Origin of the sequence: Nocardioides panacihumi (genome assembly GCF_039530925.1) — a bacterium.
GTDB lineage: Bacteria > Actinomycetota > Actinomycetes > Propionibacteriales > Nocardioidaceae > Nocardioides > Nocardioides panacihumi.
This window is the reverse complement of sequence record NZ_BAAAPB010000003.1, coordinates 50,960-106,918: the sequence shown is the minus strand read 5'-3', so window position 1 is coordinate 106,918 and position 55,959 is coordinate 50,960. Positions and strand designations below refer to the sequence as shown.

58 protein-coding genes and 1 tRNA gene (1 of these 59 running past the window's edge) are annotated in these 55,959 nt (G+C 71.1%); 20 read left to right on the top strand and 39 right to left on the bottom strand.

The features are described 5' to 3' along the window. The 17 genes from ABD205_RS15115 to ABD205_RS15035 all read right to left on the bottom strand — a co-directional run. Window positions 1–371 carry the 5' portion of a DUF2550 domain-containing protein gene (locus ABD205_RS15115; protein WP_344046112.1) on the bottom strand. The gene continues 70 nt to the left of window position 1, outside the view, so only the first 371 of its 441 coding nucleotides appear in the window; it begins with the start codon at window positions 369–371; its stop codon lies beyond the left edge, outside the window. 37 nt (window positions 372–408) lie between these two features. Continuing rightward, window positions 409–822 carry a F0F1 ATP synthase subunit epsilon gene (locus ABD205_RS15110; RefSeq protein WP_344046110.1) on the bottom strand — a complete coding sequence of 138 codons (414 nt, stop codon included), beginning with the start codon at window positions 820–822 and terminating at the stop codon, window positions 409–411. Beyond that, window positions 822–2,279, bottom strand: a complete 1,458-nt coding sequence (atpD, locus tag ABD205_RS15105; RefSeq protein ID WP_344046108.1) for a F0F1 ATP synthase subunit beta — start codon at window positions 2,277–2,279, stop codon at window positions 822–824. Before atpD ends, ABD205_RS15110 begins: the two co-directional genes overlap by 1 nt. Window positions 2,280–2,307: 28 nt before the next feature. After that, on the bottom strand, window positions 2,308–3,252 hold the full coding sequence (locus ABD205_RS15100) for a F0F1 ATP synthase subunit gamma (protein ID WP_344046106.1): 945 nt from the start codon (window positions 3,250–3,252) through the stop codon (window positions 2,308–2,310). A 3-nt stretch (window positions 3,253–3,255) separates the two neighbouring features. Beyond that, window positions 3,256–4,896, bottom strand: coding sequence for a F0F1 ATP synthase subunit alpha (gene atpA / locus ABD205_RS15095; RefSeq protein WP_344046104.1), 1,641 nt, complete (start codon window positions 4,894–4,896; stop codon window positions 3,256–3,258). Between the two features lie 47 nt (window positions 4,897–4,943). After that, complete coding sequence (locus ABD205_RS15090; RefSeq protein ID WP_344046102.1) at window positions 4,944–5,753, bottom strand: F0F1 ATP synthase subunit delta; 810 nt, start codon at window positions 5,751–5,753, stop codon at window positions 4,944–4,946. Beyond that, window positions 5,753–6,301: a F0F1 ATP synthase subunit B gene (locus ABD205_RS15085; RefSeq protein ID WP_344046100.1), complete on the bottom strand. Its 549-nt coding sequence runs from the start codon at window positions 6,299–6,301 to the stop codon at window positions 5,753–5,755. The genes ABD205_RS15090 and ABD205_RS15085 overlap by 1 nt, the downstream gene beginning before the upstream one ends. A 23-nt stretch (window positions 6,302–6,324) precedes the next feature. Continuing rightward, on the bottom strand, window positions 6,325–6,534 hold the full coding sequence (locus tag ABD205_RS15080; RefSeq protein WP_344046098.1) for an ATP synthase F0 subunit C: 210 nt from the start codon (window positions 6,532–6,534) through the stop codon (window positions 6,325–6,327). A gap of 69 nt (window positions 6,535–6,603) precedes the next feature. Then, window positions 6,604–7,395: a F0F1 ATP synthase subunit A gene (atpB, locus tag ABD205_RS15075; RefSeq protein ID WP_344046096.1), complete on the bottom strand. Its 792-nt coding sequence runs from the start codon at window positions 7,393–7,395 to the stop codon at window positions 6,604–6,606. Window positions 7,396–7,497: 102 nt separating this feature from the next. Continuing rightward, window positions 7,498–8,001, bottom strand: a complete 504-nt coding sequence (locus ABD205_RS15070; protein WP_344046095.1) for a hypothetical protein — start codon at window positions 7,999–8,001, stop codon at window positions 7,498–7,500. Between the two features lie 161 nt (window positions 8,002–8,162). Further along, window positions 8,163–9,287, bottom strand: a complete 1,125-nt coding sequence (locus ABD205_RS15065) for an MraY family glycosyltransferase (protein ID WP_344046094.1) — start codon at window positions 9,285–9,287, stop codon at window positions 8,163–8,165. Further along, window positions 9,288–10,016, bottom strand: coding sequence for an L-threonylcarbamoyladenylate synthase (locus ABD205_RS15060; RefSeq protein WP_344046092.1), 729 nt, complete (start codon window positions 10,014–10,016; stop codon window positions 9,288–9,290). Beyond that, complete coding sequence (gene prmC, locus ABD205_RS15055; RefSeq protein ID WP_344046090.1) at window positions 10,013–10,891, bottom strand: peptide chain release factor N(5)-glutamine methyltransferase; 879 nt, start codon at window positions 10,889–10,891, stop codon at window positions 10,013–10,015. The genes ABD205_RS15060 and prmC overlap by 4 nt, the downstream gene beginning before the upstream one ends. Continuing rightward, entirely contained in the window at window positions 10,891–11,970 is a 1,080-nt protein-coding gene (gene prfA, locus ABD205_RS15050) for a peptide chain release factor 1 (RefSeq protein ID WP_344046088.1), read from the bottom strand. Before prfA ends, prmC begins: the two co-directional genes overlap by 1 nt. A 155-nt stretch (window positions 11,971–12,125) precedes the next feature. Beyond that, complete coding sequence (gene rpmE / locus ABD205_RS15045) at window positions 12,126–12,332, bottom strand: 50S ribosomal protein L31 (protein ID WP_344046085.1); 207 nt, start codon at window positions 12,330–12,332, stop codon at window positions 12,126–12,128. A 125-nt stretch (window positions 12,333–12,457) separates the two neighbouring features. Further along, window positions 12,458–13,855, bottom strand: a complete 1,398-nt coding sequence (locus ABD205_RS15040) for a GntP family permease (protein ID WP_344046081.1) — start codon at window positions 13,853–13,855, stop codon at window positions 12,458–12,460. After that, window positions 13,855–14,394: a gluconokinase gene (locus ABD205_RS15035; protein ID WP_344046079.1), complete on the bottom strand. Its 540-nt coding sequence runs from the start codon at window positions 14,392–14,394 to the stop codon at window positions 13,855–13,857. Before ABD205_RS15035 ends, ABD205_RS15040 begins: the two co-directional genes overlap by 1 nt. 129 nt (window positions 14,395–14,523) lie before the next feature. Here ABD205_RS15035 and ABD205_RS15030 point away from each other — a divergent pair, with 129 nt between their 5' ends. Continuing rightward, the gene (locus tag ABD205_RS15030; protein ID WP_344046077.1) at window positions 14,524–15,243 is read left to right on the top strand and encodes a FadR/GntR family transcriptional regulator; all 720 of its coding nucleotides are present in this window, start codon (window positions 14,524–14,526) and stop codon (window positions 15,241–15,243) included. A 36-nt stretch (window positions 15,244–15,279) separates the two neighbouring features. Here ABD205_RS15030 and rho read toward each other — a convergent pair whose 3' ends face one another. The 5 genes from rho to ABD205_RS15005 all read right to left on the bottom strand — a co-directional run bounded on the left by rho (window position 15,280) and on the right by ABD205_RS15005 (window position 22,198). After that, entirely contained in the window at window positions 15,280–17,229 is a 1,950-nt protein-coding gene (gene rho, locus ABD205_RS15025; protein WP_344046075.1) for a transcription termination factor Rho, read from the bottom strand. A gap of 243 nt (window positions 17,230–17,472) precedes the next feature. Next, complete coding sequence (thrB, locus tag ABD205_RS15020; RefSeq protein ID WP_344046073.1) at window positions 17,473–18,396, bottom strand: homoserine kinase; 924 nt, start codon at window positions 18,394–18,396, stop codon at window positions 17,473–17,475. A gap of 5 nt (window positions 18,397–18,401) precedes the next feature. Further along, window positions 18,402–19,490, bottom strand: a complete 1,089-nt coding sequence (gene thrC, locus ABD205_RS15015; RefSeq protein ID WP_344046071.1) for a threonine synthase — start codon at window positions 19,488–19,490, stop codon at window positions 18,402–18,404. After that, entirely contained in the window at window positions 19,487–20,788 is a 1,302-nt protein-coding gene (locus tag ABD205_RS15010; protein ID WP_344046069.1) for a homoserine dehydrogenase, read from the bottom strand. The genes thrC and ABD205_RS15010 overlap by 4 nt, the downstream gene beginning before the upstream one ends. Before the next feature lie 72 nt (window positions 20,789–20,860). Then, complete coding sequence (locus ABD205_RS15005) at window positions 20,861–22,198, bottom strand: MFS transporter (RefSeq protein ID WP_344046067.1); 1,338 nt, start codon at window positions 22,196–22,198, stop codon at window positions 20,861–20,863. Between the two features lie 99 nt (window positions 22,199–22,297). On the opposite strand from ABD205_RS15005, the gene ABD205_RS15000 reads away from it, so the two are divergent. Beyond that, window positions 22,298–22,876 (top strand): hypothetical protein, encoded by a 579-nt coding sequence (locus tag ABD205_RS15000; protein ID WP_344046065.1) that lies wholly within the window; start codon window positions 22,298–22,300, stop codon window positions 22,874–22,876. Between the two features lie 11 nt (window positions 22,877–22,887). Here the strand turns inward: ABD205_RS15000 and lysA are convergent, their stop codons facing one another. Together lysA and argS are read right to left on the bottom strand one after the other, a co-directional pair. Continuing rightward, complete coding sequence (lysA, locus tag ABD205_RS14995) at window positions 22,888–24,279, bottom strand: diaminopimelate decarboxylase (RefSeq protein WP_344046063.1); 1,392 nt, start codon at window positions 24,277–24,279, stop codon at window positions 22,888–22,890. A 7-nt stretch (window positions 24,280–24,286) separates the two neighbouring features. Further along, window positions 24,287–25,975: an arginine--tRNA ligase gene (gene argS / locus ABD205_RS14990; RefSeq protein ID WP_344046061.1), complete on the bottom strand. Its 1,689-nt coding sequence runs from the start codon at window positions 25,973–25,975 to the stop codon at window positions 24,287–24,289. Between the two features lie 124 nt (window positions 25,976–26,099). On the opposite strand from argS, the gene ABD205_RS14985 reads away from it, so the two are divergent. Next, window positions 26,100–26,172, top strand: a tRNA-Arg gene (locus ABD205_RS14985). A gap of 186 nt (window positions 26,173–26,358) precedes the next feature. Beyond that, entirely contained in the window at window positions 26,359–28,206 is a 1,848-nt protein-coding gene (locus tag ABD205_RS14980; protein WP_344046059.1) for a hypothetical protein, read from the top strand. Window positions 28,207–28,231: 25 nt separating this feature from the next. On the opposite strand, the gene ABD205_RS14975 is transcribed toward ABD205_RS14980, so the two are convergent. Genes ABD205_RS14975 through ABD205_RS14965 form a run of 3 tightly spaced genes read right to left on the bottom strand, consistent with a single transcriptional unit; the run spans window position 28,232 to window position 31,121 of the window. Next, window positions 28,232–29,590 carry a dihydrolipoyl dehydrogenase family protein gene (locus ABD205_RS14975; protein ID WP_344046057.1) on the bottom strand — a complete coding sequence of 453 codons (1,359 nt, stop codon included), beginning with the start codon at window positions 29,588–29,590 and terminating at the stop codon, window positions 28,232–28,234. Between the two features lie 26 nt (window positions 29,591–29,616). Beyond that, the gene (locus ABD205_RS14970) at window positions 29,617–30,555 is read right to left on the bottom strand and encodes an LCP family protein (RefSeq protein ID WP_344046055.1); all 939 of its coding nucleotides are present in this window, start codon (window positions 30,553–30,555) and stop codon (window positions 29,617–29,619) included. Further along, a complete protein-coding gene (locus ABD205_RS14965; protein WP_344046053.1) occupies window positions 30,552–31,121 on the bottom strand; it encodes a hypothetical protein in 570 nt (189 codons plus the stop codon). Before ABD205_RS14965 ends, ABD205_RS14970 begins: the two co-directional genes overlap by 4 nt. Before the next feature lie 171 nt (window positions 31,122–31,292). Here ABD205_RS14965 and ABD205_RS14960 point away from each other — a divergent pair, with 171 nt between their 5' ends. From ABD205_RS14960 to ABD205_RS14950, 3 genes are read left to right on the top strand one after another with little or no spacing between them, the layout of a single operon-like run. Next, window positions 31,293–35,045, top strand: coding sequence for a multifunctional oxoglutarate decarboxylase/oxoglutarate dehydrogenase thiamine pyrophosphate-binding subunit/dihydrolipoyllysine-residue succinyltransferase subunit (locus tag ABD205_RS14960; protein ID WP_344046051.1), 3,753 nt, complete (start codon window positions 31,293–31,295; stop codon window positions 35,043–35,045). A 2-nt stretch (window positions 35,046–35,047) separates the two neighbouring features. Next, window positions 35,048–35,224, top strand: a complete 177-nt coding sequence (locus ABD205_RS14955; RefSeq protein ID WP_344046049.1) for a DUF6104 family protein — start codon at window positions 35,048–35,050, stop codon at window positions 35,222–35,224. A 3-nt stretch (window positions 35,225–35,227) separates the two neighbouring features. Then, window positions 35,228–35,770 (top strand): nitroreductase family deazaflavin-dependent oxidoreductase, encoded by a 543-nt coding sequence (locus tag ABD205_RS14950; protein ID WP_344046047.1) that lies wholly within the window; start codon window positions 35,228–35,230, stop codon window positions 35,768–35,770. Here the strand turns inward: ABD205_RS14950 and ABD205_RS14945 are convergent. The 4 genes from ABD205_RS14945 to ABD205_RS14930 form a co-directional block, all read right to left on the bottom strand. Continuing rightward, window positions 35,757–36,419, bottom strand: coding sequence for an SDR family oxidoreductase (locus ABD205_RS14945; protein ID WP_344046045.1), 663 nt, complete (start codon window positions 36,417–36,419; stop codon window positions 35,757–35,759). The two genes, ABD205_RS14950 and ABD205_RS14945, sit on opposite strands and share 14 nt — an antisense overlap. Before the next feature lie 7 nt (window positions 36,420–36,426). Next, a complete protein-coding gene (locus ABD205_RS14940) occupies window positions 36,427–37,395 on the bottom strand; it encodes a zinc-binding dehydrogenase (RefSeq protein ID WP_344046043.1) in 969 nt (322 codons plus the stop codon). A gap of 31 nt (window positions 37,396–37,426) precedes the next feature. Further along, window positions 37,427–38,605, bottom strand: coding sequence for an NAD(P)-dependent malic enzyme (locus ABD205_RS14935; RefSeq protein ID WP_344046041.1), 1,179 nt, complete (start codon window positions 38,603–38,605; stop codon window positions 37,427–37,429). A gap of 172 nt (window positions 38,606–38,777) precedes the next feature. Continuing rightward, window positions 38,778–39,119, bottom strand: coding sequence for a S24 family peptidase (locus tag ABD205_RS14930; RefSeq protein WP_344046039.1), 342 nt, complete (start codon window positions 39,117–39,119; stop codon window positions 38,778–38,780). Between the two features lie 50 nt (window positions 39,120–39,169). Between ABD205_RS14930 and sodN the strand changes: the two genes are divergently transcribed. From sodN to ABD205_RS14915, 3 genes are all read left to right on the top strand, one after another. Then, window positions 39,170–39,571: a superoxide dismutase, Ni gene (gene sodN, locus ABD205_RS14925; protein WP_344046037.1), complete on the top strand. Its 402-nt coding sequence runs from the start codon at window positions 39,170–39,172 to the stop codon at window positions 39,569–39,571. A gap of 143 nt (window positions 39,572–39,714) precedes the next feature. Beyond that, window positions 39,715–40,071 carry an anti-sigma factor gene (locus ABD205_RS14920; protein WP_344046035.1) on the top strand — a complete coding sequence of 119 codons (357 nt, stop codon included), beginning with the start codon at window positions 39,715–39,717 and terminating at the stop codon, window positions 40,069–40,071. Further along, window positions 40,068–40,868 (top strand): RNA polymerase sigma factor SigF, encoded by an 801-nt coding sequence (locus ABD205_RS14915; protein ID WP_344046033.1) that lies wholly within the window; start codon window positions 40,068–40,070, stop codon window positions 40,866–40,868. Before ABD205_RS14920 ends, ABD205_RS14915 begins: the two co-directional genes overlap by 4 nt. 9 nt (window positions 40,869–40,877) lie before the next feature. Here ABD205_RS14915 and ABD205_RS14910 read toward each other — a convergent pair whose 3' ends face one another. Next, window positions 40,878–41,273, bottom strand: a complete 396-nt coding sequence (locus tag ABD205_RS14910; protein ID WP_344046031.1) for a hypothetical protein — start codon at window positions 41,271–41,273, stop codon at window positions 40,878–40,880. A 227-nt stretch (window positions 41,274–41,500) separates the two neighbouring features. Here ABD205_RS14910 and ABD205_RS14905 point away from each other — a divergent pair, with 227 nt between their 5' ends. Beyond that, window positions 41,501–41,755, top strand: coding sequence for a WhiB family transcriptional regulator (locus tag ABD205_RS14905; RefSeq protein ID WP_344046029.1), 255 nt, complete (start codon window positions 41,501–41,503; stop codon window positions 41,753–41,755). Window positions 41,756–41,827: 72 nt separating this feature from the next. Here ABD205_RS14905 and ABD205_RS14900 read toward each other — a convergent pair whose 3' ends face one another. After that, window positions 41,828–43,303 (bottom strand): histidine kinase N-terminal domain-containing protein, encoded by a 1,476-nt coding sequence (locus ABD205_RS14900; RefSeq protein ID WP_344046027.1) that lies wholly within the window; start codon window positions 43,301–43,303, stop codon window positions 41,828–41,830. A gap of 103 nt (window positions 43,304–43,406) precedes the next feature. Between ABD205_RS14900 and ABD205_RS14895 the strand changes: the two genes are divergently transcribed. Beyond that, window positions 43,407–44,246, top strand: a complete 840-nt coding sequence (locus ABD205_RS14895; protein ID WP_344046025.1) for a DUF2785 domain-containing protein — start codon at window positions 43,407–43,409, stop codon at window positions 44,244–44,246. An 80-nt stretch (window positions 44,247–44,326) separates the two neighbouring features. On the opposite strand, the gene ABD205_RS22635 is transcribed toward ABD205_RS14895, so the two are convergent. From ABD205_RS22635 to ABD205_RS14870, 6 genes are all read right to left on the bottom strand, one after another. Then, the gene (locus ABD205_RS22635) at window positions 44,327–44,401 is read right to left on the bottom strand and encodes a 50S ribosomal protein bL37 (RefSeq protein ID WP_370249596.1); all 75 of its coding nucleotides are present in this window, start codon (window positions 44,399–44,401) and stop codon (window positions 44,327–44,329) included. Window positions 44,402–44,501: 100 nt separating this feature from the next. Further along, window positions 44,502–44,789, bottom strand: a complete 288-nt coding sequence (gene rsrA, locus ABD205_RS14890; protein ID WP_344046023.1) for a mycothiol system anti-sigma-R factor — start codon at window positions 44,787–44,789, stop codon at window positions 44,502–44,504. Beyond that, a complete protein-coding gene (locus ABD205_RS14885) occupies window positions 44,786–45,430 on the bottom strand; it encodes a sigma-70 family RNA polymerase sigma factor (RefSeq protein WP_344046022.1) in 645 nt (214 codons plus the stop codon). The genes rsrA and ABD205_RS14885 overlap by 4 nt, the downstream gene beginning before the upstream one ends. Before the next feature lie 129 nt (window positions 45,431–45,559). Next, on the bottom strand, window positions 45,560–46,204 hold the full coding sequence (locus ABD205_RS14880) for an alpha/beta hydrolase family protein (RefSeq protein WP_344046020.1): 645 nt from the start codon (window positions 46,202–46,204) through the stop codon (window positions 45,560–45,562). Beyond that, on the bottom strand, window positions 46,197–46,967 hold the full coding sequence (locus ABD205_RS14875) for an SOS response-associated peptidase (RefSeq protein WP_344046018.1): 771 nt from the start codon (window positions 46,965–46,967) through the stop codon (window positions 46,197–46,199). The genes ABD205_RS14880 and ABD205_RS14875 overlap by 8 nt, the downstream gene beginning before the upstream one ends. Window positions 46,968–47,029: 62 nt before the next feature. Then, complete coding sequence (locus ABD205_RS14870) at window positions 47,030–47,749, bottom strand: hypothetical protein (protein WP_344046017.1); 720 nt, start codon at window positions 47,747–47,749, stop codon at window positions 47,030–47,032. Window positions 47,750–47,935: 186 nt separating this feature from the next. Between ABD205_RS14870 and ABD205_RS14865 the strand changes: the two genes are divergently transcribed. The 8 genes from ABD205_RS14865 to ABD205_RS14830 all read left to right on the top strand — a co-directional run. Then, complete coding sequence (locus tag ABD205_RS14865) at window positions 47,936–50,476, top strand: sigma-70 family RNA polymerase sigma factor (protein ID WP_344046016.1); 2,541 nt, start codon at window positions 47,936–47,938, stop codon at window positions 50,474–50,476. 56 nt (window positions 50,477–50,532) lie between these two features. Beyond that, window positions 50,533–51,054, top strand: a complete 522-nt coding sequence (locus ABD205_RS14860; protein ID WP_344046014.1) for a DoxX family protein — start codon at window positions 50,533–50,535, stop codon at window positions 51,052–51,054. A 40-nt stretch (window positions 51,055–51,094) separates the two neighbouring features. Next, window positions 51,095–52,360 carry a 3-phosphoshikimate 1-carboxyvinyltransferase gene (gene aroA, locus ABD205_RS14855; protein ID WP_344046012.1) on the top strand — a complete coding sequence of 422 codons (1,266 nt, stop codon included), beginning with the start codon at window positions 51,095–51,097 and terminating at the stop codon, window positions 52,358–52,360. A 14-nt stretch (window positions 52,361–52,374) separates the two neighbouring features. Continuing rightward, window positions 52,375–53,403: a ribosome small subunit-dependent GTPase A gene (gene rsgA / locus ABD205_RS14850; protein WP_344046010.1), complete on the top strand. Its 1,029-nt coding sequence runs from the start codon at window positions 52,375–52,377 to the stop codon at window positions 53,401–53,403. 22 nt (window positions 53,404–53,425) lie between these two features. Beyond that, window positions 53,426–54,283, top strand: a complete 858-nt coding sequence (locus ABD205_RS14845) for an inositol monophosphatase family protein (protein ID WP_344046008.1) — start codon at window positions 53,426–53,428, stop codon at window positions 54,281–54,283. A 51-nt stretch (window positions 54,284–54,334) separates the two neighbouring features. Then, window positions 54,335–54,769, top strand: coding sequence for a CBS domain-containing protein (locus ABD205_RS14840; protein WP_344046007.1), 435 nt, complete (start codon window positions 54,335–54,337; stop codon window positions 54,767–54,769). 95 nt (window positions 54,770–54,864) lie between these two features. Then, a complete protein-coding gene (locus ABD205_RS14835) occupies window positions 54,865–55,548 on the top strand; it encodes a response regulator transcription factor (RefSeq protein ID WP_344046005.1) in 684 nt (227 codons plus the stop codon). Next, window positions 55,545–55,959 (top strand): HAMP domain-containing protein (locus ABD205_RS14830; protein ID WP_344046003.1); only part of this gene is annotated, 415 nt, incomplete at its 3' end. The genes ABD205_RS14835 and ABD205_RS14830, both read left to right, overlap by 4 nt.

Genomic DNA, 55,959 nt, shown 5'->3' with positions numbered 1-55,959 from the left:
GCCATGGCGAGCTCGACCAGCCCGCCGTCGTACTGACAGGTCACGACCACGTGCCCCGGGTAGAGCGCCATCGCCTCCGCGCCCTCGGGCATACGGCTGGAGTCGTAAGCCATCGTCATCCGCTCCCAGCGCCGCTTGGGCCGCGGGGCCAGCGAGAAGACGCGGAACCACTCCAGCGTCTCGCCGGAGTAGCGACCGACGCCGAGAAGCCAACCGCGTCCGGGCCGACCGGCCCGGACGCGATGACTCAGCTCGAAGGTGCCGCCGTGGCGTCCGAGAACGCGACGGCGCGCCATGAGGGCGACGAAGTAGCAGATAACGAGGATGAGCAGCACGCCGACGGCGTCAAGCCCCCACTCCCACGTCGGCATACCTCCCCGTCCTCGGCCTGTTTCCTGAGCCGTTCCCTCAGGAGGCCTTCTCGACGGCGCGGATGCGCGCCTCGGCACGACGGATGCGAAGCTCGCCCTCCGCCTGCTCGTCGGTCTGCAGCAGCGCACGCGCCTTCTCCAGCTCGACGTGCGCCTCCTCGACGTTGATCTCCTCGGCGAGCAGCGCGTGCTCCGAGAGGATCGAGACCCGGTCGTTGGCGACCGAGAGGAACCCGCCGTCGACGGTCGCGACGACGACGGGGCCCTCCTCGGGGTTGATCTCGACGACCGCGTCCGTCAGCAGCGAGAGCATCGGCGCGTGACCGCGCAGGACCCCGACGTCGCCCTCGGTGGTGCGGGCGATGACCATCGTCGCCTCACCGGACCACACGGTCCGGTCGGCGGCGACGAGCTCGACCGTCAGGCAGGTGCTGTCTTCGGGGCCAGCCATCAGAGGCTCTTCTGGATCTCGGCCCACTTCTGCTCGACGTCGTCCAGACCGCCGCACATGAAGAACGCCTGCTCGGCCACGTGGTCGTACTCGCCGTCGCAGATCTTGTTGAACGCCTCGATCGTGTCGGCGACGGGGACCGTGGAGCCCTCGATGCCGGTGAACTGCTTCGCGACGTAGGTGTTCTGCGACAGGAACCGCTGGATCCGGCGGGCCCGCGAGACGATGACCTTGTCCTCCTCGGACAGCTCGTCGACGCCGAGGATCGCGATGATGTCCTGCAGCTCCTTGTTGCGCTGGAGGATCTGCTTGACGCGGATCGCGGCGTCGTAGTGAGCCTGGCCGATGTACTGCGGGTCGAGGATCCGCGAGGTCGACGTCAGCGGGTCGACGGCCGGATAGATGCCGAGCGAGGCGATCTCACGCGAGAGCTCGGTGGTGGCGTCGAGGTGCGCGAACGTCGTGGCCGGGGCCGGGTCGGTGTAGTCGTCGGCGGGCACGTAGATCGCCTGCATCGAGGTGATCGAGTGACCGCGCGTCGAGGTGATCCGCTCCTGGAGCGTGCCCATCTCGTCGGCGAGGTTCGGCTGGTAGCCGACCGCCGACGGCATCCGGCCGAGCAGCGTGGAGACCTCGGAGCCGGCCTGGGTGAACCGGAAGATGTTGTCGATGAACAGCAGCACGTCCTGGCCCTGGACGTCGCGGAAGTACTCCGCCATCGTCAGCGCCGAGAGCGCGACGCGCAGACGCGTGCCCGGCGGCTCGTCCATCTGACCGAACACGAGCGCGGTCTGGCCGAAGACGCCGGCCTCCTGCATCTCGACGATCAGGTCGTTGCCCTCACGGGTGCGCTCACCGACACCGGCGAACACCGACACACCACCGTGGTTGCGGGCCACACGGGCGATCATCTCCTGGATGAGGACGGTCTTGCCGACGCCCGCACCACCGAAGAGACCGATCTTGCCGCCCTGGACGTACGGCGTGAGCAGGTCGATGACCTTGATGCCGGTCTCGAACATCTGCGTCTTCGACTCGAGCTGGTCGAAGGCGGGCGCCTTGCGGTGGATGCCCCAGCGCTCGTTGATCTCGAGCTTCTCGCCCTCCTCGAGGTTGAGGATGTCGCCGGTGGCGTTGAACACGTGGCCGAGGGTCACGTCGCCGACCGGCACCGTGATCGGGCCGCCGGTGTCGGTCACGGTTGCACCGCGCACCAGTCCGTCGGTCGGCTTGAGCGAGATCGCACGGACGACGCCGTCGCCGATGTGCTGGGCGACCTCGAGCGGCAGGACGGAGGTGTCCTCGCCGATGGTCACCTCGACCTCGAGCTTGTTGTAGATCTCCGGCATGGCGTCGACGGGGAACTCCACGTCGACGACCGGGCCGATGACGCGGGCGATGCGGCCCGTGCTGGCCCCGCCGGTCTTGGTCTGCGTCTCGTCAACCGTTGCAGTCATGTTGTTTCGGTCCTTGCTTCGTGGGTTCTCAGTCGTTGGCAGCGTTCGCGTCGGCGAGCGCGTTCACGCCGCCGACGATCTCGCTGATCTCCTGCGTGATGCCGGCCTGCCGGGCCTGGTTGGCGATCCGCTTGTACTTCTTGATGAGCTCCTCGGCGTTGTCCGTCGCCGACTTCATCGCCTTCTGACGGGCGGCGAGCTCGGACGCGGCGGCCTGGAGCAGCGCATACCAGATGCGACTCTGGACGTACCGCGGCAGCAGCCCGTCGAGCACGGCCTCGGCCGAGGGCTCGAACTCGTACAGCGGAAGCACCTCGTCCTCGGACGGGGGCTCGACCCCCTCGACGACCTCCAGCGGCAGCAGCCGGACAGCCGTGGGCTGCTGGATGAGCATCGAGCGGAACCGCGTGTAGACGAGGTGGACCTCGTCGACGCCCGGGAAGAGGGTCTCCCCCTCCTCGGTGGTCCGAGCCTCCGGCTCGTCGTTGAGGAACGCCGAGATCAGAGCCTGGCCAAGCTCCTGGGCGACGTCGTACGTCGGCTGGTCGGAGTGACCCGTCCATGCCTTGACGACCGGCCGCGCACGGAACCGGTAGTACGCCTCGCCCTTGCGTCCCGAGACGTAGAGGTCGACGTGCTTGCCCTCGCCCCGCAGCTTCTCGACCAGGCCCTCGGCCTCGCGCAGGACGCTCGAGGAGTAGGCACCCGCCAGGCCACGGTCGCTGGTGACGACCAGCACCGCGGCGCGCTGGGGGTTCTCCGGCTCGGTCGTCAGCGCGTGCTCGACGTTCGAGTACGACGCCACCGCCGAGACGGCCCTGGTGAGCTCTCGCGCGTACGGCGCGGCCGCTCCGGCCCGCTGCTGCGCCTTGATGATGCGGGACGCAGCAATGAGCTCCATGGCGCGCGTGATCTTCTTGGTCGACTCGACCGACCTGATCTTCGCCCGGTACTCACGCAGCGATACGGCCATCCGTCAGCCCCGCTTCTGCTTGACGATCTGCTCCTGCTCGACGTCGCCGTCCTCGAGCGCCTCGGCCTTCTCCGAGCCCGCCTTGATCGAGCCACCGTCGGAGGTCTCGAACTGGCCCAGGAAGTCGTCGTACGCCGCGGTGAGCTCGGACTCGGTGGAGTCCTCGAACTTCAGCGTCTCGCGGATGCCGTCGAGGATGCCGCCCTTCGACCGCTTCACGTAGTCGATGAACTCCTGCTCGAACTTGAGCACGTCGCCCACGGGGAGCTTGTCGAGCCGGCCGGTGGTGCCGAGCCAGAGCGACACGGTCATCTCGTCGACCGGGTACGGCGAGTACGCCGGCTGCTTGAGCAGCGCCATCAGGCGCTGGCCGCGGTCGAGCTGCTGACGCGAGGCGGCGTCGAGGTCGGACGCGAACATCGCGAACGCCTCCATGGCGCGGAACTGCGCGAGGTCGACCTTGAGCGAGCCGGTGACGGCCTTCATCGCCTTGGTCATGGCCGCGCCACCGACCCGCGAGACCGAGACACCGACGTCGATGGCCGGGCGCTGGTTGGCCGCGAAGAGGTCCGACTGCAGGAAGATCTGGCCGTCGGTGATGGAGATGACGTTGGTCGGGATGAACGCCGAGACGTCGTTGGCCTTCGTCTCGATGATGGGCAGACCCGTCATCGAGCCGGCGCCCAGCTCGTCGGACAGCTTCGCGCAGCGCTCGAGGAGCCGGCTGTGCAGGTAGAAGACGTCACCCGGGTACGCCTCACGGCCCGGCGGACGACGCAGCAGCAGCGAGACCGCACGGTAGGCCTCGGCCTGCTTGGTCAGGTCGTCGAACACGATGAGGACGTGCTTGCCGTCGTACATCCAGTGCTGGCCGATGGCCGAGCCGGTGTAGGGGGCGAGGTACTTGAAGCCCGCGCTGTCGGACGCCGGGGCGGCGACGATGGTCGTGTACTCCAGTGCGCCGGCCTCCTCGAGGGCGCCGCGGACCGAGGCGATCGTCGAGCCCTTCTGGCCGATGCCGACGTAGATGCAGCGGACCTGCTTCGACGGGTCGCCGGTCTCCCAGTTCTGCTTCTGGTTGATGATCGTGTCGATCGCGATCGTCGTCTTGCCCGTGGCGCGGTCGCCGATGATCAGCTGGCGCTGGCCGCGGCCGATCGGGGTCATCGCGTCGATGGCCTTGATGCCGGTCGCGAGAGGCTCGTGGACCGACTTGCGGTGCATGACGCCCGGAGCCTGGAGCTCCAGGGCGCGGCGGCCGCTGGTCTCGATCTCGCCGAGACCGTCGATCGGCTTGCCGAGCGGGTCGACGACGCGACCGAGGTAGCCGTCGCCGACGGGGACGGAGAGGACCTCGCCGGTACGGCGGACCGTCTGGCCCTCCTCGATCTTGTCGAAGTCACCGAGGACGACGACGCCGATCTCGCGGGTGTCGAGGTTGAGGGCGAGACCGAGGGTGCCGTCCTCGAACTCGAGCAGCTCGTTCGCCATCGCCGAGGGCAGGCCGGTGACGCGAGCGATGCCGTCGGCGGTCTGCGAGACAGTGCCGACCTCCTCACGGGCGGCCGTCTCCGGCTTGTACTCGGCGACGTACTTGCTCAGCGCGTCGCGGATCTCCTCCGGACGGATGGAAAGCTCCGTCATGTCCTGATGCCTTCTCTCTCGAATCTCTAGAAGTCGTAAGTCGGGGGTCAGCTGGCCAGCATCCGGCGCGCGTCGTCGAGGCGGCTCGCGATCGTGCCGTCGATGACATCGTCGCCGATCTCGACCTTGATGCCACCCAGCACCTCGGGGTCGACCAGCTGGTTGAGGTGGATCGGACGGCCGTAGGCGCGCTGCAGGGCGTCCGCCAGACGCGACGTCTCGGCGTCGGTCAGCGGCTTGGCCACCCGCACGGTGGCGACACCCTCGTCGCGCACGGCCGCGGCGACCTTCTGGTACTCGGCCAGCGCGACCGAGACGGTCCGGTAGGTGCCGGCCAGCGCCTGCTTGGCCAGCGTCACCGTCGCGGGCAGCGCCTTGCCGCTGAGCAGCGAGTCGACCAGGGCGGTCTTGTCCGCGGTCGAGCGCGCCGGGTCGGAGAGCGCGTCGCGCAGCTCCGGGTTCTGCTGCACGAGCTGGCCGAACGAGAACAGCTCGTCGGCGAGCCGACCCGCGTCGCTCGCGGACGAACGGACCGTGGCCACCTCGCTGAGGTGCTCGATCGCGTCCGGGAGGTCGTGGCTGCGGGTCCAGCGGCGTGCGACGGCCGAGGCGACCAGGCCGACGGTGCTGTCCGACACCTTGCCGCCGAGCACCTGCCGGACCAGTCCTTGCTTGGCCTCCGCAGGCACCGACACATCGGTCGTGAACCGGCGCAGGGCCGGCTCCGTCCGCAGCGTCCGCGAGACCGTGAAGAGACCGTCGGCGAGAGCGTCCGCCCCCTCACCCGAGCCGGTCAGTCCGACCAGCTCGTCGGTGAGGGCGGCGACCGCCTCTGCCGAAGCACCGCGGAAGTCCATCAGTTGGCCCCCGCCGCGTTGGACTCGAGCTCGGCGAGGAAGCGCTCGACGACGCGGCTCTGGCGAGCGTCGTCCTCGAGCGACTCACCGACGATGCGGCCGGCGAGACCCGTGGCGAGGCCACCGACCTCGGCGCGCAGCGAGGTGACCGCCTGCTGGCGCTCCGCCTCGATCTGGGTCTTGCCGTGCTCGACGATGCGGGTCGCCTCGGCCTGGGCCTGCTCACGCATCTCGGCAACGATCTGCGCACCCTGCTCGCGAGCCTCCTCGCGGATGCGTGCTGCCTCGTGACGGGCGTCGGCGAGCTGCGCCTCGAGCTCGGCGAGCTTGGCGTCCGCCTCGGCCTGCTTGGTCTCGGCGGCGGCCAGGCCGCCCTCGATCGCAGCAGTGCGCTCGGCGTACGCCTTCTCGAAGTTCGGGACGACGAACTTCGCCAGCAGCCACAGCAGCAGCAGGAAGACGACCGCACCGAGGATGACCTCGGCGAGGTGAGGGATCAGCGGGTTCGGCTCTTCCGCCGCAGCCGCTACGAACTTTGACGTCAACATGGGTGCTCCAGGCCCTTCTGGGGTCAGGGCTTGAGGACGAAGGCGAGCGCGAGGGAGATGATGAAGAACTGCTCAGCGAGGACGAAGCCGAAGATCGCGATGCTCTGCAGCCGGCCCTGCGCCTCGGGCTGACGGGCCACGCCGCTGACGTACGCAGCGAAGATCAGGCCGACGCCGATCGCCGGGCCGATGGCCGCGAGGCCGAGGCCGATCATGTTCAGGGTGCCACCCATGGGGGTTTCCTTTCGGTTTGGTGACGCGTGGTGCGTCGTCTCTTGCAGCTTGGTGTGAGGTTGAGCCGCTCAGTGCTCGTCGGCGACGGCGCCGCCGATGTACATCGCGGAGAGAAGGGTGAAGACGTAGGCCTGCAGGAACATCACCAGCATGTCGAGGAAGCTGACCCCGATCGCGAGCAGGAACGAGATCGTTCCCGAGGTGACGCCCACCAGGCGGGGCTCGTAGTGGAGGATCAGGTACGAGCCGCCGAGCGAGAAGAGGATGACGAGCAGGTGGCCCGCGAACATGGTCGCGAACAGACGCAGCGCCAGCGTGAACGGCCGCACGATGATGTTGGAGAAGAACTCCAGCGGAACCAGCGCGATGAGGATCGGACCGGAGATGCCGCTCGGCACCGTCTGGTGCTTGAGGTAGCCGCCGAAGCCGTGCTTGCGGATGCCGACCCCGTTGTAGACGACCCACGTGATGAGCGCGAGCGCCGTGGTGTAGCCGATGTGCGACATCGTCGGGAACTGGATGAACGGGACGACGCCGTAGAAGTTGTTGATCAGCACGAACAGGAAGATCGCGAACAGGAACGGCACGAACCGCGCGTAGTCGTGGCCGCCGATGGTGTCGCGGGCGATCGCGTTGCGGACGAAGCCGTACACGTACTCACCGGCGAACTGCAGCCGGCCCGGGACCACCGCGGCCTTGCGCGACATGGCGTAGAAGAGGACGAACGCGATGACGCCGGAGAGGACGACCAGGACCATCGGCTTGGTGACGGCGCTGTCGAGGATGCCAGGCAGGTTGAAGTCGCCCGGGCCGGGAGCATTGAACTCCTCGGTCCGAATCACCGCGGCGAGCGAACTCACGCTGTCTCCTGTCTCTGTTCTGGAGTGGGGGTCAAGAATGGGGGCCGGTGCAGCTGGTCACGCCGCGCCAAGACGCGCCGGACGATAGCAGGAGCGTGACGCTCACTTCACACCCGCCCTCCGCGGATCCCGGGTCGATCCCTGGGACTCGGCCTGGGCCGGGGCAGCACCGTCGCCGAGCGCCGCCGACAGGTCGAAGAGCGGGATCCGCTCACGACGCGCCCGTACGGCGAACAGCGTCGTCCACGTCATGGTGACCGCGATGACGGCGATCGCTGCTCCGTCGACCTGGCGCCCGTCGGTCAGCCCGGAGAGCGTGGCCAATGTGAGCAGCAGGAGCCCGCCCTGGGCGGTGAAGACGACGAGCGCCGCGATCAGCGACGCCATCGGGGAGACGGTCGCGACCTTGAGCACGACCCAGGTGCCGATCGCCAGCACGGCGAGCGTCGCGACTCCGCCGATCAGCGCGCCGACGGCAGCGTCGGCGCCGCCGACGAGCGCGGCCACGATCACGGCCGCGACGGCCACCGCCGCGCTCCACGAGGCCGCACTCAGCAACACCCGCATGCTGGTGGCGGGGATGGTCTGCTTCGACTCGGTCGTCATCATTGGCGGCCGTTCTGTGGAGAGGGCAAAGGCATCGGGAGATCCCGGACGTCCCGGACGGACCGAGGCACTCTCGGCACCCTATCCGGATCGCTCGTGAAAGTTATCACAAGCAGGCTCGAGCGCCGAAATGGATCGATCCAGATCGCAGGTTCGAGAGGTCAGGCGACGGCCGAGTGGTGCAGCTTGGGCAGTAGGAACGTGAGCGCGAGCGTGCCGAGAAGGCTGGCGATGAGCGTGCCCCACATCCACGGACCCGAGTAGAGGCTCGCGAAGGACGAGCCGAACGCGATCAACCCGGCCCACAGCCACATGATCAGGACCGCGCGCCGCTGCGAGTGACCGATCTCGAGCAGACGGTGGTGCAGGTGCTGCTTGTCGGGCGCGAACGGAGAGCGGCCAGCCCTCGTGCGTCGTACGACGGCCATGACCAGGTCGGCGATCGGGACCAGCAGCAGGGTCAGTGGCAGCGCGATCGGCAGGAACGTCGGTAGCAGGCTCGCCGCCGAGCCGCTCACGCCCTGGCTGAGCTGGCCCGGGGTGAACTGGCCCGACAGGCTGACCGCGCTGGCGGACAGCACGAGCCCCAGCAGCATCGAGCCGCTGTCGCCCATGAAGAGCCGTGCCGGGTTCCAGTTGTGCACCAGGAACCCCGCACACGCGCCGGCGAGGGCGATGCTCAGCAACGCCGCCGTGCTGGCGCGGTCGACCTGGTTGAGCCGCGTGATGCCGTAGCAGAACGCGAAGAACGCGAGCGCCCCGATGCCGACGACGCCGGCGGCCAGGCCGTCGAGGCCGTCGATGAAGTTCACCGCGTTGACCGTGGCCACCACCATGACGCCGGTCAGCAGCGCACCCTGGGTGGGGTCCAGCGCGAAGAACGTGTTGCCGCCGGTCGGGATGAAGAAGTACTGGATGTTGAACGCGATCAGGAACGCGGTCGCGAGGACCTGGCCGCCGAGCTTCGTCAGCGCGTCGAGCTCGAAGATGTCGTCGAGCACGCCGACCATGCAGATGATCGCCCCCGCCACGAGCACCACGCCGGCGTCGCGCAGCACGAACGGCGACCCGCCGGACAGGAACGGCAGCTGCCGGGCGACCAGGTAGGCCGCCCCCAGGCCACCGAGCATCGCCACCCCGCCCATGTAGGGGATGGGCTCGGCGTGCACGTCACGGTCGCGCACGCGGGCGACGGCTCCGGTGCGCAGCGCGATCTCCCGCGCGATCACCGTCAGCAGGTAGGTGACGGCGGCCGCGACGAGGAAGAGGAGCAGATAGGCGCGCACTCAGTCCTCTTCGGACTCAGCTGCGGACTCTGCGGACTCTGCGGGCGCAGGCTCTGCGACCTCGGGCTGCTCAGAGACGCTGACGCCGTACGGCGCGAGCACCTCGTCGAGCCGCTCGACCGAGATCGCGCCCAGACGCAGCAGCCGCGGCGTCGCGCCGGTGGCGTCGACGATCGTGGATGCGTCCGCGCCCGGGGTCGGGCCGGAGTCGACGAGGACGGAGACGGCGTGCCCGAGCATCTCCTCGGCGGCGTCGGCGTCGGTCGCCGCCGGCATGCCGGTGCGGTTCGCCGAGCTGACCGCGAGCGGACCGGTGCGCTCGAGGACGGCGATCGCCACGGGGTGGTCGGGGACCCGGACGGCGACCGTCCCGCGGGTCTCGCCGAGGTCCCACTGCAGCGAGCTCTGCTGGTGGCAGACGAGTGTCAGTGCTCCCGGCCAGAACGCCTCCGTCAGCCCCCGGGCCCAGTCGGGCACGCGGACGGCCAGCGCGTCGAGGGTCGCCGCCGACGCGACGAGCACGGGCGGCGGCATCTCACGCCCGCGGCCCTTGGCGGCGAGCAGGGCCTTGACGGCGACCGGGTCGAACGCGTCGGCGCCGATGCCGTAGACGGTGTCGGTCGGGATCACGACGAGCTCGCCTCGGGTGATCGCGCGGGCCGCGGCGTCGACCGCGGCCTCCACGTCCTGGCCGAAGACGGCGGGAAAGCGCTCACTCACAGTGTTCATCGTGCCAGCCTCGCGGTGGTGAAGCGGGGTCGCCCCGCCAGGTCGCGGTTGTCCCGTACGTCGGCCCACCGGCCCGTCGCGGCGAAGACCGCCGGCGCGCCTCCCCCGACCCCGTCGGGGCCCTGCTCGTCGGCGTGCTCGGCGCCGACCACTCCTCCGGGCCTCAGGAGCAGGGCGGCCCGCTCCTCCAGCACCCGCATGGCGTCGAGCCCGTCCTGACCGGAGTAGAGCGCGAGGTCGGGGTCGTGGTCGCGGGCCTCCGTGGCGACCGACTCCCACGCGTCGAGCGGGATGTAGGGCGGGTTGCAGACGACGACGTCGACACTCCCCGCCAGCTCGTCGAACGCCTGCTCCATGTCCCCCTGGCGGAGGTCGACGCCGGTGCCGGACAGGTTCCTGGCGGCCCAGGCACAGGCCGCCTCGTCGAGCTCGACCGCATGGATCCGCGCGCCGGGGACCTCGTCGGCGATGCTCTTGGCGATCGCCCCGGAGCCGGTGCACAGGTCGACGACGACCGGATCGGCACCCGTCGCCCGCAGCACGCGGCTGGCCTGCTCGATGGCCCAGCCGGCCAGGAGCTCGGTCTCGGGCCGCGGCACGAAGACCCCCGGACCGACGGCGAGCTCGACGTGCCGGAAGTACGCGGCGCCGGTGAGGTGCTGCAGCGGCTCCCTCGCCGCGCGACGCGTGATCAGTGAGAGGTAGCGGTCGGACTGCTCGTCGGAGATGTGGTCGACGAGCACCAGCCCGCCCCGGGTCACACCGAGCACGTGCGCGAGCAGCTCGCTCGCGTCGTACTCGGGGCTGGCGACGCCGCCCTCGCGCAGCAGGACGGCGCCGGTGGCGAGCAGGCTGCGCCTGGTGACGTCGCTCATCAGCCTTCGAGCGCGTCCAGCCGGGCCGCGAGGTCCGCGTCGACCGCCGAGCCGAGCACGGGACCGAGGTCGCCGTCCAGCACCTGGTCCAGGTTGTAGGCCTTGTAGCCGGTGCGGTGGTCGGAGATCCGGTTCTCCGGGTAGTTGTAGGTGCGGATCCGCTCGGAGCGGTCCACGGTGCGCACCTGGCTGCGGCGGGCGTCGCTGGCCTCCGCGTCGGCGGCGTCCTGCGCGGCCTGCAACAGGCGGGCGCGCAGGATGCGGAGCGCCTGCTCCTTGTTCTGCAGCTGGCTCTTCTCGTTCTGGCAGCTGACGACGATGCCGGTCGGCACGTGCGTGATGCGGACGGCGGAGTCGGTCGTGTTCACGCTCTGACCGCCCGGCCCGGAGCTGCGGAAGACGTCGATGCGCAGGTCGTTCTCGTCGATGGTGACGTCGACCTGCTCGGCCTCCGGCATGACGAGGACGCCGGCGGCGCTGGTGTGCACCCGACCCTGCGACTCGGTGACCGGGACGCGCTGGACACGGTGCACGCCGCCCTCGAACTTCAACAGCCCGTACGGCGCCTGGCCGGGCTCGGGCGTGCCCTTCGCCTTGACCGCCACCGTGACAGACTTGTAGCCGCCCAGGTCGGACTCCGTGGCGTCGAGGATCTCGGTCTTCCAGCCGCGCTGCTCGGCATACCGGGTGTACATGCGCAGCAGGTCGCCTGCGAAGAGCGCTGACTCCTCGCCGCCCTCCCCCGACTTGACCTCGAGGATCGCGTCCTTGTCGTCGGTGGGGTCGCGCGGGACCAGCAGGCGCCGCAGCCGCTCCTCGGCGTCGACGCGCTGGCCGGCGAGCTCGTCGGCCTCCTCGCCGAAGGCCGGGTCCTCGGCCGCGAGCGAGCGGGCGGCCTCGATGTCGTCGCCCAGCTGCTGCCAGTGGCGGTAGGCGCCGATGACGGCGCTCAGCTCGGCGTACCGCTGGTTGAGCCTCTTGGCGAGCCGTGCGTCGGCGTGCGTCTCCGGCGCGGCGAGCCGACCCTCCAGGTCGTGGTGCTCCTCGACCAGACCCTCGACCGCTTCGAACTGTGTCATCGTCCGTCTCTCAATTCGCCGAGTCGGCGCGTGTGCGCCCCGCTGCTGACCACCTACGCCGACTCGGCGTCCCCACGGGGTGCACAAGCGCCGAGTCGGCGAAATGACGAGCGCCGGCCACCCGCCCGATTGCGGGGGCCGGCGCTCGGAAGCAGCTACTTCTTGCCGTAGCGCGCCTCGAACCGGGCGACGCGGCCGCCGGTGTCGAGGATCTTCTGCTTGCCGGTGTAGAACGGGTGGCACTGCGAGCAGACGTCGGCGCGGATCACGCCGTCGGTCTTGGTCGAGCGCGTGGTGAACGTGGCGCCACAGGTGCAGGTGACCTGGGTGTCCACGTACTGCGGGTGGATGTCAGTCTTCATGGTTGTCCTCATCACTCAGGGCCCGGGTCCTCATGCGACGCGCGAGGTGAACCGGTGCCGGAACGGATCAATGCTAGACAACGCGGGCCGGGACCGACGAATTCCCGCCCGGCCCGCGCGGCCCGTCAGACGACCAGTCCGAGCAGCAGCACGAAGACCAGTCCGGTGACCGAGAGCACCGTCTCCATCAACGACCACGTCTTGATCGTCTGTCCGACCGTCATCCCGAAGTACTCCTTGACCAGCCAGAAGCCGGCGTCGTTGACGTGGGAGAAGAAGACCGAGCCCGCGCCGACGGCGAGGACGACCAGCGAGGTCTCGGCGGTCGACTGACCGGCGACGAGCCCGACCATCAGCGAGCTCGCGGTGATGGTGGCGACCGTCGCCGAGCCGGTCGCGAGGCGGATCAGGACGGCCAGCAGCCAGGCGAGCAGCAGGATCGAGATGTTCGCGTCCTTGGCCCAGTCCGCGAGCAGCGTGCCGATGCCGCTGTCGACGAGCACCTGCTTGAAGCCGCCGCCGGCGGCGACGATCAGGAGGATGCCGGCGATCGGGGGCAGCGAGGACTCGAGGGTCTTGGACAGCCGGCTGCGGTCGAAGCGGGCGCCGCGGCCGAGGGTGAACATCGCGACGATGACGGCGATGAGCAGAGCGACCAGCGGCGTGCCCACGATGTCGAGGACCTTCTGGAGCCCCTGCTCCGGGTCGTCGATGATGATGTCGGCCAGCGCCTTGGCAAGCATGAGGACCACGGGCAGGAGCACGGTGGCGAGCGTGATGCCGAAGCCGGGACGAGGGGCGTCCTGCTCCCGGTCGGAGGTGTCCCAGGTGGCCGGCGGGCTCACCACGACCCACGTGCCGGCGAGCCGGCCGAAGAGGGGGCCGGAGATGATGACGGTCGGGATGGCGACGAGTACGCCGAGGGCCAGCGTGACGCCCAGGTCGGCGTGCAGCGAGGAGATCGCGACCAGCGGCCCGGGGTGCGGCGGCACGAGGCCGTGCATGGCCGAGAGTCCGGCGAGCGCGGGGATGCCGACCGTGATCAGCGAGAGCTGGGAGCGGCGTGCGACGAGGTAGATGACCGGCATCAGCAGCACGAGGCCGATCTCGAAGAACATCGGCAGACCGATGATCGCACCGACCAGCGCCATCGCCCAGGGCAGCATCCGCGGCGAGGCGTGCCCGACGATCGTGTCGACGATCTGGTCCGCGCCGCCCGAGTCGGCGAGCAGCTTGGCGAACATCGCGCCCAGCGCGATGAGGATGCCGACGCCGGCGGCGGTCGAGCCGAAGCCTGTGCTGAAGCTCGCGATGACCACCGCGACGTTCTCCCCCGCGACGATGCCGACGGTGAAGCCGCCGAGGATCAGCGCGAGGAAGGGGTGGAGCTTGCCGAAGACGATCAGCACGACGATCACGGCGATGCCCGCGAGCGCCGCGACGATCAGCTGCCAGCCGGCTGCGACGGGTTGGACAAGGTCTGTGCCCGCTGCGGACAACGCGTACGGCAGGGCGGCTGACATCAGGACTCCTCGGTAGTGGGGGGCTGGGGTGACGTGACCGCGCGGTCGACGTACTCCTGGACGATGACGTCGACCGGTTGGGCGACGTCGACGACGAGTCCGTGCTCGTCGGGCGCCAGCGGCTCGAGGGTCGCGAACTGCGACGTGAGCAGTGACGGGGGCATGAAGTGGCCGGGCCGGGTGGCCTGGCGGGCGGCGATGACCTCGCGGCTGCCGTGCAGGTGCAGGAACTGGACGCGGTGGGCGTGGTGGCGCAGCTGGTCGCGGTACTTGCGCTTGAGCGCGGAGCTGCTGATGACACCGCCGCGCTCGTCGTGCGAGGCGAGCCATTCGCCGATGGCCTCGAGCCAGGGATGCCTGTCGTGGTCGTCGAGCGGGATGCCGTGACTCATCTTCTCGATGTTCGCCGGCGGGTGCAGGTCGTCGCCGTCCTCGAACGGGACGCCGAGGCGCTGGGCGAGGGCCGCGCCGACCGTCGACTTCCCGGACCCGGAGACACCCATCACCACCACCAGGGGGGCGGGCTGGGGTATCGACATGACAGCTCCTTGGACGGTCTGGAATGTGGTGACCGCCACAGGGAATCATCAATAGTCATACTTTTGCAAGTATTTCTTTTGAATGATCCGCTCTTTTCTTGGACCGCGCCGGAGTGGGAGCATTCCCTCGTGACACTCCCCCCGGCACACCCGGAAGCCACTGTCGAGCTGCACGGCTCGGTGCTCTCCGCACTCGGCACCGCAGTGGTCTCCGGCGCGCTCGCGGCAGGCACCGTGCTCACGCTTGAGGGCCTCTGCAGCGAGTACGCCGTCTCGCGCAGCGTCGCCCGCGAGGCCGTGCGCGTGCTGGAGTCGATGGGGATGCTCGCGTCACGTCGCCGCGTCGGCGTGACGGTGCTCCCCCGGTCGTCGTGGAACGTCTTCGACCCCCGTGTCATCCGGTGGCGACTCGACAGCACCGACCGGGTCGACCAGCTCCTCTCGCTCTCAGAGCTGCGTCGAGGCGTCGAGCCGGTCGCAGCCGCCCTCGCCGCCCTGCGCGCGACACCGGAGCAGTGCCGCTCCATGGCCGTCGCTGTCTCCGACATGGAGGTGCACGGGCGGTCGGGCGACCTGGGGCCCTACCTGCTCGCCGACCAGGCGTTCCACCGGACGCTGCTCGAGGCGAGCGGCAACGAGATGCTGGCCTCGCTCGGCGAGGTCGTCGCGGAGGTGCTCGGCGGTCGCACCCATCACGGCATGATGCCGAACCGGCCGAACCCCGAGGCGGTCGCGCTCCACGACGAGGTCGCCCGCGCCGTACGCCTGGGTGACGCCGCGGGCGCCGAGCGTGCGATGCGGTCCATCATCGACGAGGCCTCGGCCGCCATGTCGGAGCTGCGCTCCTGACGTGACGACCGAGGCCTCGGTCGGTGGCTCCGTGACTCAGATCTGCTCGGAGCCCGGCGTCGTCTTCTGCACCTGCATGAGGAACTCGATGTTGCTGTGCGTCTTCTTGAGGCGCTCCAGCAGCAGCTCGAGCGCCTGCTGACCGTCGAGGGCGGAGAGCACGCGCCGCAGCTTCCACACGATGGCGAGCTCCTCCTTGCTCATCAGGAGCTCCTCGCGACGGGTGCCGGACTGCACGGCGTCGATGGCCGGGAAGATGCGCTTCTCCGCGAAGTCCCGGCGCAGCCGGATCTCCATGTTGCCGGTGCCCTTGAACTCCTCGAAGATCACCTCGTCCATCTTCGAGCCCGACTCGATCAGCGCGGTCGCCAGGATCGTCAGCGAGCCGCCGTTCTCGATGTTGCGCGCGGCGCCGAAGAACTTCTTCGGCGGGTACAGCGCCGCCGAGTCGACGCCACCGGACAGGATCCGGCCGCTCGCCGGGGCCGCGAGGTTGTACGCACGACCGAGGCGGGTGATGCCGTCGAGCAGCACGACGACGTCGTGGCCGAGCTCCACGAGACGCTTGGCCCGCTCGATGGCCAGCTCGGCGACGATCGTGTGGTCCGAGGCCGGACGGTCGAACGTCGAGGAGATGACCTCGCCCTTGACCGAGCGCTCGAAGTCGGTGACCTCCTCGGGCCGCTCGTCGACCAGGACGACCATGAGGTGGCACTCGGGGTTGTTCGTGGTGATCGAGTTGGCGATCGACTGCATGATCATCGTCTTGCCGGCCTTCGACGGCGAGACGATGAGGCCGCGCTGGCCCTTGCCGATGGGCGCGGCGATGTCGATGACGCGACCGATCATGTTGGTCGCGTCGGTCTCCATGCGCAGCCGCTCGTTGGCGTACAGCGGGGTCAGCTTCGAGAAGTCCACACGCGTCGTGGCCGCGGACGGGTCCGCGCCGTTGACGGTGTCGATCCGCACCATCGGGTTGAACTTCTCGCGGCGCTCGCCCTCGCGGGGCTGGCGCACCTGGCCGGTGATCGCGTCACCACGGCGCAGGCCGAGCCGACGGACCATCGACAGCGAGACGTAGACGTCGTCCGCCCCGGGCAGGTAGCCGCTGGTCCGCACGAACGCGTAGTTGTCGAGCACGTCGAGGATGCCCGCGGCCGGGACGAGCACGTCGTCGTCGCGGATCTCGGTGTCGGGCTCGTTGCGCTGCCCACCCTGGCGGGGCGCGGCGGCAGCGGCGGGGCGGTCGCGGTCACGGTCGCGCCCACGGCGGCGACGGTTGCGGCGGCTGCCGCCCTCCCCGTCGACGTCGCGGTTGGCACCCGGGGCGCCCTGGTCCTGGCCGTGGCCCCGACCCTGGTCGCCCTGGCGCTCGGCCTGGTCGGCCTGCTCACCACGGTTGGCCTGCTCACCACGGTTGGCCTGCTCGCCCCGGTCGCCCTGGCGGTCGCGCTGCTCGCCGCGGTCACGCTGGTCGCCCTGGCGGTCACGCTGTTCGCCCTGGCGGTCACGCTGTTCGCCGCGGTCGCCCTGGCGCTCTCGCTGACCCGCGTCGGAGGTCTCGGGGCTCGGCTCAGCCTTCGCCTCGGTGGGCCCGGCCTTCTGCTCGGCCCGGGGCTTGCGCTCGGCGCGGGTCTTGCGCTCCGCAGGCGCCTTCTGCTCGGCGCGCGCGGCCGGCTCGGCGGGCGCCTTCTGCTCGGCCGGGCTCTCGCCCTCCGGCGTGGTGGCACCGCGGGTGGCGGCGCCGCGTCGGGCCCTGGTCTCCGCCTTCGGCGCGTCGCCCTCGGTCCTCGCGGGGCGACCGCCGCCCGTCTGGGCGGCCTTGATGGCGTCGATGAGCTGGGCCTTCTTCATCGACCCGGCACCGGAGATGCCCATGCCACTCGCCATCGCCTTGAGATCGGCGAGCAGCATCGCGTTGAGCCCACCGCGCTTCTTGGCGGCGCCCTCGGCGCCTGCAGCGGTGGGTTCGATGGTTTCCGTCACGTGAGGTCCTTCCCACGTATCACAGCCTGATCCGGCATGAAGCCGGCGGCTGACCTGATGTCAAGCTTCCCTCCCTGCAGTGGTCCCGATCTGGGCAGAGTGGTCTGCGCGGGACTGCGCGGGGGGAGGGAAGAGGGTTCCGCATCGCGGACCGATCGGTCCTCATGATGCCACGCCTCACTGTGTGGCGCGTCACGACTGTAACAAAGGGCATCGGCGTGTCCGATTCCCCACCGGCCGCGACTACTCGACGCGGGCGCCGTCGAGCGAGACGGCGAGGTGGCGGGCGACCCATCGGTCCGGGCACCGGGCCACCAGCTGGTGCGTGTGCGCCGACCCGTCGCCGTCGGTGAACGCCAACACCGTCGGACCGGCCCCGGACACGACCGCCGCGACACCGTCACCCCGGAGCGCGTCCACGAGCGCGAGGGAGTCGGGCATCGCCGGGCGGCGATACTCCTGGTGCAGGTAGTCGCGGGTCGCGCGGTGCAGCTGCTCGGGCTGCCCGGCGAGGGCTGCGACGAGCAGCGCGGTGCGTGCGGCACCGGCCGCGGCGTCGGCGTGCGGGACCCGGTCGGGCAGCAGCCCGCGGGCGACCTTCGTCTCCACCCCCGTCGGCGGGATGAACACCACCGCGCCGACGCGGGGGTCGACCGACGCCTTGACCGCCCAGAAGTCGCCGCGCTCACCGGGGGCGGCCTCGTTGCCCGAGATCACGAAGCCGCCGTGGAACGCGGGAGCGACGTTGTCAGGGTGGCCCTCGAGGTCGGCCGTCAGCCGGAACGCCGCCTCGTCGTCGAGGAGGAGCTCACCACCGGCCACGAGCGCTCGTGCCAGCACGACGCCACCGACGATGGCAGCGGAGGACGAGCCCAGGCCGCGCGCGTGCGGTACGAGGTTGCGGCACCGCAGCCGCAGCCCCGGCGGCTGCTGCCCCAGCAGCTCGAACGCCGCCCGCATCGACCTGACCACCAGGTGGCTCTCGTCGAGGGACACGGCGCCGGCGCCCTCCCCCTCGACCTCGACGACCAGGCCGGTGCCGGTGACCTCGGCCTCGAGCGTGTCACGCAGCTCGAGCGCGAGCCCCAACGAGTCGTAGCCCGGGCCGAGGTTGGCCGACGTGGCCGGGACCGTGACCCGGACGGGCCCCGTGACGAAGGACGTCATCCGGGTCAGACGAGCCCGGCCGCGGCCGCCGCGGCGTCGATGTCGGCGTCCACCACGACCTGGGGGACCTCGCCGAAGAACTCCAGCGCCGTCACGGTGTCCTTGAGGCCGTGGCCCGTCACCGTGATGACGACCGTCGCGCCGGCGTAGGACTCACCTGCGGCCAGCTCGGCGAGCAGACCGGCGACGCCGGCCGCCGACGCCGGCTCGACGAAGACGCCCTCGCGGCGGGCCAGCTCGGCCTGGGCGCTCAGGATCTGGTCGTCGGACAGGGCTGCGAACCGGCCGCCGGAGGCGTCCTTGGCGGCCTCGGCGAGCTTCCAGGAGGCGGGGTTCCCGATCCGGATGGCGGTCGCGCGCGTCTCGGGGAACTCCACCGGCTGGCCGAGCACCAGCGGAGCGGCGCCCTCGGCCTGGAACGCACGGAGCACCGGCAGCTTCGACGAGTGCCCGGCGGCGGCGTACTGCTGGTAGCCGAGCCAGTACGCCGACATGTTGCCCGCGTTGCCGATCGGCATCAGGTGGTAGTCAGGGGCGTCGCCGAGGCGGTCGACGACCTCGAACGCGGCCGTCTTCTGACCTTCCAGCCGGACCGGGTTGACCGAGTTCACCAGCGCGACCGGATAGTGCTCGGCCAGGCCGCGGGAGAGCTTGAGGCAGTCGTCGAAGTTGCCACGCACCTGGATCACCTGGGCACCGTGGACCAGAGCCTGGGCGAGCTTGCCCGCGGCGATCTTCCCGTCCGGCACGAGCACGATCGGGGTGATGCCGGCCTTCGCGGCGTACGCCGCCATCGAGGCCGAGGTGTTGCCGGTGCTGGCGCACACGCAGGCCTGCGCGCCCTCGTGGACGGCGACCGAGATCGCCGCGGTCATGCCACGGTCCTTGAACGAGCCGGTCGGGTTCTGGCCCTCGACCTTCAGCCAGACCTCGCCGCCGGTCAGGCCCGACAGCCACTCGGAGTGGACGAGCGGGGTGCCACCCTCGCCGAGCGTGACCGCGCGGGTGTCGAGCGGGATGTCCAGGAGGTCGCGGTACTCCTCGATCACGCCGCGCCACTGGTGGGCCGGCTGACCGGCCGGCTTCTGAGTCATGCGAGCTCCCCTTCGACGCGCATCACGCTCGTGACGTCGCGGACGATGTCCATGCCACGCAGTGCCTCGACCGTGGCGGCGAGCTGCGCGTCGGTCGCCTCGTGGCTCACGACGACCAGCTGGGCGTCGGCGTCGCGCCCCTCCTGCCGCACCGTCTGGATCGACACGCCGTGGTCGGCGAACGCAGTCGCGACAGCGGCCAGGACGCCGGCCTTGTCAGCCACGTCGAGCGAGACGTGGTAGCGGGTGATCGTCTCCCCCATCGGCAGCATCGCGCGGTCGGCGTACGCCGACTCGCCGGCGCCCTTCGTGCCCGCGACCACGTTGCGCGCGACCGTGACGAGGTCGCCGAGCACCGCGCTCGCGGTCGGTGAGCCGCCGGCGCCGCGGCCGTAGAACATCAGCTGTCCGGCCGCCTCCGACTCGACGAAGACCGCGTTGAACGCCTCCCGGACGCTCGCCAGCGGATGGCTTCGCGGGATCATCACCGGATGCACCCGGGCACTCACCGCGTCGTCTCCCCCGGCGACCGACCGGAGCTCGGCGATGGCGAGCAGCTTGACGACGCTGCCCATCGCCTGGGCGCTGGCCACGTCGGCGGCAGTGACCTCGGAGATGCCCTCGCGGTGCACGTCGCTGGCCGTCACCCGGCTGTGGAACGCGAGACTGGCGAGGATGGCGGCCTTCGCGGCGGCGTCGAAGCCCTCGACGTCGGCCGTCGGGTCGGCCTCGGCGTACCCGAGCTCCTGGGCCTCGGCCAGGGCCTCGTCGAAGCCGGAGCCCTGGGTGTCCATCTTGTCGAGGATGTAGTTGGTGGTGCCGTTGACGATGCCCATCACCTTCGTCACCCGGTCGCCGGCCAGCGACTCGCGCAGCGGGCGCAGGATCGGGATGGCACCGGCGACCGCGGCCTCGTAGTAGAGGTCGCGACCGGCCTTCTCCGCCGCCTCGAAGAGGGTCGCGCCGTCCTCGGCGAGCAGCGCCTTGTTGGCGGTGACGACGCTGGCGCCGTTCTCGAGCGCGCTGAGGATCAGGCCGCGCGCCGGCTCGATGCCGCCGATCACCTCGACCACGACGTCGACGTCATCGCGGGCGACGAGGCCCTGGGCGTCCGTTGTCAGCAGATCGGGCGGTACATCGACGTCGCGGGGCGCGTCGAGGCGGCGGACTGCTACTCCGGCCAGCTCGATCGGCGCACCGACGCGGGCCGCGAGGTCACCGGCCTGCTCGAGGAGCAGTCGGACGACCTGGGATCCGACGGAGCCGCAGCCGAGCACCGCCACCTTGAGGGGACGCATGACCCCAGCGTATCGGCGCCCGCCCTCCCCTGCTCACGAGCGACGGAACGCGGACAGGTGGACGCGGCGGCGTCAGCGCAACCGGCTCGCCGGCAGCAGGGCGAGCGCGCCGATCGACGCGGCGGCGAGCACCAGCACGGTCGCCCCGGCGACCGGTGACGAGGCCGCGAACCCGGCGAAGACGACGCTGCCGGCGGCCAGGACGAGGGCCTGGACGACCGCGTCGTTGAGCTGCAGCGCCGACGAGGCCCGGCCCTCCTCGCCCGGCGACGCGGCGGACAGGGTCAGGACCGAGAGTGTCGAGAACGCCATTCCGATGCCGGCGCCCGCGAGCGCCCAGCCCAGCATCGGGACGACCAGGGGCACGGACGACGTCGCGGCGGTGGCGAAGACAGCGATGCCGGCGGCCAAGGCGACGGCACCGATCCGCACCCGGCGCACCTCGTCGGACAGTGCCGACCAGTTCGCAGCGACCCAGGAGCCGCCGAACCACGTGGTCGCCCCGGCGGTCAGCGCCCAGCCCGCCTCGGTGAGACTGAGCCCGCGTTGCAGGGTCAGCAGCAGCGGAACGTAGGCCTCGGCACCTGCGAAGGCCGCCCCGATGAGGCCGCGGGTCCCGATCACGCTGGGCAGGCCGCGCCGACCGGTCCAGGTCCCGGGCGGCAGCAGTCGGGGCCCCGCCACCAGCACGGCGGCACAGGCCACGGCGAGGAGCACCGGCCAACCGGGCAGATCACGCTGGCCGGCCAGACTCACCACGAGGACCGCCGCCGCCACGACGACTGCCCGACCCAGGTCGCCCCGGCGCCGGGCGCCCTCGCCGGACGCGTGCGACGGCGCATCGTGCACCAGCCACCACGCGGCGACGACGAGCACCGGGACCCCCAGGAAGACCCAGCGCCAGCCGAGGGCCGCGGCGACCGAGGCCGCGATCGCCGGCCCGATCAGCGCCGGAAGCACCCACGCGCCGGTGAGCACCGTGAACGCCCTGGCGCGCAGCCGCTCCGGGTAGGCCTGGGCGACGACGACGTACACGGCGACGCCCAGCAGGCCCATGCCGAAGCCCTGGATCGCCCGTCCGACGAGGAAGACGGGCATGGTCGGCGCCAGGCCGGCGACGAGCAGGCCGGCTCCGAAGACGACGACGCCCGCGTCGACGGCCGGCCGCGGGCCGCGCCGGTCGCACCACGGGCCGACCACGGTGAAGGCGACCACCGAGGTCGCCATCGGCGCGGAGAAGGCGACCGCGTACAGCGGGAGCCCGTCGAGCGCCTCCGCGACGTCGGGCATCACGGTCGCGACGGCCAGGTATTCGAAGGCGAACAGGAACGCCAGCGCGAAGACCCCGACCGTCGTGCGCAGGTGGGGGCCGGTCCACAGGGAGGCGGGCTCGCTCCGGAGATCGGTCACGACGCCCATCCCACAACCTCGAGCGGGGTTGAGGTCAACGCGAATTTCCGGGACGCCGCGCATCGCCGCGACCGAAGAGGTCGCTGGGATGATGGCGACGTGCTCTTCCCGAACGCCGACCTCGACCGCATCGTCAGTGGTGAGATCGACCTCGCGTTCCGCACCTGGTCGCGTCCGATGCACGTCGCGGGGGGACGCCAGCGCACCCGCGTCGGCGTGGTGGAGTTCGTCTCCGTCGACCGGGTCGACCCTGCGACCCTGGTCGAGGAGGACGCGGAGCGCGCCGGGACCGACCTGGCCCGGCTGCTCTCGTTCCTGGGGCGCAAGGACGGCGACGTCTACCGGATCGGCGTGCGGTTCGCCGGTGCGGACGAGCGCGTCGCGTTGCGGGCGAAGCGGCCGGGGCGCCGGGAGGTCACCGGCCTGCTGGCCGAGCTCGCCGACATGGACCGCCGCAGCCACCGCGGCCCGTGGACCCGGCAGCACCTCGAGCTCATCGAGGCCCGGCCGGGCGAGCTCGCCGAGACGATCGCGGCGAGCATCGGACGCGAGAAGCGGCCGTTCAAGGCCGACGTACGCCGGCTCAAGGAGCTCGGACTCACCGAGAGCCTGCCCGTCGGCTACCGGCTCTCACCTCGTGGGAGGGCCGTCCTGAAGGCGATGCGCGCCGGCGACTGAGCGGCCGCAGCTCAGCCGAGGTCCGTGGCAAGGAGGTCGTCGACGGTCTCGCGGCGCACGATGACCCGGGACTCGCCGTCCTTGACCGCGACGACCGGTGGCCGCAGGGCGTGGTTGTAGTTCGACGCCATCGACCGGCAGTAGGCCCCGGTGGCCGGGACCGCGATGAGGTCGCCGGGGCGGACGTCGCCGGGCAGGAACTCGTCCTTCACGACGATGTCGCCGGCTTCGCAGTGCTTGCCCACCACGCGGGTGAGGACCGCGGGCGCATCGCTGACCCGGCTCGCGAGCGTGGCGGAGTAGTCGGCGTCGTAGAGCGCGGTCCGGATGTTGTCGCTCATCCCCCCGTCGACGCTCACATACGTGCGGGTGGCGCCGCCGTCGAGGGCGACCTCCTTGACCGTGCCGACGGTGTAGACCGTGCACATCGCCGGCCCGACGATCGCGCGGCCGGGCTCGATCGAGAGGCGCGGGACGTCGATGCCGAGCGCACGGCACTCGTGCTCCACGATCCTGGTCAGATCCGTCGCCAGGCGTTCGGGCGTGCTCGGGTCGTCCTGGCTCGTGTAGGCGATGCCGAAGCCTCCACCCAGGTCGAGCTCCGGCAGCTCGATGCCGAGCTCGTCGGCGATCCGCGCGTGGAGCGCCAGGACCCGGCGGGCGGCCACCTCGAACCCGGCGGAGTCGAAGATCTGGCTGCCGATGTGGGAGTGCAGTCCGCGCAGCTCCACGTTCGGCGCGGCCAGCAGGCGTCGTACGGCCTCGAAGGCGTCGCCGCTCGCGATCGAGAAGCCGAACTTCTGGTCCTCGTGGGCGGTCGCGATGTATTCGTGGGTGTGCGCCTCGACACCGGCCGTCACGCGCACCATCACGCGGGCGGGCACCCCCGTCTCGGCGGCGATCGACACGATCCGATCCACCTCGTGGAAGGAGTCGACGATGATGCGGCCGACGCCGGAGATGATCGCCCGGCGCAGCTCCATCGCCGTCTTGTTGTTGCCGTGGTAGCCGATGCGCGCCGGCTCGACCTCGGCGCGCAGCGCGACGGTGAGCTCGGTGTCGGAGCAGACGTCGAGGAAGAGCCCCTCCTCCTTGATCCACCGGGCGACGGCGGTGCAGAGGAAGGCCTTGCCCGCGTAGTAGACGTCGTAGCCCGCGAAGGCCTCGCGGAAGGCGGCCGCGCGGGCGCGGAAGTCCGCCTCGTCGAGGACGTACGCCGGGGTGTTGACGTTCGCGACGAGGGCCGGGACCGCCAGCCCGCCGACGTGGAGCTCGCCGTCGAGCTTCTCCGCCGTCCGCGACCACAGGTCGGGCATCAGGGCGTTGACGTCACCGGGATGCCGCAACCACGACGGGCTGTGCAGCGCGCCGGGCGCATGCGCCCAGCCGGCCTCATGGGTCACCGCCGGCTCACATCCGCTCGGGCGCCGAGACGCCGAGCAGGTCGAGGCCGTTGGCGAGCACCGTCTGGGTGGCGACGACCAGGACCATGCGCGCCACGTTCGCCGGCGTCACGGGCTCGTCGCCCTGCGGGAGCATGCGGCACTCCTTGGTGTCGTACCACTTGTTGAAGACCGACGCGGTGTCCTCGAGATAGCGAGCGATCCGGTGCGGCTCACGCAGCTCGGCAGCAGCCGCCACGACCCGGGGGAAGTCGGCCAGGGCGCGCAGCAGCTCGCCGTCGCGCTCGTGGGCGAGCAGCGACGGGTCGAAGCCACCCGCCGTCCCCGAGAGGTCCTCCGGCAGCGTCATCTCGAGGTCCGCGGCGTTGGCCAGCATGCGGCAGGTGCGCGCGTGGGCGTACTGCACGTAGTAGACCGGGTTGTCGTTGGACGCCTTCGTGATCTCGGCGACGTCGAGGGTCAGCGGCGAGTCGGCCGGATAGCGCGCCAGCGAGTAGCGGAGGGCATCGACGCCGATCTCCTCGGCGAGCTCGCTGAGCGTCACGATGGTGCCGGCCCGCTTGGAGAGCTTGAGCTCGGCGCCGTCGCGCAGGATCTTGACCAGCTGCCCGATCATGACGTCGAGGGTCTTGTCGGGGTCGTCGCCGACGCAGGCCGCCATGGCACGGAGCCGATTCACGTAGCCGTGGTGGTCGGCGCCGAGCAGGTAGATGCAGTGGTCGAAGCCGCGCGACCGCTTGTTCAGGTAGTAGGCGGTGTCGGACGCGAAGTAGGTCAGCTCGCCGTCGGACTTGATCAGGACGCGGTCCTTGTCGTCCCCGAAGTCGGTGGTGCGCATCCAGAGCGCGCCGCCCTCCTCGTAGACGTGGCCGAGCTCCTTGAGGCGGGCCAGCGTCTCGGGCACCGAGCCTGAGTCGTGCAGGGAGAGCTCGGAGAACCACACGTCGAAGTGGGTGTTGAAGCCGTCGAGCTGCGCCTGCTGCTCCGCGAGCTGGATCTCGTAGCCCTTGGCGCGCACGGCCCGCAGGCGCTCCGGCTCGGGCAGGTCGAAGATGCCCGGCGACGCGTCGCCGACCGCCTTCGCGAGGTCGTCGATGTACGCCCCGGCGTACCCGTCCTGCGGAGTCGGCTTCCCCGTCGCGGCGGCGACGATCGAGGCGGCGAAGTTGTTCATCTGCACGCCGCGGTCGTTGATGTAGAACTCGCGGGCGACCTCGGCGCCCGCCGCGGTCAGCACGCGAGCGATCGCGTCGCCGAGCACCGCCCACCGGGTGTGGCCGAGGTGGAGCGGCCCGGTCGGGTTGGCGGAGATGAACTCGATGTTGATCCGCTGCCCGGCCAGGACGTCGCTGGCGCCGTACGAAGCCCCGGCGACGACGATCGAGGCGGCCACCTCGCCCTGCGCGCCGGCGGCGACGGTGATGTTGAGGAAGCCCGGTCCGGCGATCTCGACCTCGTCGACGCCCGCCGCCTGCTTGAGCCGACCGGCCACCAGCTCGGCGAGGGCACGCGGGTTGGTGCCCGCCTTCTTGGCGAGCTGCAGCGCGACGTTGGTGGCGTAGTCGCCGTGACCCTTCTGCCGGGGTCGCTCCACCGTCACGCTGGTCGGGACACCGTCGGGGAGGGCGAGTGCACCCTCGTCCGACAGCGTCGTCAGGGCGTCGACGATCGCGGTGGAGAGCTGCTCGGGAGTCACCGGTCAAGCCTATCCGCGTGCGCCCCGGCGGCTCACCTCGGTATCACGGGCGCTGCGCTCCCCCGGTTTCGTGACCGCGACCGGCGGGCGGTAGGGTCATCCCGCACCGGCCGAGCCGGTGGATGCCTCCGTAGCTCAGGGGATAGAGCACTGGTTTCCGGTACCAGGTGCCGCAGGTTCGAATCCTGCCGGAGGCGCAGCGACGGCCCCGACCTCAGGTCGGGGCCGTTTGTTCATTGTCAACGACTCGGCCCGGCGTGTCGGCCCCTTTCTCACCGATGCTGGTGACGGTACGGCGAATCGGCGCTACCGTTCGTCACACGGTTCACACCATTCACTCGCGCACCGGCAGCAGAGGGCGCACGGACGGAGGGGCAGTGCGGATGGCGCAGCTCGGCAGGCACCTGAGGCGGAGCGTCGGGGCCGCTGTCGCGACCCTCGTCGTGGCCGGCCTCCCGACGGTCGCCGCCGACGTCGCGCACGCGGCCGACGAGACGCCCACGGTGGTGTTCTTCACTCCGCGCGCCGACCAGACCCAGCAGAAGGTGCCCACGACCGGGGTCCACGTGCTGCTCGGCGCCGACGCGACGGTCCAGTCCGTCAGGCTGAGCTACGGCCGGACCGGCGTCGAGGCTTCCACCTGCCTGCCGCGCAAGCCGGACTCCGAGGTCTTCGAGACCACTCTCGGCACCCAGCCGACAGGCCCACTCGGACTCCAAGCGGCGGGCTACACCAGCGTCGACTGTCAGGCCGCGACGCAGGTCGGCACGCTGGCGACCCAGTCCGTGGCCGTCTCCGCCGCCGCGACCGCCTTCAAGGAGCCGAACACCGCTGATCGCGACACGGGCGAGAAGCTGTGCGGCCCCTTCGTCAGGCCGCGCCGCAAGGTCGCGAAGGGCACCACTGGCTGCTCCGCCGTACCGCTCGGCGTCTTCACCTCGCGCCTCGACGGCCACACGTACGCACGGGTCACCGGCGAGGCAGTTCAGACCAGCACGGCGGGAATCGCCGACCCTCAGGCCGACAGCCCGACCTTCGCCCAGCCGACGCCGGGAGTTGCGACCCCCGGCGGGAGCTTCAGCAGCGACACCTTCCGTGAGCCGGTCGACCTGACCGGCAACCCGGGCCTCGGCACCGGCATCCGCCGCGTCGTCATCCGGGTCAGCGACGGCATCTCCTCGGAGGCGGTCGAGACGCCGGTCTACACCCAGGTCGTCACCCACGTGCGGTCCACGACGACGCCGACCGCCGGCGGATACGCCGTCACGTCGACCCTCCTCGACCAGTACGGGCAGCCGGTCGTCCATGCCCCTGCCCGGCTGACGGGCTACGCGAACGGGTCGCGGACCCCTGTCAACCAGCTCGTGGCCACCGACGTCAACGGCGTGGCGACGTTCCCCGGTGTCGTCCCCGCCAACGGCTTCTACATCGCGGTCGCCGACGTCGACCTCAACGGCTCGAAGGGCTCCGCGGAGCCGAGCTTCGAGTCCGTCGTCGGCCGAGTCTCCAAGTCCGCGCCCGGTCGAGCGCTCTACCACAACAACACCCGGACCAGGGGCGCCGGCGGCACCGTCGGCGACTCGCTCCGGGGCACGGTCGACGCGGCAGCCCGCCGCTACCAGTGGATCGACCAGGACGGCCACCTCGCCTTCTCCTCGCTCGCGACGCGGCGTGCAGGAGCGGGCCGGGTGTCCCAGCCGGCGCACCTGACCTGGGTGAACGCACACGGGGCTCCCTTCAACCCGCGCTGGCTGAGGAGCGGTCGGTTCGAGACCCGGGCCTGGACGGGTCTCCGGAGGCGCCCGGGCCTGCGCAACGCCGACATGACGTTCAAGCAGGACGCCGCGCGGCACCTCTCCGTCGAGTGGGAGGTCAAGGACATCAAGCCCTTCACCTCCGCCGCGGCCCTGAACGCCGCGTTCGCGAGCCTCGCCGCCTCCGCCCAGCGCTACTACGGAGCGGGCTGGCAGTCGCGGGTGCAGGTCAAGATGCTCTCGGACCTGTCCGGCGGGCAGCCGTTCGCGCTCAGCGTGCTGAGGGCGGCGCACGCGCACGGCTTCACCACGATGTATCTCGCCCGCGGCACCGCGATCCGGGTGCAGATCCCCGCCTCCGCACACGCGTACGTCGACTTCGTCCGCGGCGCGGCCGGCAGCCTGTACGCCTACGAGCCGCCGGCGTGGCAGAAGGACATGCCCGTCGCCAAGGACCCCGCGCTGACCGCTCGCTGAGCGCGGACGTCCCCTGCCGGGACGCTCACAGATCTGCCAGAGCGCTCTCGACGGCTCGGTGGAACGTCGGGTAGGCGTAGATCATCGACCTCAGCGTCGCGACGGGGATCCGTGCGTGCACCGCCAAGGTGAGCATGGAGAGGATCTCGCCGCCGTACGGCCCGACGACGCAGGCGCCGACGAGCACTCCGGACCCGGCGTCCTCGACGACCTTGATGAGCCCCTCCGCACCCGGGCCGTGCGTGTAGCCGCGCGAGGACGCGGCCAGGTCGGTCTGCCCGACCCGGACGTCGATGCCCTGGTCGCGAGCGGCGGCCTCGGTCAGCCCGACGCCGGCGACCTCGGGGTCGGTGAAGGTCGTGTGCGGGACGGCGTGGTACTCCGCGGTCGGTCCCTCCTCGCCGAGGATGTCGCGCGCCGCGACCGCGGACTGGTACATCGACAGGTGGGTGAACGCGCCGTGCCCGGCGACGTCGCCGATCACCCAGAGCCCGTCGCCGGCCCGCATCCGCTCGTCGACGCCGACCGAGCGCGGGTCGAGGCCGACCGACTCGAGCCCGAGGTCGTCGAGGTTCGGCCGACGCCCGGCGCCGACCAGTAGCCGCTCGGCGGTCAGGGTGGTGCCGTCCGAGAGTCCGAGGGTGAACCCTCCGTCGGCGTACGCCACCGAAGCGAGCTCCGAGCCGGTCAGCACCCGGATCCCCTCGCGGACGAAGACCTGCTCGAGCAGCGCCGAGGCCTCCGGCTCGTCGCGCTCCAGCAGCCGGTCGGCGTGCTGGACGACCGTGACGCGGGCGCCGAACCGGGCGAAGACCTGGGCGAGCTCGCAGCCGATCGGCCCACCGCCGACCACGACCAGCGTCGCGGGGACGGAGGTGGCGCGCACCGCGTCGCGATTGGTCCAGTACGGCGTCCCGGCCAGCCCGTCGACGGGCGGCTCGGCCGGTCGCGTGCCCGGGTTGAGCACGACACCGCGGCGTGCCGTGTAGGCCACCTCTGATCCGTCCGGCAGGGTCACGACGACCCGGCGCGGACCGTCGAGCCGTCCCACGCCGTGGTGCACGACCGCGCCGGCGTCCTCGAGGCGCTTGACGGCAACTGAATCGTCCCAGTCCGCCGTCGCCTCGGAGACGCGCCGGGCGACCGGGCTCCACGACGGCTCGAGCGTGACGTCGCCGGCGAGCTCGCCGGCACGGCGGGACTCGGCGAGCACGTCGGACCCCCGCACCATGACCTTCGTCGGGATGCACCCGTAGTAGGGACACTCGCCGCCGACGAGGTGCTTCTCGACGGCGACCACCTCGAGGCCAGCCGACGCGGCGCGGTTGGCGAGAGCCTCGCCACCCGGGCCGGTTCCGATCACGACCAGGTCAACCTCGGGCATGTGAGCCTCCTCCGCTGCGACGTGCGTCAGGCGACGCACCTCGAGATCACGGCGTCCTTCCTGGCATCCTCGCCCATCTGGTGGGCTGCCTGCACGTGGGGCAGGACGACGCTCTGGCCGGCTATGTTCCCGATCCCGCCCTGGACCACGCAGTTGGTCACCTTCGCCGGGTCGATGTCGGCGAGCACGTGGCCGAGCTTGAACAGCTCGACGGGCGAGAGGTCGGTGTGCAGGTTGGTCATCGCCGACATGACGCCGCGGGCGATGAAGCCGGGCTTGTCGCGGTCCTTGCGGACCTTGCGCTGGATCGCCTTGACGACCATCTGCTGGTGGGCGGAGCGGTCGAAGTCACCGCGCAGCAGCGCGTGCCGGATCCGGGAGTAGGCCATCGCCTCGTAGCCGGTCAGGTGCAGGTGACCGGCCTTGAAGCCCTTCGGCTTGATCGGGTCGTCGGCGAAGAAGAACGGGTTGACGATGTCGATCCCGCCGATGCCGTTCACCAGGTTCTGGAACTTCTCGAACCGGGTGATGAAGACGTAGTCGGGCTGGACGCCGACCAGGTTGCCGACGACCTGCCCGAACAGCTTCGGACCGCCGAAGTAGAGGGCCGCGTTGATCTTGCTCGTGCCGTGGCCCGGGATGTTCACCCACGAGTCGCGCGGGACGCCGAGGATCGCGGCGGCGCCCGTCCTCGTGTTGATGCCGACCATCTGGATCGCGTCGCCGCGGCTGCGGGTCATGTCCTCGCCCGGCCGGGCGTCGGACCCGACAGCGAGCACCCAGACCACGTCGCGCCCGATGTCCAGGCCCTTCGCGCTCTCCGTCGCGACCAGGACCGTGTCGGGGGCACGGTTCGCGTCGTCGGGCAGCGCCAGCACGGTCAGCGCGAGCACGCCGGCCAGCGCCGCCGTCACCGCCACGCGCCGCCGCAACAGCCGGCCCAGCGTCTGCCTGACGGCACTCATGCCTGCCTCCGCGAGATGTCGAAGCCGAAGATCTTCCAGCCGGCACCGTCCGGCGTGAGGTCGAGGGTGCCGGTGATCTCCTGGGCACCCGCGAGCGCCCCGGTCGTCTCGAACGTCAGGTCGACCGTGGCCGTGACACCGACGGCGCGCTGCTTGACGGACAGCACGTCGAGGGAGATCGACCGCTTGGTCGCCTCGGCCTTCGTGATCCGGTCGGAGATCGCCGAGTTCGTCATCAGCGCGAGGTCGCGCTGCGCCTTGCCTGCGGCGCCGGGCGTGAAGCCGGCGAACGCCGCCTTGTAGTCCGCACGCGGGAAGTCGCCGAGATAGGCGCCGTCCAGCCATCCGTCGACCACCTTGGCGACCGCAGCCGCGAGCGTCTCACGTCTGGCCGCGCCGAGGTTGCCGGTGACCGTCGCGACGGCCGCCTGGGTGGTCACCTTCGCCGGCTCCGCCGACGGACTCGGCGTGCTCGTCGCACCACCTCCGGCCGGCTTCTCGTCGCTCCCGCCGCTGCAGCCGGCGAGTGCGATCCCGCACGCCAGAACGGCTGCCAGGGCACTCACGGTGCCTCGTCTCATCGCTGTTCGGTCTCCCGTTCGTGTGGTGTCCACGACACCTTGCCTGAAACTGGACCCCGACGCCTGCATTTGCTGGCGTGTGGGTCTAGCCTTGACGTCCGGAACTCGTTCCTCAGCAACGACAGCGCGCTCATTCCGGAAGAGGCGATCCAAGCCGTGCCGCAGCCTTCAGGCAACCCGTCCACCAACTCCACCGAGATCCCCGCCGAATTCGGCGCGAACGAGTGGCTCGTCGAGGAGATGTACGACCAGTATCAGAAGGATCCAGGCAGTGTGGACCCGGTCTGGAAGAAGTTCTTCGACGCCGGCAACGGCGCCCCTGCGGCGGGCGGCACCGCGAACGGCACGATGACCAAGACCGCTGCCCCGGCCACCACCACGGCCACCACCACGGCCACCACCACGGCACCCGCGACGGCAGCCGCCGCCACTGCGCCCGCTGCTCCGGCGCCCGCGCCGGTCGCCAAGCCGCGTCCCGACAACACCAAGGCGGCGGAGCCGGCCAAGGGCACCACCAACCCGGTCCCCAAGGACGCGCCTGCCCCGGCGAAGGCCGAGGCGGCCGACCAGCCGACGTACACCGTGCTGCGTGGCGCGCCGATGCGCACCGCCCAGAACATGGAGGTGTCGCTGTCCGTCCCGACCGCCACCTCGGTCCGCGACGTCCCGGTCAAGCTGCTGTGGGACAACCGCACCGTCATCAACAACCACCTGGCCCGCGCGCGCGGCGGCAAGGTGTCGTTCACCCACCTCATCGGCTACGCCATGGTGCAGGCCGTCAAGGCGATGCCCGAGATGAACGTCGGCTACGACGTGATCGACGGCAAGCCGAACCTGATCACGCCGGCACACATCAACCTCGGTCTCGCGATCGACGTCCCCAAGCCCGACGGCTCCCGCCAGCTCCTCGTCCCGAGCATCAAGGGCGCCGAGACGATGGACTTCGCGGGCTTCTGGGCGGCGTACGAGGACGTGGTCCGCAAGGCGCGTGACAACAAGCTCACCGTCGCCGACTTCCAGGGCACCTCGATCAGCCTGACCAACCCGGGCGGCATCGGCACCGTCCACTCGGTGCCGCGGCTGATGAAGGGCCAGGGCGCCATCATCGGCGTCGGCGCGATGGAGTACCCGGCCGAGTGGCAGGGGGCCAGCGCCGACGCGATCGCCAAGAGCGGCATCAGCAAGGTCATGACGCTGACGTCGACGTACGACCACCGCGTCATCCAGGGCGCGCAGTCGGGCGAGTTCCTCAAGCGCCTGCACGAGCTCCTGCTCGGCAAGAACGGGTTCTACGACGACATCTTCCGCTCGCTGCGGATCCCGTACACCCCGATCCGCTGGAACGTCGACGTGGCGACCAGCCACGACGACCAGATCAGCAAGCAGGCCCGCGTGCTGGAGCTGATCCACGCCTTCCGCGTGCGCGGCCACATGATGGCCGACACCGACCCGCTCGAGTACAAGCAGCGCAGCCACCCCGACCTCGAGATCGAGAACCACGGACTCACCCTGTGGGACCTCGAGCGCGAGTTCCCGACCGGCTCCTTCGGCCGCTCGGACCGCCCGTGGATGAAGCTGCGCGACATCCTGGGCATCCTGCGCGACTCCTACGTGCGGACCACCGGCATCGAGTACATGCACATCCAGGACCCCGAGCAGCGCCGGTGGATCCAGGAGCGCGTCGAGCGTCCGCACGAGAAGACCCCGCGCGAGGAGCAGCTGCGCATCCTGCTCAAGCTCAACGAGGCGGAGGCGTTCGAGACCTTCCTGCAGACGAAGTTCGTCGGCCAGAAGCGCTTCTCCCTCGAGGGCGGCGAGACCACGATCCCGGTCGTCGACGAGATCTGCGAGGCGGCGGCCGAGGCCGGCCTGGAGGAGGTCGCGGTCGGCATGGCCCACCGCGGTCGGCTCAACATGCTCGCCAACATCGTCGGCAAGTCCTACAACCAGATCTTCCGCGAGTTCGAGGGCAATATCGACCCGCGCACGGTCCAGGGCTCGGGCGACGTGAAGTACCACCTCGGCGCCGAGGGCGCGTTCGTCGCCGGCTCGGGCGACACCATCAAGGTCTCGGTGGCCGCGAACCCGTCCCACCTCGAGACGGTCGACCCGGTCCTCGAGGGCATCGCCCGCGCCAAGCAGGACGTCCTCAACCAGGGCGAGGCCTTCCCGGTGCTTCCGCTGCTCGTGCACGGCGACGCCGCGTTCGCCGGCCAGGGCGTGGTCGCCGAGACGCTCAACCTCTCGCAGCTGCGCGGCTACCGCACCGGTGGCACGGTGCACGTCGTCATCAACAACCAGGTCGGCTTCACCACCTCCCCCGGCTCGTCCCGCTCCTCGCTGTACGCGACGGACGTCGCCCGCATGGTGCAGGCGCCGATCTTCCACGTGAACGGCGACGACCCCGAGGCGTGCGTCCGCGTCGCCCGGCTCGCCTTCGAGTACCGCCAGGCGTTCCACAAGGACGTCGTCATCGACCTCGTCTGCTACCGCCGTCGCGGTCACAACGAGGGCGACGACCCGTCGTTCACGCAGCCGCTCATGTACGACCTCATCGAGCAGAAGCGCTCGGTCCGCAAGCTCTACACCGAGTCCCTGATCGGTCGTGGCGACATCACGATCGAGGAGGCCGAGGAGGTCCTGCGCGACTACCAGAACCAGCTCGAGCGCGTCTTCACCGAGGTCCGTGAGGCCGACAAGGCACCTGAGGCGTGGACCACCGTCCCCGACTACCCCGACAAGCCGATCGCCGAGACGCAGACGGCGATCCCCGTCGAGGTGCTCAAGCGGATCGCCGACGCCTACGTCACGCCGCCGACCGGCTTCACGGTCCACCCGAAGGTGATGCCGCAGCTGCAGCGTCGCGCGACCTCGATGACCGACGGCAACATCGACTGGGGCACCGGCGAGCTGATCGCCTTCGGGTCCCTGCTGATGGAGGGCCGCCCGGTCCGCCTGGCCGGCCAGGACTCGCGCCGCGGCACGTTCGCCTCCCGCTTCGCGACGATCATCGACCGGGTCAACGCGGACGAGTGGACCCCGCTGGCCAACCTCACCGAGGAGCAGGCGAAGTTCTACGTCTACGACTCGCTGCTCAGCGAGTACGCCGCCCTCGGCTTCGAGTACGGCTACTCGGTGGCCCGCCCCGAGGCACTGGTGCTGTGGGAGGCGCAGTTCGGCGACTTCGTCAACGGCGCGCAGACCGTCATCGACGAGTACATCTCCTCGGGCAAGACCAAGTGGGGCCAGGACTCCGGGGTCGTGCTGCTCCTGCCGCACGGCTACGAGGGCCAGGGCGCCGACCACTCCTCGGCCCGCATCGAGCGGTTCCTCATCCTGGCCGCCGACGAGGCCTTCGTGGTCGCCCAGCCGTCCACGCCGGCGTCGTACTTCCACCTGCTCCGGCGCCACGCGCTCGGCGAGGTCCACCGCCCGCTCATCGTCTTCACGCCGAAGTCGATGCTGCGGCGCAAGGAGGCCGCGTCGCAGCCCGAGGACTTCACCAGCGGCTCGTTCCAGACGGTCGTCGGCGACACCGTGGCGGACCCGGCGAAGGTCGAGACCCTGCTCCTCTGCTCCGGCCGGGTCACGTGGGACCTCATGGTCGACCGCGGCAAGCGCGAGAACGGCGCGAGCTTCGCGATCGCCCGTGTCGAGCAGCTCTACCCGTGGCCCGTCGAGGAGCTCCAGGCGGAGCTCGCCAAGTACCCGAACCTCAAGCGGGTCCGCTGGGTGCAGGACGAGCCGTTCAACCAGGGGCCGTGGCCGTCGTACGCGCTCAACGTGGTGCCGCACCTCGGCATCCCCGTGGAGCCCGTCACCCGTGCGGCGTCGAGCACGACGGCCGTCGGCACGGTGAAGCGGCACCTCGCCGAGCAGGCAGTGCTGATGGACCAGGCGTTCGCCTGACCATGTACTTCACCGACCGCGGGATCGAGGAGCTGGACAAGCGCCGGGGTGACGAGGAAGTCACCCTGGCCTGGCTCGCCGAGCAGCTGCAGGCGTTCGTGGACGTCCACCCCGAGTTCGAGACGGCCGTCGAGCGGCTCGCCACCTGGCTGGCCCGGCTCGACGACCCCGAGGACTGACGGATGGGTCTGGCCACCGACCTGGGCTACGCGTTCACCCGGCCGAACCCGCTCCAGAGGCTGGTCCAGGCGCTCGGCGCGTCCCGGGGCGGGGCCTGGCTGTTCTCCCGGACGCTGCGGCACCTCGACGACCTGGTCAAACGGGTCAGCGGCGGCCGCTCGAGCGCGCCCGGTCTGCTCGCCGGGCTTCCGGTCCTCGAGGTGACCACGACGGGGCGCCGGTCCGGTCAGCGACGCACCTCGTATCTGATCGCCGTGCCGTTCAAGGACACGCTCGCCCTGCTCGGCACCAACTTCGGGCAGACCTCGACCCCGGCGTGGGCGCTCAACCTCGAGGCGGACGGCCACGCGACCGTGTCCTACCGGGAGAGCACCCGCGCGGTCCTCGCCCGTCCGGCGACGCCGGCGGAGGCCGACGAGGTGATGCGGACCGCAGACACGGTGTACGTCGGCTACCGCAAGTATCGCGAGCGGGTGACCGGCCGCCGCGTGCGCATCTTCGTGCTCGAGCCCGCCGCGGCTGCGGCCGGGGCTAGCGCGGACTGATCGAGACCTCGGGCACCGTCGCGTCGGCCGGCAGGTCGAGCACCGAGACGATCACGTCGACGACGGTGTCCGGCCGGATCCAGTCGGCGTCGACGTACTCCTTGCCCTCGTGGCGGTGCACCTTCTCCTGCATCGGCGTGGCCGTCCGCCCGGGGAAGACGCTCGTCACGCGGACCCCGTTCTCCCGCTCCTCGGCGCGCAGCGCATCGGCGAGCGCGCGCAGGCCGAACTTCGACGCGGCGTACGCCGACCAGCCGGGGCTCGCCCGCAGGCCGGCGCCGGAGTTCACCAGGACGACGGTGCCCCCGGCCGCCCGCAGCGCTGGGAGCGCCGCCCGGGTCAGCAACGCCGGCGCCACCAGGTTGACCGCCAGCTGACCGGTCCAGGCGGCCTCGTCGAGGTCGGCCACGGGGCCCAGCTCGACCATGCCGGCGACGTGGACCACCGAGTCGAGCCGGTCGGGCAGGCGCAGCCCGGCGATCGCCGTACCGTCGGTCAGGTCGGCCTCGAGCACGTGCGCGTCGGGGAACTCGTCGGCGACCCTGGCGGCGTCACGGACGACGAGCCACAGCTCGTCGCCCCGGTCGCGCAAGCGCCTGGCGAGGTCGCGGCCGATGCCGGAGCCGGCGCCGGTGAGCAGGCGCTTCACCGGGCCCTCACCGGGTCAGCACGATCTTGCCGAAGACGTCGCCGCCGGCCATCGCCTCGAAGCCAGAGCGGGCGTCGGTCATCGGGAGCACCCGGTCGACGAGCGGGCGGGTGCCGGTCGCGTCGAGCATCTGGACGAGGGAGGCGAGCTCGGCCTTCGTGCCCATCGTCGACCCGATCACCCGGAGCTGGAGGAAGAAGATGTGCGTGAGCATCGCGTCGTCGGGGTTCGGGCCGGACGTCGCGCCCGAGATGACGATCGCGCCACCGGGCCGAAGCGACCGGATCGAGTGCGCCCAGGTCGCGGCCCCGACGGTCTCCATCACCGCGTCCACCTTGACCGGCAGCCGCTCGCCGCTCGCGAAGACCTCGTGGGCGCCGATCTCGAGGGCTCGCGCCCGCTTCGCCTCGTCGCGGCTCGTCGCGTAGACGCGCAGGCCACCGGCGCGGGCGAGCGTGATCAGCGCTGTCGCGACGCCGCCGCCGGCGCCCTGCACGAGCACGGAGTCGCCCGCCTTCAGACCGCCTTGCGTGAAGAGCATCCGGTACGCCGTCAGCCACGCCGTCGGCAGGCACGCGGCCTCCTCGAAGGACAGCCCCGCCGGCTTCGGCACCAGGTTGCGCCGCGGCACGACGACGCGGTCGGCGAACGTGCCCTGGTGCCTCTCGGAGAGCAGCGAGCGCTTCGGGTCGACCGTCTCGTCACCGGTCCAGTCCGGCGAGCTGATCACCGAGTGCACGACGACCTCGTTGCCGTCCTCGTCGAGGCCTGCGGCGTCGCAGCCGAGGATCATCGGCAGCGCCTCGTCCTTGAGGCCCTGGCCCTTGAGTGACCACAGGTCGTGGTGGTTGAGACTGGCGGCCTTGACCGTGACCGTCGCCCAGCTGTCGGGCGCGACCGGGTCCGGGCGCTCCCCCACCACCAGGCCGCTCAGCGGGTCGTCACGGGAGATGGACTGCGCGTAGACGGCGAACATGGGACCAACCTAGCGAGGGTCGCAGGGGCCCTCAGGCGCGGGCGACGCCGTCCTCGCGGGCCGCCTCGGCGACGGCGGCGGCGACCGCCGGGCCGACGCGCGGGTCGAACGGCGAGGGGATCACCATGTCCGCGCTGAGCTCGTCGCCCACCAGCTCGGCCAACGCCTCGGCGGCGGCGAGCTTCATGCGCTCGGTGATGGCGGTGGCGCGGGCGTCGAAGGCGCCGCGGAAGATGCCGGGGAACGCGAGGACGTTGTTGATCTGGTTCGGGAAGTCGGACCGGCCGGTCGCGACGACCCGGGCGTACCGGTGCGCCACGTCGGGGTGGATCTCCGGGTCGGGGTTGGCCATCGCGAAGACGATGGACTCGGGCGCCATCGTGGCCACGAGCTCCTCGGGGACCGTGCCACCGGAGACGCCGACGTACACGTCGGCGTCGCGCAGTGCCTCGGCCAGGCTGCCCGCACGACCGTTGCGGTCGGCCGTCAGCTCGGCGAGCCTCCGCTTCACGGGGGTGAGGTCTTCGCGCTCGGAGCTGACGATCCCCTTGCGGTCGACGACGCAGAGGTCCTTCACCCCGGCCTCGACGAGGATCTTCGCGATCGCAACGCCGGCGGCGCCTGCGCCGGAGATCACGACCCGCGTGGACTCGACCGTGCGACCGGTGAGCCGCAGGGCGTTCCACAGCGCGGCCAGGGTCACGACGGCGGTGCCGTGCTGGTCGTCGTGGAAGACCGGGATGTCGAGCCGCTCCTTGAGCCGCTCCTCGATCTCGAAGCAGCGCGGCGCGGAGATGTCCTCCAGGTTGATGCCGCCGAAGCTGGGCGCCATCCGCACGACAGTCTCGACGATCTCGTCGACGTCGGTGGTGTCGAGGCAGATCGGGATCCCGTCGACGCCGCCGAACTGCTTGAAGAGGATCGCCTTGCCCTCCATCACCGGCATCGCTGCCGAGGGCCCGATGTCGCCGAGCCCGAGCACGGCCGTGCCGTCGGTGACGACCGCGACCGTGTTCGGCACCCACGTGTAGTGGTGGGACAGCGTGGCGTCCTCGGCGATCGCGGTGCAGACCCGCGCGACGCCCGGGGTGTAGGCCATGGACAGCTCGGCTCTGCCGGCCAGCGGCACGGAGGCCGCCACCTCCATCTTGCCTCCGACATGGAGGTCGAAGACGGGGTCGCCGGCGTACGGGTGCGTTGAGTCGCTCATGGGGATACTGCTTTCTGCTGCGGCCTGGAGAAGTGACCTACGAGGTGCCATGGCCGCCCGGGGTGTCAGGCGAGGTCGACGCGATGGGTGTGTCGCGGACGGGATGTCGAACCGGTCCATCGAGTGTCGCACAGCTGCGCCGAGCGCGTCCGCATCGGACCTATGGTCTGGCTCACATGGCGCGCGGGCGCGGCCACACCCGGAGGAGTACGACGGCCAGCACGTCCGTCGCCGGGACGACCCCGCGGTGCCGGGAGTCGACGCCCACCTCCGGGTCGTCGCTCAGCAGCCACCAGCCGGCCTCGCCGGTGCGGGTCGTACGCCTCTCGGCGGCACGCTTGACCGCCACCGTGCCGTCCGGGAGCCGGGCGACCACGACGTCGCCCTCGGCGGGCGTTCGGCGGTAGGAGACGAGCAGCCGGTCCCCCGGAACCAGGCCGGGACGCATGGAGTCTCCGGAGACACGTGCAAGCCCGAGGGCCGCACGGGGTACCCGTGGAGAGCGTCGCGACACGCGGAGTAGTGTCGCAGCCGACGCTTCCGTTCCACGACGAGAGGACCCGTATGTTCGCGCGACTGTTCGCACCGACGCTCGAGGTCTCTGCCCACTGCGACCTGCCCTGCGGTGTCTACGACCCCGCGCAGGCCCGCATCGAGGCCGAGTCCATCAAGGCCATCATCGCGAAGGCCAACGACAGCTCCGACCCCGACTTCCGCACTCGCGCGGTGCTGATCAAGGAGCAGCGTTCGGAGCTCGTGAAGCACCACCTCTGGGTGCTGTGGACCGACTACTTCAAGCCGCCGCACTTCGAGAAGTACCCGCAGCTGCACACCCTCTTCAACGAGGCGACGAAGCTCGCCGGCGCCTCCGGCACTAAGGGCACGCTGGACGCCGGCGTCGCCGACCAGCTGCTCGGCAAGATCGACGAGATCGCGGAGATCTTCTGGGAGACCAAGAAGGCCTGAGCCGCACGCGTTTGTCGGGGCCGGTTCCGGGGTAGGACCCCTGGACCGGCCCCGTCGCATGTAGCTCGTAGGAGGAGACCATCACCCAGGACACGACCGCCGACGTCGAGCTTCGGCTGCCGACCGACGGCGCGTTCATCTCCGTGCTGCGCACCGCGACGGCCGGGTTGGCCGCGCGCCTCGACTTCACGCTCGACGACCTCGAGGACGTCCGGATGGCGATCGGTGAGGCCGCCGGGCTCGTGCTCGAGGCGGCCGACCCGGGCGCCGACCTGACGACCCGGTTCTGGCTGCGCCCGGGCGAGCTGACGATGACCGTCTCGACAGCGGCCGAGTCGGCGGTGGCCCCCGAGCCTGACAGCTTCGCCTGGACCGTCCTGACGACCCTCGCGCAGGACGCGACGGCGCGGGCGACGCCCGGCGTGTTCGAGATCACGCTGATGGCCACATCCTCGATCGGCCGCACTGAGGCCGCACCGGGGAGTCGTCCGCTGACATGACCGACGCGTCGACGCGGAACGAGCAGTCCGGGGAGAGGCACGACGAGGTCAAGCGCCGCAGCGCGGAGCTCTTCGGTGTGCTCACCGACCCGCGCACCACACCGTCCGCGCGCGCCGCGGCGCGTGACGGGCTCGTCGCGCTCCACCAGCCGCTCGTCGAGCACTGCGCGCGACGGTTCCGCGACAGGGGCGAGCCCAGCGAGGACCTGCTCCAGGTCGGCGCCATCGGCCTGCTCAAGGCCATCGACCGCTTCGACGAAGACCGCGGAGTCGAGTTCTCGACCTATGCGACGCCGACGATCCTCGGCGAGATCAAGCGCCACTTCCGCGACAAGGGCTGGGCGATCCGGGTGCCCCGCCGCCTGCAGGAGCTGCGGCTCCAGATCACGGCGACGAGCGCCGAGCTGACCCAGTCGCTCGGCCGATCCCCGACCGCCGCCGAGCTTGCGGACCGGATCGGCTGCAGCGTCGAGGAGATCGTCGAGGGACTCGAGTCGGGCAACGCATACGCCACCCTCTCCCTCGACGCAGGCGACGACTCCGAGGACGGGGCGGCCACGATGCTGGACTCCCTCGGTGCCGACGACGCCAATCTGGCGCACATCGACCTTCGGGAGTCGATCAAGCCACTCCTGGAGCGCCTCGGCCACCGGGAGAAGCGGATCCTGCTGCTGCGCTACTTCCGCAACATGACGCAGTCGCAGATCGCCGAGGAGATCGGGGTCTCCCAGATGCACGTCTCGCGCCTGCTCACCCGCACCCTCGCCGAGCTCCGCGAGGGCCTCGAGGAGGCGTAGGCGACGCGTTCAGTCCTCGTCGTCGTGGGGCTCCAGCGCCGCGAGACTCGCCGGCGCGAAGATCGCGACGAGGATCGCGACCGCGGCGACGGCCAGCGGCACGGCGACGGCGAGGCTGTCGCGCCAGCTCCAGGCGAGGCCGAGCTGGATGAGCTGGGCGAGGACGATCGGGCTGCGCGCCCACGAGGACAACCTGAGCAGCCCGTAGCCGCAGAGCAGCAGCGCTGCGGCGTACCCCAGGAAGAAGACGGCGGTCGTCACGCCCATCGTCAACCGCCCCGTGCTCAAGCTGGTCAGCTCGAGCACGGCCAGAACGATCAGGACGAGGGCCTCGATCCCGACGAGCAGGACCGCTACGGTGAGGGTGGCAGGTCGTCGGGTGTGTCGGAGGGGACTGCTGGTCACCGGTGCAGCCTACGAGGCAGTATCGGCGCTGCAGCGGACCGGTTCCGGACGGGAGCATCGCGCGGTGATGAAACACACCACCCATGGCCCTTGTTTAACGTGCCAAATCTCGGAAAACTAGACCGGTGCGCTCGTGAAGGCGTTCACACATCACGCCCGAGCCCCTGCGGAGCCGATGGATCCGGCATCGCACCCCCAACGTTGTAGGAAAGAGGGATTCCCCAGCCATGGATTGGCGCCACGAATCGGCGTGCCTCGATGAGGACCCGGAGCTGTTCTTCCCGATCGGGAACACCGGCCCAGCCATCCTCCAGATCGAAGAGGCCAAGGCCGTCTGCCGCCGCTGTGAAGTCCGCGAGCAGTGCCTGCAATGGGCACTGGAGGCCGGGCAGGACCACGGCGTGTGGGGAGGCCTCAGCGAGGACGAGCGGCGCGCGCTCAAGCGCCGCAACGCACGTGCGCGGGTGCGCACCAATGTCTGAGCCGCGGGTGAGCACCACTGCCTGAGCGGGTGCGTGCCGGCTTCTGACGCGCTGCTGCGCCGAGGGCTCGGGTCACCCGAGCGGCACGCTGATCTCGGCTCGAGCCCCGCTCTCCCCCGGCCGACCCTCCAGCCGGAGGCTGCCGCCGAGCTCCGACTCGATCAGAGTTCCCACGATCGACAGCCCCAGGTTCGTCGACGTCGCCAGGTCGAACCCCTCGGGGAGACCGCGGCCGTCGTCGTCGACCGTCACGGTGAGCACACCGCGGCTGCGGCGCACCGTCATCAGGATCTGGCCGACGCTGGCCGACGCGCCCTCCGGGTAGCCGTGTTCGACGGCGTTCTGGAGCAGCTCGGTCAGCGCCATGGCGAGGGGGGTCGCGACCTCGGAGGACAGCCCCCCGAAGCTGCCGTCCCGGCGCACCCGGACTGCCCCGCCGACTCCGCCGACCTCACCGAGCGCGCCACCGATGCGATCGGCGACGTCGTCGAACTGCACGACCTCCTCGACCGCCTGGCTGAGGGTCTCGTGCACGATCGCGATCGACCCGACGCGGCGTACGGCCTCCTCGAGAGCTGCCTTCGCCTCCGCCGAGTCGATGCGGCGCGCCTGCAGCCGCAGCAGCGCCGCGACCGTCTGCAGGTTGTTCTTGACCCGGTGGTGGATCTCGCGGATGGTGGCGTCCTTGGTGACCAGCTCGCGGTCCCGGCGGCGCAGGTCCGTGACGTCGCGGACCAGGACGAGGGCACCGATGTGCTCGCCCTCGGGTCGCAGCGGGATCGCGCGCAGGATGAGCGAGACGAGCTCGGTGCCGATCTCGGTGTCGCGGTGCGCCCGGCCGCCGAGCACCGCGCTCAGCGTCTCCTCGTCGGGCCTGCTGCGCGGCGGCACCAGCTCGCGTGTCACCTCAGCCAGCGACAGGTCCGACAGGTCTCCGGAGAGCCCGAGCCTGCGGAACGCCGACAACGCGTTGGGGCTGGCGTACTCCACCTTCCCGTCGGCGTCGACGCGCACGGCGCCGTCACCCACGCGGGGGGTGTCGGCGTGGTCGCTGCGCTGACCCGACGACGGGAAGAAGCCGTTCGCGATCATCTGGGTCAGGTCCGCCGCCGTCTGCAGGTAGGTGAGCTCGAGCCGCGACGGAGTCCGTACGCCGAGCAGGTTGGTGTTGCGCGCGATCACCGCGATCACCCGGCCGCCGCGCCGCACCGGGATGACCTCCACGCGCACCGGAACGTTGTCCCGCCACTCCGGGTCACCCTCCCGGACGAGCCGGCCCTGGGAGTACGCGACGTCGAGGAGCGGTCGCCGGCCGATCGGGACGAAGGTGCCGAGGACGTCGTCGATGTACGCCGTCGGGCCGGTCGTCGGACGCATCTGGCCGCCCGCCCAGAAGCCCTGCCCGTCGCGGTCCGGCAGCCACAGGACGAGGTCGGCGAAGGAGAGGTCGGCGACGATCTGCCAGTCCGCCATGAGCAGCTGCAGCCAGGCGACGTCGGCCTCGTCGAGGTCGGTGTGGCTGCGCACCAGCTCGGTCAGGGTCGGCACGGCGACGAGCGTAGCCGCCGGCTCCCGCCGGCTCAGCGCCGACCGCCCGACCGGGGGCTCGTGCGATGTGGGGACGGCATGGCCGGTCTGAGAGGATGGACGCATGGCGATGTCGGGGTCGTACTGGGAGAGCGTTCAGGCCACCGGTAACGCCGTCCCCTCCGACCGTCCCCTCGACGAGCTGACCGCTGAGCTGACCCGCATGCTCGGCGACCCCGACCCGGACGTCCGCGAGGGCATCGCGGCCAACACCCTGGTCACCTGGGTCCGACGCGGCGTGTACGACGACCTGCTCGTCGGTCTCGGCGACGGCATGGCCGCGGGCCTGCGGGTCGGCCTGGCCGAGGCAGGGACCGAGACGGTGTTCCGCCGCAGCTGGTCGGCCGTCGTGCTCGCGGCGTGCGTGGAGCGTGACAACGGACGCCCGCTGGTGCCCGGCGGCAAGGTGCTCGAGTGGGGCGACCGGCTCGCGACGTGGCTGCTGGGCGAGCGCGACCTGCGCGACATCGTGCCCGGCAGTGGGCGGCCACGTGCGATCGCCCACGGCGCTGACGCGCTCGCCGTGCTCGCCGGCTCTCCTCACGTGAGCCGGCCCGAGCTGACCGTCCTGCTCGACGTGATCGCCGACCGCGTGCTGTCGCCGACCGGGACGGCCTTCGGACTCGACGAGCCCGACCGGCTCGCCGCCGCCACGATCGCGGTGCTTCGTCGCAACGTGCTGCCGCTCGGCGTGCTCGAGCCGTGGGTGGCGCGGGTGGCCGCCGCCGCGGGTCCCCCGTCAGCCGACGCGGAGCCGGACGCGGTGATCCTGACCGGGAACGCCCAGTCGTTCCTGCGCTCGCTGCACCTGCAGCTGGCCCTCGCCCACCGGCCGCCGGAGGTCCGCGCCGACCTCCTCCTGGTCGTCATCGATGCGTTGCGAGACACCAACCACGACCTCTGACCCGCACCCCTGGTCCAGGACGGGAGAAGGCCCCGCACCGGTGATCCGGTGCGGGGCCTTCCCACGTCAGCGAGCGATGCTCAGCTGTTGGGGCGCTTGCCGTGGTTCGCGCCCTTCTTGCGGCGCGCGCGGCGCTTGCGGCCGGTCTTGCCCATGGTGTCCTCCTGAATCCTGTGCCCGTCTGGGGCGTCATGCGGGTCGTGCCCGCGACACGGGCCGTGGGACAGTCTCTCAAACTGCCACGCTGCTGCGAAATCAGGCCTCGGTGGTGGTGATCTCCACCCGCACCTGCTGGAGCCGGAACATCACCTTGTCGCGCAGCTGGCTGGGCGCGACCTCCGTGCACGAACGGGCCACCACGGCCTTCATCGTGCGCTGCAGGTCGTACTTCTCCAGGCACGGGTTGCACGTGTCCAGATGCTTGCGCACCGCAGCGCAGTCAGCCTCGGCGAGCTCGTTGTCGATGAAGAACACGATCTGCTCGAGGTAGTCGACGCACTCCTCCGCGGAGGGCGACGCTGGGGGGTCCTGCCGGTCGTTCATCTCTTGTCCTCGCTCACGCCCACGGGCAGCAGGTCGTTGTCACGCACGTAGTCCGAGAGCAGGTCGCGCAGCTGGCGGCGCCCACGGTGAAGCCGAGACATCACGGTGCCGATCGGGGTCTCCATGATCTCCGCGATCTCCTTGTAGGCGAATCCCTCGACGTCCGCCAGGTAGACCGCTAGCCGGAACTCCTCCGGGAGCCGCTGCAGCGCCTCCTTGACCTGGCTGTCCGGCAGATGCTCGAGCGCCTCGGTCTCGGCCGACCTCAGACCCGTCGAGCTGTGTGCCTCCGCACGGGCGAGCTGCCAGTCCTCGACGTCCTCGGACATCGACTGCTGGGGCTCCCGCTGCTTCTTGCGGTAGCTGTTGATGAAGGTGTTCGTCAGGATCCGGTAGAGCCACGCCTTGAGGTTCGTGCCCGGCCGGAACTGATGGAAGGAGGAGTACGCCTTGGCGAACGTCTCCTGGACCAGGTCCTCGGCGTCGGCGGGATTGCGGGTCATCCGCATCGCCGCTGAGTACAGCTGGTCGAGATAGGGCAGCGCGTCGCGCTCGAAACGGGAAGCGCGCTCGGCCTCGGACTCGGTCGCGAGGTCCACGGGCGCGTCCGCCGCGAGGGCACTGGATTCTGACTCACTCATCGTGGCCCAGCCTACGCGCTGGGGTCGAGCCACACGTGTCGCCGCGGGGCGCTCGAGCAGGAGAGTCATGCTCATCGCAACGCGACGGGGTCCGCGACCATTCCCGGCACCGACCGATCACTGCGACGATCAGCGCGGACCGATCACGTCGCGCACGAGCCACTCCAGGGTCGACTCGACCAGGACGGCCAACGCATCGTCCTGGCTGAGAGCCTCACGCTTTCCGACACGCAGCGAGTGGTCGCCTCCCGGGATCACCGTCAGATCGACGCCCGGTAGGTCAGGGAACTCGTCGGGCTGACCCATGGGGTCCTTCTCGCCCTGGACCACCAGGGTCGGCACGCGTACGTTGCGCAGATCCTCGACCCGGGAGCTGTCGGGCCGACCGGGCGGGTGCAGCGGGAACGCGATGGCCAGACACCCGGCCGCGCCCAGTGAGCGAGCCGTCCGGGCCGCCGAGCGGGCCCCGGCTGAGCGGCCGCCGACGACCAGCGGCGTACGGACCCGCATCCAGTTCGCGGCGGCCGTGAGTGCGACGTCGAGCGTGTTGGGCGCGGTCGCGACCCGGCGCCCGGCGACACGCCAGGGCTGCTCGAAGCGGACCACCGAGATGCCCTGCGGCGGAAGGGCCTTGTCGAGGGCGAGGAGGTCGGGGGTGTCGATGCCGTTGCCGGCGCCGTGGCTCAGTAGGACGGTCGCCACCGGTCGGCGGGCGCGACGGGTCACGAGCAGGCCCTCGCCGTACGGCGTGTCGATGCGGGTCTTGCTACTCATCCGTCCCCCGGGGGTCTGGGACCTCCGCGGGAAGACCCTCCGCAGGGAGGGGCTCGACCAGCTCGGGGCCGTTGTTGTCGACGCTGTTGACCCGGGTCGCCACCGGGTAGGCCTCGAGCCGTCCGGGCGCGGCCGGCACCAGCAGGTCGAGTGTCGCGGGTCGGCTCGGATCGAGCCACTCGCCCCATCGATCGCGCTCGACCATCAGCGGCATCCGGTCGTGGATGCGACCCAGGTCGTCGGGTGCGTCGGTCGTGATCACGGTGCACGACCACAGGAACGGATGCGGGTCGTCGTCGGCCTTCGAGGGATCGCGCCAGATCTCGTAGAGGCCGGCCATCGCGAGGACGCCACCGTCACGCGGGCGGATGAAGAACGGCTGCTTGACCGGCTTGCCCGCCTTCGTGCGCTGCTCGGTGGCATACCACTCGTAGTAGCCGTCCGCCGGCAGCAGGCAGCGGCGCGAGGCGAAGGCCTTGCGGTACGCCGGCTTCTCGGCGACCGACTCCATCCGGGCGTTGATCATCCGGTTGCCGATCGAGCGGTCCTTGGCCCAGGACGGCACCAGTCCCCAGCGCAGCGCCCGCAGCTGGCGCTCCTGTGGCCGGTCCTCCTTGGGAGGCCGCTCGAGGACGGCGTACACCTCCTTGGTCGGCGCGACGTTCCAGTCGGCCGGCAGGAGATCGTCCACGCGCAGCTCGTCGACGCCGAACTCGTCGGCGAGCTCACCCGCGGCGCGGCTGGAGGCGTAACGACCACACACGTGGTCAGCCTAGGGGGGCGCACCGTCAGTGTTCATCCATGCGCGTCTCCACCCGGTGCGTGTCAGCCGCGGGCGAGCTCGTCCAGCAGGTTGACCGCCGAGGCGTCGGTGCCCGGCAGGCCCTCGATCCAGACCCTGTCGGCCCGGTCCTCGACCATCCGGCGCAGCAGCGAGACACGCGGCGCGAGCACGTCGTCCCTGGTGGCGACGACGACGACCCGCGAGTGGCCGACCTGGCCGATCGCCTCTGGCCCGTGGAACACGCTGCGGGCCGCATGGCCGAGCAGCGTCAACCGCCGCGAGGACGCCATCTTGTCCAGCCCCTCCGGGTTGCCGACCTGGGTGACGACCAGGGCGTGACGGCGGGCGTCGTCCCGTGAGTCGCGATAGAGGTCGGCGATCCGCTCCCGCAGGTGCGCCATCGTCGAGAGACCGGTGAGGGGATCGGAGCAGGACAGGCCGTGCAGGTAGCCCAGCGTCGCCTCGCTCCAGGCGACGGACAGGGCATGCATCTCATCGAACGACGGGTCACGCCGGCGAACGTGCTGGGTGGTCGACCGGAGCCCCTCGACGCTCTCGCCCAGCGACACCCCCGCGTCAGCCAGGTCACGGCCGGCCACCCAGCACGTCTCCAGGATCGAAGGGGCACCGAGGGCCAGGGCCTCCCCCACTGCCTCGAAGCGCGGCGGAAGCGCCGCCAGCTCCTCGACGGACAGCTCCGCCCCCGGCTTCCTCTTGTGCCTCGCCCCCCGCGGGCGCCGTTGCAGCGAGAACAGCTCCACTGGCCCCACTCCTTCGATCCGTCCGGACGGCCGATCCGTCCGGACGACGAGTCCCACCTCCTCGTCGTCCTCTGTGAGACGGTCCGCGACCCCTGTCATGACGCAGTTGACGCAAAAACTTCCCCAGCGCGCGAATCTTTACTTTGAGCCGCGTCATCATCCTGCTGCGAGTGCGTCAATTACAGCGTGAGCGAGCATCACCCGGGCGCGGTCGCCCCCGTTGACGAGCCCGGCGACGCCGAGCTCATCTCGGCTGTGCGAGCAGGCGACCCCGGCGCCTATGGAGTGCTGTTCGAGAGGCACGCCGACGCTGCCCGTCGGCTGGCGAGGCAGCTGGTCTCCGCGGCCGACGTCGACGACCTCGTCTCCGAGGCGTTCGCGAAGGTGCTCGCCGTGCTGCAGCGTGGCGGCGGCCCGGACCTCGCCTTCCGGGCATACCTGCTCACATCCGTCCGGCGGTTGCACGTGGACAGGCTCCGGAGCACCACCCGGGTGCAGACGACGGACGACCTGACGCCGTACGACCCCGGGGTGCCGTTCGAGGACACCGCCGTCGCGGAGTTCGAGAACGCGGCGGCGGCCAGGGCGTTCGCCTCGCTCCCCGAGCGCTGGCAGCAGGTGCTGTGGCACACCGAGGTCGAGGGGCAACGACCCGCCGAGGTCGCTCCGCTGCTCGGGATCACTCCGAACTCCGTGTCGGCGCTCGCCTACCGGGCCCGTGAGGGGCTTCGGCAGGCGTTCGTCACGATGCACGCCCAGGACGTCGTCGACGACGACTGCTCGCCGACCCGCGCGCAGCTCGGCAGCTATCTGCGGGGCGGGCTGTCCCGTCGCGACTGCGCGAAGGTCGAGGCGCACCTGCAGGACTGCCGGCCGTGCACCGCCATCTACCTCGAGCTCTCCGAGGTCAACGCCGACCTCGGCGCCGTGCTGGCTCCGCTCCTGCTGGGCAGCGCGGGCGCGGGCTATCTCGCCGCCGCGCACGTCGGCGCCGTCGCCGCTGCCAAGGGCGGCACCCTGCTCCTTCTCGACCGCGGGAAGGACTGGCTGCTCCACAACCCTGTCGGCCGGGCGACCGGCGGCGTCGCCGCCGCGACGATCGTCGCGGTCGCGGTCGCCGGCGGAGTGGGACTGGCCAGCGGCCCACAGCGGCCGACGTCGTCGGCCGACGGGCACTCCAGCACGCCTCCGGCACCGGCCCAGCTGTCCGGGGGCGAGTCGCCGACCGTCCCGTCGTCGCAGCAGCCAGGCGCGCGGCGTCCGTCCGCGAGCACGCCGCTCGCGTCCACGACCCCGCTCCCCGTCGCTGGCTCGATCGCTGGCTCGATCGCGGGCTCGATCGGCGGATCGATCGGCGGATCGGTCGCGGGCTCGACCGCCGGGCCGATCGCCGGGCCCATCACCGGCGTGGGAGCAGCCGCCGCCAGCGCCGAGGGTGGACCGTCGATCCCCCACCCGCTCGCGGCCGTCAACCTGGCGCCCGGCGCTCGCTCCGCGACCATCGACCTCGTCAGCGGTGCCACCGACGCCCGGGGCAACACGCTGCGCCTGAAGTCAGCCCGGATCGCCAGCAGGCCGGCACATGGGACCGTACGGATCGTCCGCACCGCCGCACGCGCAGCCGTGAGCCGGTCGTCATCGGGCGGCTCGTCATCGGGCGGCGCGTCGCTGAGCGCTCGCCGGGTCCCCCGAGCGGTGACCTACACGCCGCAGCCCTCGTGGCGCGGGACGGAGACGATCGTCTACGTGCTGGCGGACAGCCGTGGGCGCACGGTCACCGGCACGGTCGACGTCACCACGCCCAACCGGCTGCCGGTGGCCGGTGCGGACCGGAGGACGGTCCACCTCGGAGAGTCCGGTGAGCCGGTCCACATCACGGTGCTGGACAACGACAGCGACCCCAACCACGACCCGCTCAAGGTCGTCTCGGTGACCGCCGTCAGCGGTCCGCTCGGAGGCAAGGCCGTGGTCGTCCCCGACGGCAAGCAGGTGACTTACCAGCCGGGCAACACCGACGCGGCCCCGGGCGTCGCCTCCTTCCGCTACACCGTCTCCGACGGCCACGGTGGGACCGCCACGGCACCGGTCACCGTGATCTACGGCAACGGAGCACCCGTCGCCGTCGACGACGCGGCGACGACGCCGTCGACCGGTGACCGGTCGGTCGTGATCGACGTGCTCGCGAACGACCACGACCCCGACGGCGACGCCCTTACGGCGACCCTCCACGCGGATGCCGCCCACGGCACCGTGGTGCGCGAGGGCGATGGCTTCCGCTACACGCCGGAGGACACCTTCGACGGCGTCGACTCGTTCGGCTACACCGTGACGGACCCGAACGGCGCGAGCTCGACCGCGACGGTGACCGTCACCGCGGTCACGCCGCACTCCTCGTTCGTCCTCGGGGACGACCACGTCGGCCAGACCTCGGACTACCTCTACAGCCGCCCGACCGTCTCGGGCATCCCGCAGGGTCGGCACGCGACGGCGACCGTCACCATCCACGGGTTCGAGCGGTGGTCCAGCAACGAGATCGCCTTGCCCGACGCCTGCGGGAGCTGGAGCACCGACAGCACCACGCTGACCCTGGTGTGCCGCCTCGGCGCCGAGGACAACGGACGCCAGCTCGGTCACTTCGACGCCTACGCGTCGTCGATCGTCCTCAGCACGAGCGCGGACGACTTCGACGCCGCGGACGCCGAGCTCACCCTCGCCCCGCGCCAGTAGGCCGACGATCGCCGTGCACGAGTGTGGTCGCGCTCCGATCGGGGTATGGAGAACACATGACCGTCAGCAGACTTGTCGCACGTCCGCTCTTGGCGTCCCTCTTCGTCGCGGGGCCGGTCAACGCCCTGCAGCACACGGACGGGCACGCCGTGAAGGCCAAGAAGGTCACCGACCGGATCGTTCCGGTGGCGGAGCGTCTGGGCGCGAAGATCGGCCTCCCGGTGCCGACCGACCCTGCGCTGTGGGTCCGCATCAACGCCGGGGTCCAGCTCGCGGCCGCCATCGGCCTCGCGACCGGCAAGGCGCCCCGGATCTCATCGGCGGTGCTCGCGGGCTCGCTCGTGCCCACGACCCTGGCCGGCCATCGCTTCTGGGAGGAGACCGACCCGGGGGCGAAGGCGGCACAGCGCATCCAGTTCTTCAAGAACGCCTCGCTGCTCGGCGGGCTCCTCATCGCGGCCGGCGACACCGACGGCAAGCCGGGCGTCGCCTGGCGCGCGCGGCACGCGGCCAAGGACGCCAGGCGCGCAGCGCGTCGGGAGGCACGCCTGCTCAAGGCGAAGGCACACCTCAGCTGACCGAGCCGAGGCCACGGCTCCCTGCCGATAGCCTGGGCCCGTGACGGCACCACTCGAGGATCCCTGGCCCGCTCCGCGCGCACGCGGACCCATCGACTCCGTCATCACGCTTCCGGGCAGCAAGTCGCTCACCAACCGCGCGCTCGTGCTCGCTGCGCTGGCCGACGGCCCGTCCGTCGTACGACGCGCGCTGCGCTCACGAGACAGCCTGCTCATGGCCGGGGCGCTCACCGCGCTGGGTGCGGTCGTGGACACCAGCGGCGACGACTGGGCGGTGACTCCTGCGGCCTTCGACCGGGACGCGAGCATCGACGTGGGCCTGGCCGGCACCGTCATGCGGTTCGTGCCGCCCGTCGCCGCGCTCGGCACGGGTCTCGTCTCGTTCGACGGGGATCCGCACATGCGGCAGCGCCCCATCGGCGTGATCCTCGACGCGCTGCGCGCCGTCGGCGTCACGGTGGAGGGTGACGCCCTGCCGTTCCGACTGCACGCCAGAGGCTCGGTGCCCGGCGGCGTCGTCACGGTCGATGCTTCCTCGTCCTCACAGTTCGTCTCCGCGCTCCTGCTCGCCGGCGCCCGCTACGACGCCGGCATCGACGTCCGCCACGACGGCAAGCCGCTCCCGTCCCTCCCCCACGTGGAGATGACGGTCGAGATGCTGCGCGAGCACGGGGTCGGCGTCGACGACGCCGAGCCCAACCGATGGGTGGTCGCGCCAGGTCCGATCAAGGCCGTGGACCACGTCATCGAGCCGGATCTCTCCAACGCGGCGCCGTTCCTCGCACTGGCCGCCGTCAGCGGTGGCCGCGTGACGGTGCGCGACTGGCCGACCCGGACCACCCAGGCGGGGGATGCGCTGCGTGGCCTCCTCGCGCAGATGGGTTGCGACGTCTCCTTCACGACCGACGGCCTGACCGTGACCGGCACCGGAGAGCTGAGCGGGATCGACGCCGACCTGCACGACGTCGGCGAGCTCACCCCCGTCGTCGCGGCGCTCTGCGCCCTCGCGACGTCCCCCAGTCACCTGCGCGGCATCGGCCACATCCGGGGGCACGAGACCGACCGGCTCGCCGCGCTGGCCTCGGAGCTGACCGCCCTCGGCGCCGACGTCACGGAGCACGCGGACGGTCTCTCGCTGCGTCCCGCGACCCTGCACGGCGGCACGTTCCACACCTACGCCGACCACCGGATGGCGCACGCCGGCGTCGTCGTCGGCGCGGCCGTCGACGGTGTCCGGGTCGAGAACGTCACGACCACCTCGAAGACCTTCATCGACTTCGCCCCGTTCTGGGCATCGCTGTTCTGAGACGCCCCCGACCCATGACCCGCAACACCAACCGTTACTCAGACCACGACGTCGAGCACTACGACCGACCCCGCAGGCGGACGCGGCCGCGGACGAAGGAGCGGCCGACGTACGACGAGGCGGTCGACGGCCTCGTCGTGACCGTCGACCGCGGTCGCTTCACGGTGATCGTCGACGGCCGCGAGATCTGGGCGGTCAAGGCCAGGCCGCTCGGCCGCAAGGGCGTCGTCGTCGGCGACCGGGTCCGCGTCGTGGGCGACACCTCGGGCGCCGTGGGGTCACTGGCGCGGATCGTGGAGGTGCAGCCGCGGAGCACCGTGCTGCGCCGCACCGCGGACGACGACGACCCCGTCGAGCGCGTGATCGTCGCCAACGCCTCCCAGCTGGTCGTCGTCGTGGCCCTCGCCGACCCTGAGCCGCGGCACGGGCTCATCGACCGTGCGCTGGTGGCGGCGTACGACGCCGGGATGGCACCACTGCTGTGCCTCACCAAGGCGGACCTGGCCGACCCCGAGACCCTGCTGTCGACGTACCGCTCCCTCGGAGTGCCGTGGGTGGTGACCCAGCGGGGCGGCGGTGCCGAGCGCAACGACCTGGGGGTCGACGGCCTCGACGAGCTGCGCGGGCGGCTGAACGGCAAGGTGAGCGTGCTCCTGGGCCACTCCGGCGTGGGCAAGTCCACCCTGGTCAACGCGTTGGTGCCCGACGCCGGTCGCGAGGTCGGTCTGGTCAACGCCGTCACCGGCCGCGGACGGCACACCTCCACCTCGGCCCTGCTGCTGCCTCTCCCCGGCGAGAGCGGCTGGATCATCGACACGCCCGGCATCAGGTCGTTCGGGCTGGCGCACGTCGAGCCCGAGCACCTCATCGAGGCGTTCCCCGACCTCGACGAGATGACCGAGGACTGTCCGCGCGGCTGCACCCACGGCACCGACGAGCCCGAGTGCGGGCTCGACGTCGCCATCGCGAACGGGGAGGCCGACCCCGACCGAGTGGAGTCGTTCCGACGGCTGCTCGCGGCCCGGTCCGAGCCCCTCTACTGACCGATAGGGCTAGCCTCTCCCCGTGCCCAGCGACTACACCGACGACCTGCGCCTCGCGCACCTGCTGGCCGACGACGCCGACTCGATCAGCTCCGACCGGTTCAAGGCGCTCGACCTGCACGTGATGACGAAGCCGGACCTCACGCCGGTCAGCGACGCCGACCAGGCCGTCGAGGAGTCGATCCGACGCACCCTCTCGCGCACCCGGTCCCGCGACGCGATCACCGGCGAGGAGACCGGCAGCACGGGCTCGTCGAGCCGGCGCTGGATCATCGACCCGATCGACGGGACGAAGAACTACGTGCGCGGGGTGCCGGTGTGGGCGACGCTGATCGCGCTGGCCGTCGAGGACGAGGTCGTCATGTCGGTCGTCTCCGCCCCGCAGCTGGGCCGCCGCTGGTGGGCCGCCCAGGGTCAGGGCTCGTGGACCGGGAAGTCGCTGATGAAGGCGGCACGCAACACCGTCTCCGACGTACGCCGCCTCGAGGACGCGTCGTTCGCCTACTCCGACCTCGCCGGCTGGGAGGAGCGTGGCCGGCTGCAGGAGACGCTCGCGCTCATGCGGCGGGTGTGGCGCACGCGTGCCTACGGCGACTTCTGGTCCTACATGCTGCTGGCCGAGGGCGCTGTCGACATCGCCGCCGAGCCCGAGCTGGCGCTCTACGACATGGCCGCCCTGGTGCCGATCGTCACGGAGGCGGGAGGCACCTTCACCGCGCTGGACGGCTCGCCCGGTCCGTGGGGCGGAAACGCGCTTGCCAGCAACTCGCACCTGCACGACGCGGCCCTGTCCTTCCTCGGCTCACTGCCCGACGGCGACGACGACCCCGACTGGCCGACATCCGGCCCGGGCACCGTCACGCCGCTGCACGGACGCTGAGCCGCTCGCCACACGGTTGTCGCGCCGGTCGGCGCAGGGCTACCGTGAGGCATGCACATCCGCGAGGTGCTCGCCCGCAAGCCGAGCGGTGCCGTCGTGACGGTGACGCCGGGTACGACGATCCGCAACCTGCTCGGCATCCTCGCCGATCACAACATCGGCGCCTGCGTCGTCTGTGAGGACGACACGATCGAGGGCATCGTCAGCGAGCGCGACATCGTGCGCCGGCTGAATGCGGACGGTCCGGCCGTCGCCGTCGAGAACACCGTCGGCGCGATCATGACGTCGGACGTCACGGTGTGCACACCCGCCGACGCGATCGAGGACATCCTGCGCGTGATGACCGATCGCCGGATCCGGCACCTTCCCGTCGTCGATGCCGGCACCCTGGTCGGCATCGTGAGCATCGGCGACCTGGTCAAGCACCGCATCGACCAGCTCACCTTCGAGCGCGACCAGCTCGAGGGATACGTGCACCAGCACTGACCGAGGCGCCCCAGATCCGGGGTAGGCCGCGATCCGCACAGAACCTCCACACGTCGTACCCACGTCGGCGACACCCGCACTCCTAGCCTGCTTCCATGCAGCAGACGCGCCGGGTCCTCGTCGTCGAGGACGAGCCGGTCATCAACCAGACCGTCGCCGACAGGCTCGCCGCCGAGGGCTATGACGTGGTCAGGGCCTGGGACGGTCCGGGCGCCGTAGCGGCCGATGCCGAGCACGAGCCGGACCTGGTGGTCCTCGACGTCATGCTCCCCGGGTACGACGGTCACGAGGTGTGCCGGCGCATCCAGGCGCGTCGACCGGTGCCCGTGCTCATGCTCACCGCGCGCGACGACGAGGCCGACGTGCTGGTCGGCCTCGGCGTCGGTGCTGACGACTACCTGACCAAGCCGTTCCGGATGCGCGAGCTGGTCGCGCGCGTCGGGGCCCTGCTGCGACGCATCGACCGGGCGAGCGAGCTGGCCGAGCGGCGTACCGCCGACCTCGGCGGCCTGCGGATCGACGCCGCGGCGCGCCGGGTCTGGCTGGGCGAGGACGAGGTCCGGCTGACGCCGACCGAGTTCGAGCTGCTGGTCTGCCTGGCCGCCGAGCCCGGCACGGTCGTCTCCCGCGACCGCCTGATGGCGGAGGTGTGGGGCTGGCCCGGCGCCTCCGCGACGCGCGCCGTCGACAGCCAGGTCAAGGGGCTGCGTGCGAAGGTCGGCGCCGACCGCATCCGGACCGTGCACGGGGTCGGCTACGCCCTCGAGGTGGTGCTGTGAGCCCGCTCGCCTGGGTCTCGTCGGTGAAGGTCAAGCTCGGGCTGCTCGTCGCCGCGAGCGTGACCGTGGCGGTGGCCGTCACCTCGCTCGGCAGCGCTGGCGGTGTGCCGATGGCGCTGAGCATCCCGGTGACCATCCTGCTGGCGCTGGCGGTCACCCAGCTGCTCGCGGTCGGCATGACCTCGCCGTTGCGCGAGATGACGGCGGCCACGGCCCGGATGGCACGGGGCGACTACGACGTCCGCGTCACCGCGACGTCGAGCGACGAGGTCGGCGAGCTCGCCCGCGCCTTCAACACGATGGCGCGCGACCTGGCGTCGGTCGATCAGCAGCGCCGCGACCTCGTCGCGAACGTGAGCCACGAGCTGCGCACGCCCCTGGCCGCGCTGTCCGCCGTCCTGGAGAACCTGA

Bases quoted from the DNA above. Each gene is read 5' to 3' on its own strand.
- ABD205_RS15110 (WP_344046110.1), bottom strand. From the start codon at position 822: ATGGCTGGCCCCGAAGACAGCACCTGCCTGACGGTCGAGCTCGTCGCC.
- atpD (WP_344046108.1), bottom strand. From the start codon at position 2,279: ATGACTGCAACGGTTGACGAGACGCAGACCAAGACCGGCGGGGCCAGC.
- ABD205_RS15100 (WP_344046106.1), bottom strand. From the start codon at position 3,252: ATGGCCGTATCGCTGCGTGAGTACCGGGCGAAGATCAGGTCGGTCGAG.
- atpA (WP_344046104.1), bottom strand. From the start codon at position 4,896: ATGACGGAGCTTTCCATCCGTCCGGAGGAGATCCGCGACGCGCTGAGC.
- ABD205_RS15090 (WP_344046102.1), bottom strand. From the start codon at position 5,753: ATGGACTTCCGCGGTGCTTCGGCAGAGGCGGTCGCCGCCCTCACCGAC.
- ABD205_RS15085 (WP_344046100.1), bottom strand. From the start codon at position 6,301: ATGTTGACGTCAAAGTTCGTAGCGGCTGCGGCGGAAGAGCCGAACCCG.
- ABD205_RS15080 (WP_344046098.1), bottom strand. From the start codon at position 6,534: ATGGGTGGCACCCTGAACATGATCGGCCTCGGCCTCGCGGCCATCGGC.
- ABD205_RS15070 (WP_344046095.1), bottom strand. From the start codon at position 8,001: ATGACGACCGAGTCGAAGCAGACCATCCCCGCCACCAGCATGCGGGTG.
- ABD205_RS15060 (WP_344046092.1), bottom strand. From the start codon at position 10,016: ATGAACACTGTGAGTGAGCGCTTTCCCGCCGTCTTCGGCCAGGACGTG.
- prmC (WP_344046090.1), bottom strand. From the start codon at position 10,891: ATGAGCGACGTCACCAGGCGCAGCCTGCTCGCCACCGGCGCCGTCCTG.
- prfA (WP_344046088.1), bottom strand. From the start codon at position 11,970: ATGACACAGTTCGAAGCGGTCGAGGGTCTGGTCGAGGAGCACCACGAC.
- rpmE (WP_344046085.1), bottom strand. From the start codon at position 12,332: ATGAAGACTGACATCCACCCGCAGTACGTGGACACCCAGGTCACCTGC.
- ABD205_RS15040 (WP_344046081.1), bottom strand. From the start codon at position 13,855: ATGTCAGCCGCCCTGCCGTACGCGTTGTCCGCAGCGGGCACAGACCTT.
- ABD205_RS15035 (WP_344046079.1), bottom strand. From the start codon at position 14,394: ATGTCGATACCCCAGCCCGCCCCCCTGGTGGTGGTGATGGGTGTCTCC.
- thrB (WP_344046073.1), bottom strand. From the start codon at position 18,396: ATGACGTCCTTCGTCACGGGGCCCGTCCGGGTCACGGTCCCGGCCACG.
- thrC (WP_344046071.1), bottom strand. From the start codon at position 19,490: ATGACTCAGAAGCCGGCCGGTCAGCCGGCCCACCAGTGGCGCGGCGTG.
- ABD205_RS15010 (WP_344046069.1), bottom strand. From the start codon at position 20,788: ATGCGTCCCCTCAAGGTGGCGGTGCTCGGCTGCGGCTCCGTCGGATCC.
- ABD205_RS14980 (WP_344046059.1), top strand. From the start codon at position 26,359: ATGGCGCAGCTCGGCAGGCACCTGAGGCGGAGCGTCGGGGCCGCTGTC.
- ABD205_RS14975 (WP_344046057.1), bottom strand. From the start codon at position 29,590: ATGCCCGAGGTTGACCTGGTCGTGATCGGAACCGGCCCGGGTGGCGAG.
- ABD205_RS14970 (WP_344046055.1), bottom strand. From the start codon at position 30,555: ATGAGTGCCGTCAGGCAGACGCTGGGCCGGCTGTTGCGGCGGCGCGTG.
- ABD205_RS14955 (WP_344046049.1), top strand. From the start codon at position 35,048: ATGTACTTCACCGACCGCGGGATCGAGGAGCTGGACAAGCGCCGGGGT.
- ABD205_RS14950 (WP_344046047.1), top strand. From the start codon at position 35,228: ATGGGTCTGGCCACCGACCTGGGCTACGCGTTCACCCGGCCGAACCCG.
- ABD205_RS14940 (WP_344046043.1), bottom strand. From the start codon at position 37,395: ATGTTCGCCGTCTACGCGCAGTCCATCTCCCGTGACGACCCGCTGAGC.
- ABD205_RS14935 (WP_344046041.1), bottom strand. From the start codon at position 38,605: ATGAGCGACTCAACGCACCCGTACGCCGGCGACCCCGTCTTCGACCTC.
- sodN (WP_344046037.1), top strand. From the start codon at position 39,170: ATGTTCGCGCGACTGTTCGCACCGACGCTCGAGGTCTCTGCCCACTGC.
- ABD205_RS14915 (WP_344046033.1), top strand. From the start codon at position 40,068: ATGACCGACGCGTCGACGCGGAACGAGCAGTCCGGGGAGAGGCACGAC.
- ABD205_RS14905 (WP_344046029.1), top strand. From the start codon at position 41,501: ATGGATTGGCGCCACGAATCGGCGTGCCTCGATGAGGACCCGGAGCTG.
- ABD205_RS14895 (WP_344046025.1), top strand. From the start codon at position 43,407: ATGGCGATGTCGGGGTCGTACTGGGAGAGCGTTCAGGCCACCGGTAAC.
- rsrA (WP_344046023.1), bottom strand. From the start codon at position 44,789: ATGAACGACCGGCAGGACCCCCCAGCGTCGCCCTCCGCGGAGGAGTGC.
- ABD205_RS14885 (WP_344046022.1), bottom strand. From the start codon at position 45,430: ATGAGTGAGTCAGAATCCAGTGCCCTCGCGGCGGACGCGCCCGTGGAC.
- ABD205_RS14880 (WP_344046020.1), bottom strand. From the start codon at position 46,204: ATGAGTAGCAAGACCCGCATCGACACGCCGTACGGCGAGGGCCTGCTC.
- ABD205_RS14860 (WP_344046014.1), top strand. From the start codon at position 50,533: ATGACCGTCAGCAGACTTGTCGCACGTCCGCTCTTGGCGTCCCTCTTC.
- rsgA (WP_344046010.1), top strand. From the start codon at position 52,375: ATGACCCGCAACACCAACCGTTACTCAGACCACGACGTCGAGCACTAC.
- ABD205_RS14840 (WP_344046007.1), top strand. From the start codon at position 54,335: ATGCACATCCGCGAGGTGCTCGCCCGCAAGCCGAGCGGTGCCGTCGTG.
- ABD205_RS14835 (WP_344046005.1), top strand. From the start codon at position 54,865: ATGCAGCAGACGCGCCGGGTCCTCGTCGTCGAGGACGAGCCGGTCATC.